Annotated in this window: 56 protein-coding genes and 3 pseudogenes (2 of these 59 only partly in view); 20 read left to right on the top strand and 39 right to left on the bottom strand. The window is 70.9% G+C overall.

Annotation, left to right across the window (positions count from 1 at the left end; translation table 11 throughout):
- Together Phou_RS27570 and Phou_RS27565 are read right to left on the bottom strand one after the other, a co-directional pair.
- On the bottom strand, positions 1 to 356 hold the 5' portion of the coding sequence (locus tag Phou_RS27570; RefSeq protein ID WP_173060838.1) for a DUF488 domain-containing protein. Its footprint begins 139 nt before the window's first position; the window shows 356 of its 495 coding nt (coding positions 1-356); the start codon lies at positions 354 to 356; the stop codon falls past the left edge of the window.
- Complete coding sequence (locus Phou_RS27565) at positions 353 to 754, bottom strand: RidA family protein (RefSeq protein ID WP_173060835.1); 402 nt, start codon at positions 752 to 754, stop codon at positions 353 to 355. Before Phou_RS27565 ends, Phou_RS27570 begins: the two co-directional genes overlap by 4 nt.
- Positions 755 to 852: 98 nt before the next feature.
- On the opposite strand from Phou_RS27565, the gene Phou_RS27560 reads away from it, so the two are divergent.
- Complete coding sequence (locus Phou_RS27560) at positions 853 to 1827, top strand: helix-turn-helix transcriptional regulator (RefSeq protein ID WP_173060831.1); 975 nt, start codon at positions 853 to 855, stop codon at positions 1825 to 1827.
- Positions 1828 to 1847: 20 nt separating this feature from the next.
- Here Phou_RS27560 and Phou_RS27555 read toward each other — a convergent pair whose 3' ends face one another.
- The 3 genes from Phou_RS27555 to Phou_RS27545 all read right to left on the bottom strand — a co-directional run bounded on the left by Phou_RS27555 (position 1848) and on the right by Phou_RS27545 (position 4777).
- Entirely contained in the window at positions 1848 to 2198 is a 351-nt protein-coding gene (locus tag Phou_RS27555; RefSeq protein ID WP_173060828.1) for a hypothetical protein, read from the bottom strand.
- 54 nt (positions 2199 to 2252) lie between these two features.
- Positions 2253 to 3569, bottom strand: a complete 1317-nt coding sequence (locus Phou_RS27550; RefSeq protein ID WP_173060824.1) for a hypothetical protein — start codon at positions 3567 to 3569, stop codon at positions 2253 to 2255.
- Positions 3570 to 3754: 185 nt separating this feature from the next.
- Positions 3755 to 4777, bottom strand: coding sequence for a saccharopine dehydrogenase family protein (locus Phou_RS27545; protein ID WP_173060821.1), 1023 nt, complete (start codon positions 4775 to 4777; stop codon positions 3755 to 3757).
- 132 nt (positions 4778 to 4909) lie between these two features.
- Here Phou_RS27545 and Phou_RS27540 point away from each other — a divergent pair, with 132 nt between their 5' ends.
- Positions 4910 to 5809 (top strand): AraC family transcriptional regulator, encoded by a 900-nt coding sequence (locus tag Phou_RS27540; protein ID WP_173060818.1) that lies wholly within the window; start codon positions 4910 to 4912, stop codon positions 5807 to 5809.
- Positions 5810 to 5867: 58 nt separating this feature from the next.
- Here the strand turns inward: Phou_RS27540 and Phou_RS27535 are convergent, their stop codons facing one another.
- Complete coding sequence (locus Phou_RS27535; RefSeq protein ID WP_173060815.1) at positions 5868 to 7106, bottom strand: PucR family transcriptional regulator; 1239 nt, start codon at positions 7104 to 7106, stop codon at positions 5868 to 5870.
- Between the two features lie 645 nt (positions 7107 to 7751).
- Between Phou_RS27535 and Phou_RS27530 the strand changes: the two genes are divergently transcribed.
- Positions 7752 to 8909: a tetratricopeptide repeat protein gene (locus tag Phou_RS27530; protein ID WP_173060812.1), complete on the top strand. Its 1158-nt coding sequence runs from the start codon at positions 7752 to 7754 to the stop codon at positions 8907 to 8909.
- Positions 8910 to 8913: 4 nt separating this feature from the next.
- On the opposite strand, the gene Phou_RS27525 is transcribed toward Phou_RS27530, so the two are convergent.
- Entirely contained in the window at positions 8914 to 9411 is a 498-nt protein-coding gene (locus Phou_RS27525) for a hypothetical protein (protein ID WP_173060808.1), read from the bottom strand.
- A 110-nt stretch (positions 9412 to 9521) separates the two neighbouring features.
- Between Phou_RS27525 and Phou_RS27520 the strand changes: the two genes are divergently transcribed.
- Positions 9522 to 10415 (top strand): cellulose binding domain-containing protein, encoded by an 894-nt coding sequence (locus Phou_RS27520; RefSeq protein ID WP_173060805.1) that lies wholly within the window; start codon positions 9522 to 9524, stop codon positions 10413 to 10415.
- A 5-nt stretch (positions 10416 to 10420) separates the two neighbouring features.
- On the opposite strand, the gene Phou_RS27515 is transcribed toward Phou_RS27520, so the two are convergent.
- On the bottom strand, positions 10421 to 11290 hold the full coding sequence (locus Phou_RS27515; protein WP_173060802.1) for a peptidoglycan-binding protein: 870 nt from the start codon (positions 11288 to 11290) through the stop codon (positions 10421 to 10423).
- 252 nt (positions 11291 to 11542) lie between these two features.
- Between Phou_RS27515 and Phou_RS27510 the strand changes: the two genes are divergently transcribed.
- The 3 genes from Phou_RS27510 (at position 11543) to Phou_RS27500 (ending at position 15038) form a co-directional block, all read left to right on the top strand.
- A complete protein-coding gene (locus tag Phou_RS27510; protein ID WP_218579218.1) occupies positions 11543 to 11947 on the top strand; it encodes a peptidoglycan DD-metalloendopeptidase family protein in 405 nt (134 codons plus the stop codon).
- Between the two features lie 95 nt (positions 11948 to 12042).
- Positions 12043 to 12603 carry a DoxX family protein gene (locus Phou_RS27505; RefSeq protein WP_173060796.1) on the top strand — a complete coding sequence of 187 codons (561 nt, stop codon included), beginning with the start codon at positions 12043 to 12045 and terminating at the stop codon, positions 12601 to 12603.
- 80 nt (positions 12604 to 12683) lie between these two features.
- Positions 12684 to 15038 carry a transglycosylase domain-containing protein gene (locus Phou_RS27500; protein ID WP_246273895.1) on the top strand — a complete coding sequence of 785 codons (2355 nt, stop codon included), beginning with the start codon at positions 12684 to 12686 and terminating at the stop codon, positions 15036 to 15038.
- On the opposite strand, the gene Phou_RS27495 is transcribed toward Phou_RS27500, so the two are convergent.
- The gene (locus Phou_RS27495; protein ID WP_173060793.1) at positions 15035 to 15880 is read right to left on the bottom strand and encodes an endonuclease/exonuclease/phosphatase family protein; all 846 of its coding nucleotides are present in this window, start codon (positions 15878 to 15880) and stop codon (positions 15035 to 15037) included. The genes Phou_RS27500 and Phou_RS27495 overlap by 4 nt on opposite strands.
- Positions 15881 to 15885: 5 nt before the next feature.
- Positions 15886 to 17358 carry a phosphatase PAP2 family protein gene (locus Phou_RS27490; RefSeq protein WP_173060790.1) on the bottom strand — a complete coding sequence of 491 codons (1473 nt, stop codon included), beginning with the start codon at positions 17356 to 17358 and terminating at the stop codon, positions 15886 to 15888.
- Positions 17359 to 17485: 127 nt separating this feature from the next.
- On the opposite strand from Phou_RS27490, the gene Phou_RS27485 reads away from it, so the two are divergent.
- A complete protein-coding gene (locus Phou_RS27485) occupies positions 17486 to 18373 on the top strand; it encodes a diacylglycerol/lipid kinase family protein (protein WP_173060786.1) in 888 nt (295 codons plus the stop codon).
- A gap of 13 nt (positions 18374 to 18386) precedes the next feature.
- On the opposite strand, the gene Phou_RS27480 is transcribed toward Phou_RS27485, so the two are convergent.
- A complete protein-coding gene (locus tag Phou_RS27480) occupies positions 18387 to 18905 on the bottom strand; it encodes a pyridoxamine 5'-phosphate oxidase family protein (protein ID WP_173060783.1) in 519 nt (172 codons plus the stop codon).
- A complete protein-coding gene (locus Phou_RS27475; protein ID WP_246274113.1) occupies positions 18902 to 19294 on the bottom strand; it encodes a hypothetical protein in 393 nt (130 codons plus the stop codon). Before Phou_RS27475 ends, Phou_RS27480 begins: the two co-directional genes overlap by 4 nt.
- A 74-nt stretch (positions 19295 to 19368) precedes the next feature.
- Between Phou_RS27475 and Phou_RS53085 the strand changes: the two are divergent.
- Positions 19369 to 19563: pseudogene (locus tag Phou_RS53085) on the top strand (response regulator transcription factor); the annotation flags it as partial.
- A gap of 4 nt (positions 19564 to 19567) precedes the next feature.
- Here Phou_RS53085 and Phou_RS27465 read toward each other — a convergent pair.
- The 7 genes and pseudogenes from Phou_RS27465 to Phou_RS27435 all read right to left on the bottom strand — a co-directional run bounded on the left by Phou_RS27465 (position 19568) and on the right by Phou_RS27435 (position 28101).
- Entirely contained in the window at positions 19568 to 20185 is a 618-nt protein-coding gene (locus Phou_RS27465; RefSeq protein ID WP_173060773.1) for a tetratricopeptide repeat protein, read from the bottom strand.
- Positions 20186 to 20223: 38 nt separating this feature from the next.
- Positions 20224 to 20655: a nitroreductase family deazaflavin-dependent oxidoreductase gene (locus Phou_RS27460; RefSeq protein WP_173060770.1), complete on the bottom strand. Its 432-nt coding sequence runs from the start codon at positions 20653 to 20655 to the stop codon at positions 20224 to 20226.
- A 10-nt stretch (positions 20656 to 20665) separates the two neighbouring features.
- Positions 20666 to 21559 carry an alpha/beta fold hydrolase gene (locus tag Phou_RS27455; RefSeq protein WP_246273894.1) on the bottom strand — a complete coding sequence of 298 codons (894 nt, stop codon included), beginning with the start codon at positions 21557 to 21559 and terminating at the stop codon, positions 20666 to 20668.
- Between the two features lie 7 nt (positions 21560 to 21566).
- A pseudogene (locus Phou_RS27450) lies at positions 21567 to 23029 on the bottom strand (arabinofuranosidase catalytic domain-containing protein).
- Positions 23030 to 23062: 33 nt separating this feature from the next.
- Positions 23063 to 24526, bottom strand: coding sequence for an arabinofuranosidase catalytic domain-containing protein (locus Phou_RS27445; protein ID WP_173060764.1), 1464 nt, complete (start codon positions 24524 to 24526; stop codon positions 23063 to 23065).
- Between the two features lie 103 nt (positions 24527 to 24629).
- Complete coding sequence (locus Phou_RS27440; RefSeq protein ID WP_173060761.1) at positions 24630 to 26651, bottom strand: alpha-L-fucosidase; 2022 nt, start codon at positions 26649 to 26651, stop codon at positions 24630 to 24632.
- A gap of 463 nt (positions 26652 to 27114) precedes the next feature.
- Entirely contained in the window at positions 27115 to 28101 is a 987-nt protein-coding gene (locus Phou_RS27435) for a LacI family DNA-binding transcriptional regulator (protein WP_173060758.1), read from the bottom strand.
- A 252-nt stretch (positions 28102 to 28353) separates the two neighbouring features.
- On the opposite strand from Phou_RS27435, the gene Phou_RS27430 reads away from it, so the two are divergent.
- Genes Phou_RS27430 through Phou_RS27420 form a run of 3 tightly spaced genes read left to right on the top strand, consistent with a single transcriptional unit; the run spans position 28354 to position 32409 of the window.
- Positions 28354 to 30447 carry a cellulase family glycosylhydrolase gene (locus Phou_RS27430; protein ID WP_173064606.1) on the top strand — a complete coding sequence of 698 codons (2094 nt, stop codon included), beginning with the start codon at positions 28354 to 28356 and terminating at the stop codon, positions 30445 to 30447.
- Positions 30448 to 30499: 52 nt separating this feature from the next.
- Positions 30500 to 31279, top strand: coding sequence for a ThuA domain-containing protein (locus Phou_RS27425; protein ID WP_173060755.1), 780 nt, complete (start codon positions 30500 to 30502; stop codon positions 31277 to 31279).
- Positions 31276 to 32409 (top strand): Gfo/Idh/MocA family protein, encoded by a 1134-nt coding sequence (locus Phou_RS27420; protein ID WP_173060752.1) that lies wholly within the window; start codon positions 31276 to 31278, stop codon positions 32407 to 32409. Before Phou_RS27425 ends, Phou_RS27420 begins: the two co-directional genes overlap by 4 nt.
- A 42-nt stretch (positions 32410 to 32451) precedes the next feature.
- On the opposite strand, the gene Phou_RS27415 is transcribed toward Phou_RS27420, so the two are convergent.
- From Phou_RS27415 to Phou_RS27375, 9 genes are all read right to left on the bottom strand, one after another.
- Positions 32452 to 32697: a hypothetical protein gene (locus Phou_RS27415; protein WP_173060749.1), complete on the bottom strand. Its 246-nt coding sequence runs from the start codon at positions 32695 to 32697 to the stop codon at positions 32452 to 32454.
- A 26-nt stretch (positions 32698 to 32723) separates the two neighbouring features.
- Positions 32724 to 32951: a phytanoyl-CoA dioxygenase family protein gene (locus tag Phou_RS27410; protein WP_173060746.1), complete on the bottom strand. Its 228-nt coding sequence runs from the start codon at positions 32949 to 32951 to the stop codon at positions 32724 to 32726.
- Between the two features lie 74 nt (positions 32952 to 33025).
- On the bottom strand, positions 33026 to 34114 hold the full coding sequence (locus Phou_RS27405) for a cellulose binding domain-containing protein (RefSeq protein WP_173060743.1): 1089 nt from the start codon (positions 34112 to 34114) through the stop codon (positions 33026 to 33028).
- Positions 34115 to 34247: 133 nt separating this feature from the next.
- Complete coding sequence (locus Phou_RS27400) at positions 34248 to 34721, bottom strand: cellulose-binding domain-containing protein (RefSeq protein ID WP_218579217.1); 474 nt, start codon at positions 34719 to 34721, stop codon at positions 34248 to 34250.
- A gap of 5 nt (positions 34722 to 34726) precedes the next feature.
- Positions 34727 to 35605 carry a hypothetical protein gene (locus tag Phou_RS27395; protein ID WP_173060740.1) on the bottom strand — a complete coding sequence of 293 codons (879 nt, stop codon included), beginning with the start codon at positions 35603 to 35605 and terminating at the stop codon, positions 34727 to 34729.
- Positions 35563 to 38442, bottom strand: a complete 2880-nt coding sequence (locus Phou_RS27390; protein WP_173060737.1) for a S8 family serine peptidase — start codon at positions 38440 to 38442, stop codon at positions 35563 to 35565. Before Phou_RS27390 ends, Phou_RS27395 begins: the two co-directional genes overlap by 43 nt.
- A 190-nt stretch (positions 38443 to 38632) precedes the next feature.
- Positions 38633 to 39019: a hypothetical protein gene (locus Phou_RS27385; protein ID WP_173060734.1), complete on the bottom strand. Its 387-nt coding sequence runs from the start codon at positions 39017 to 39019 to the stop codon at positions 38633 to 38635.
- A 125-nt stretch (positions 39020 to 39144) separates the two neighbouring features.
- Complete coding sequence (locus Phou_RS27380; protein ID WP_173060731.1) at positions 39145 to 39978, bottom strand: MBL fold metallo-hydrolase; 834 nt, start codon at positions 39976 to 39978, stop codon at positions 39145 to 39147.
- The gene (locus Phou_RS27375) at positions 39972 to 40568 is read right to left on the bottom strand and encodes a dihydrofolate reductase family protein (protein WP_173060728.1); all 597 of its coding nucleotides are present in this window, start codon (positions 40566 to 40568) and stop codon (positions 39972 to 39974) included. Before Phou_RS27375 ends, Phou_RS27380 begins: the two co-directional genes overlap by 7 nt.
- Positions 40569 to 40640: 72 nt before the next feature.
- Here Phou_RS27375 and Phou_RS27370 point away from each other — a divergent pair, with 72 nt between their 5' ends.
- Positions 40641 to 41117 carry a winged helix-turn-helix transcriptional regulator gene (locus Phou_RS27370; protein WP_173060725.1) on the top strand — a complete coding sequence of 159 codons (477 nt, stop codon included), beginning with the start codon at positions 40641 to 40643 and terminating at the stop codon, positions 41115 to 41117.
- Between the two features lie 7 nt (positions 41118 to 41124).
- Here the strand turns inward: Phou_RS27370 and Phou_RS53080 are convergent, their stop codons facing one another.
- The 7 genes from Phou_RS53080 to Phou_RS27335 form a co-directional block, all read right to left on the bottom strand.
- The gene (locus tag Phou_RS53080; protein WP_371872232.1) at positions 41125 to 41829 is read right to left on the bottom strand and encodes a GTP-binding protein; all 705 of its coding nucleotides are present in this window, start codon (positions 41827 to 41829) and stop codon (positions 41125 to 41127) included.
- A 2669-nt stretch (positions 41830 to 44498) separates the two neighbouring features.
- Positions 44499 to 44831 carry a caspase family protein gene (locus Phou_RS27360; protein WP_246273892.1) on the bottom strand — a complete coding sequence of 111 codons (333 nt, stop codon included), beginning with the start codon at positions 44829 to 44831 and terminating at the stop codon, positions 44499 to 44501.
- 195 nt (positions 44832 to 45026) lie between these two features.
- Positions 45027 to 45443 carry an arsenate reductase ArsC gene (locus Phou_RS27355; protein ID WP_173060722.1) on the bottom strand — a complete coding sequence of 139 codons (417 nt, stop codon included), beginning with the start codon at positions 45441 to 45443 and terminating at the stop codon, positions 45027 to 45029.
- On the bottom strand, positions 45440 to 46216 hold the full coding sequence (locus Phou_RS27350; protein WP_173060719.1) for an aquaporin: 777 nt from the start codon (positions 46214 to 46216) through the stop codon (positions 45440 to 45442). The genes Phou_RS27355 and Phou_RS27350 overlap by 4 nt, the downstream gene beginning before the upstream one ends.
- Positions 46213 to 46869, bottom strand: a complete 657-nt coding sequence (locus Phou_RS55050) for an arsenate reductase ArsC (protein WP_173060715.1) — start codon at positions 46867 to 46869, stop codon at positions 46213 to 46215. The genes Phou_RS27350 and Phou_RS55050 overlap by 4 nt, the downstream gene beginning before the upstream one ends.
- Entirely contained in the window at positions 46862 to 47551 is a 690-nt protein-coding gene (locus Phou_RS27340) for an arsenate reductase/protein-tyrosine-phosphatase family protein (protein ID WP_173060712.1), read from the bottom strand. The genes Phou_RS55050 and Phou_RS27340 overlap by 8 nt, the downstream gene beginning before the upstream one ends.
- Positions 47552 to 47610: 59 nt before the next feature.
- A complete protein-coding gene (locus Phou_RS27335; protein ID WP_173060709.1) occupies positions 47611 to 47988 on the bottom strand; it encodes an ArsR/SmtB family transcription factor in 378 nt (125 codons plus the stop codon).
- Positions 47989 to 48062: 74 nt separating this feature from the next.
- On the opposite strand from Phou_RS27335, the gene Phou_RS27330 reads away from it, so the two are divergent.
- From Phou_RS27330 to Phou_RS27315, 4 genes are read left to right on the top strand one after another with little or no spacing between them, the layout of a single operon-like run.
- Positions 48063 to 48302 (top strand): hypothetical protein, encoded by a 240-nt coding sequence (locus Phou_RS27330; RefSeq protein WP_173060706.1) that lies wholly within the window; start codon positions 48063 to 48065, stop codon positions 48300 to 48302.
- Positions 48299 to 49576, top strand: a complete 1278-nt coding sequence (locus Phou_RS27325; RefSeq protein ID WP_173060703.1) for a M28 family metallopeptidase — start codon at positions 48299 to 48301, stop codon at positions 49574 to 49576. Before Phou_RS27330 ends, Phou_RS27325 begins: the two co-directional genes overlap by 4 nt.
- A 3-nt stretch (positions 49577 to 49579) precedes the next feature.
- A complete protein-coding gene (locus tag Phou_RS27320) occupies positions 49580 to 49705 on the top strand; it encodes a hypothetical protein (protein ID WP_308784532.1) in 126 nt (41 codons plus the stop codon).
- 21 nt (positions 49706 to 49726) lie between these two features.
- Positions 49727 to 51049, top strand: a complete 1323-nt coding sequence (locus Phou_RS27315) for an FAD-dependent oxidoreductase (RefSeq protein ID WP_173060700.1) — start codon at positions 49727 to 49729, stop codon at positions 51047 to 51049.
- Here the strand turns inward: Phou_RS27315 and Phou_RS27310 are convergent.
- Positions 50987 to 51577: a TetR/AcrR family transcriptional regulator gene (locus tag Phou_RS27310; RefSeq protein WP_173060697.1), complete on the bottom strand. Its 591-nt coding sequence runs from the start codon at positions 51575 to 51577 to the stop codon at positions 50987 to 50989. The genes Phou_RS27315 and Phou_RS27310 overlap by 63 nt on opposite strands.
- Before the next feature lie 58 nt (positions 51578 to 51635).
- Here Phou_RS27310 and Phou_RS27305 point away from each other — a divergent pair, with 58 nt between their 5' ends.
- The gene (locus Phou_RS27305) at positions 51636 to 52037 is read left to right on the top strand and encodes a nuclear transport factor 2 family protein (protein WP_173060694.1); all 402 of its coding nucleotides are present in this window, start codon (positions 51636 to 51638) and stop codon (positions 52035 to 52037) included.
- A gap of 4 nt (positions 52038 to 52041) precedes the next feature.
- Here the strand turns inward: Phou_RS27305 and Phou_RS27300 are convergent, their stop codons facing one another.
- Complete coding sequence (locus Phou_RS27300) at positions 52042 to 52593, bottom strand: AAA family ATPase (RefSeq protein WP_173060692.1); 552 nt, start codon at positions 52591 to 52593, stop codon at positions 52042 to 52044.
- 83 nt (positions 52594 to 52676) lie between these two features.
- Here Phou_RS27300 and Phou_RS27295 point away from each other — a divergent pair, with 83 nt between their 5' ends.
- Together Phou_RS27295 and Phou_RS27290 are read left to right on the top strand one after the other, a co-directional pair.
- On the top strand, positions 52677 to 53528 hold the full coding sequence (locus Phou_RS27295; RefSeq protein WP_173060688.1) for a spermidine synthase: 852 nt from the start codon (positions 52677 to 52679) through the stop codon (positions 53526 to 53528).
- 51 nt (positions 53529 to 53579) lie between these two features.
- Positions 53580 to 53819 carry a hypothetical protein gene (locus tag Phou_RS27290; protein WP_173060685.1) on the top strand — a complete coding sequence of 80 codons (240 nt, stop codon included), beginning with the start codon at positions 53580 to 53582 and terminating at the stop codon, positions 53817 to 53819.
- A 17-nt stretch (positions 53820 to 53836) separates the two neighbouring features.
- Here the strand turns inward: Phou_RS27290 and Phou_RS27285 are convergent, their stop codons facing one another.
- Together Phou_RS27285 and Phou_RS27280 are read right to left on the bottom strand one after the other, a co-directional pair.
- Positions 53837 to 54544, bottom strand: a complete 708-nt coding sequence (locus Phou_RS27285; protein WP_173060682.1) for a response regulator — start codon at positions 54542 to 54544, stop codon at positions 53837 to 53839.
- Positions 54545 to 54660: 116 nt separating this feature from the next.
- Positions 54661 to 55800: pseudogene (locus tag Phou_RS27280) on the bottom strand (sensor histidine kinase); its annotated part runs 1388 nt beyond the window's last position; the annotation flags it as partial.

The following is a 55800-nucleotide window of genomic DNA, read 5'->3' as shown; positions in this document are numbered from 1 at the left end:
ATCGGTGCGAGGTCGGCGCCGTCGAGGATCTCCGTGGTGTAGCGGCGGACGTACTCGGCGGCGAGCTCGCGGCGGGAACGCTTGCCGACCCCGCGACGGTCGTCCTCGGCGTACTGGAGCTGGCGCAGCTCGGTCGTCGGTGCCAGCTCGGGGTGGTGCTCGTAGGCGATACCGGCTTCGGCGAGGGCGGCCTGCAGCCGGCGTGAGTTCGCCCAGGCGTACTCGGACCCGCGGACACCGCGGCGCTGACGCACGTCCAGCAGCAGGCCGGCGCCCGCGTCCCCCAGCCGTCGCAGGAATGACTCGCGGTCGAAGCCGTAGACGCCGATCGTCAGGATCCGCCCGCGCCGGGTCACGCGACCGCGGTCCCCTCGAGCTCGACCATCAGCACCGGAATCGCCAGCCGGGTCACGCCGAGCATCGTGGTGGCCGGTGCCACCCCGGCGGCGCCCAACCGCGCGGCAAGCACACCGTAGTGCTGGAAAAGCAGGTCCACGTCTGTGGTGTACACGTTGAGCCGGACGAGGTCCGCCAGCGACATGCCGCCTCCGCCGAGGGTGGCCTCCAGGTTGTCCAGGCTGAGGGCCAGCTGCGCCGCCATGTCACCGGCGTGCTCGGGCTTGCCGTCGCCCCTCATCGCGGTCTGCCCGGAGCAGAACAGGGTCCGGGTGTGCCCGGAGACGACCTCGCCCTGGTTGTACCCAAGCTCCAACGACCACGGCCACGGGTTGACCGCCGCTCGTTTGACTGTCACAGCATCTCCATCCGGTAGTCGCCATCTCTGGCGTCGTGGTTGACAGCCTCCCAACGAATCACGACATCCTGTGTCGTGTATTCCTGTAAGGTTTTCGGATGCGCGCCGACCGGTTGGTCGCGCTGGTGCTGCTGCTGCGCCGGCGCGGGCGGCTGTCCGCGGCCACGCTGGCCCGCGAGCTGGAGGTGTCCACCCGCACCGTGCTGCGCGACATCGAGGCGCTGTCCGCGGCCGGCGTCCCGGTCTACGCCGAGCGCGGCCGGCACGGCGGTTTCGCGTTGTCGCCCGGCTTCCAGACCGAGCTCACCGGGCTCAACCACGACGAGGCGCTCGCCCTGCTGGTCGCCGGGTCGCGGCGCGGCGCGCAGGCGTTCGGCCTCGGCTCGGCGCTCACGTCGGCCATGCTCAAGGTGGTCGACGCGCTGCCCGAAGGCAATCGGGACACCGCGGCCGGTGCGGCGCAGCGGCTCTTGATCGACCCGGAGACCGACCTGCTCTCCCGCCGGCTGATCGCCGAGGACGTGCCCGCCGCGGTGGTGGCCGAGGTGCGGCGGGCGGTGTTCGCCGGACGCAAGCTGCGGATCCACTACGCCGCCGTCGGCCAGAGCCCGAAGTGGCGCACGGTGGACCCGATCGGCCTGGTCACGGTCCGCCAGCAGGGCTACCTGCTGGCCACGCGGTCCGGCGCCGACCGCACCTACCGGCTCTCGCGGGTGCTGGCCGCCGAGGCACTCGCCGAACCCGCGCAGCGGCCGGACCGCGTCGACCTGGACCGGATCTGGCGGGAACGCAGCACGCGGTTTCGCACCGGCGGCGACCCGTTCACCGTGCTGGTGCGGATAAACCCGGCCCGGCGCGAGGACCTGGTGGGCACCGCGCTCGCCGTCCTCGCCGAGGAAACCGACGCGGACGGCTGGCTGCGCCTGGAGGTCACCTTCCAGGACGCGCGGCATGCCGAGTGGGCACTGTGGCAGCTCGCCACGAACGCGGAAGCCCTTGCCCCACAGTCGTTGCGCGACTCCCTGCGCAACCGCGCCGCCGCGATCGTCACCCGCTACACGGCCCCGTCCTGAGAGTCGTCTGTCAACGGCTTTCAGGACACAGCCGGATGGTGCACCTCTTGCTTCTGCGGGTCGAAGACCGTGAGGCCATGCGCGTTGGCCAGCCGCCTGAGCACGGGAGCGACTTCCTGGCTGCGCGAGTACGCGATGTTCGCGATGACGCACTCCGAGGTCCGGTACAGAGGCGACGTCCACGGCGACTCGTCCATGTTTTCCACGGTCAGGTCACCGAACCTCGCGAGCACATCGGTGAAGAAGCTGTCGACAGCGGGCGCGCCTGGGACCACGCCATCCTCACCATCGGTGAGCCGGTCATAGATCTCCGCGGCACGCTCAACGGACGACTGCGCGTCTTCGTGCCAGAAGCCCAGGTCGAAGCTCACGACATCTCCTTGCCGAGGCCCGATGTGCCCCTTTGCAGCCACTCCACAGGCATCCTACGGTCGCCGGACGATCCAGACATCGACCACGCCGACCAACGTGCGTCCGTCCGCGGTCGTCACGGTGTTGCCAGGCGTGTTCAACCAGTCGTCGAATGCCCGCTGCGATGGGCTGCGCCGAGCCGGACTGTCCAATCCACCCTTCGTCTCAATGCGCCGCCAGACGGCGTTGGCGTCGCCGCAGCCGCTGACGGCGGCGTCCACCACGGCAGTACCACCGGGCTGGTTGTTCCAGTTCGTCCCCGCGTGGATGGCGGCGCCGGCCAGGTACGCCCGATGCGTGCGGTCGTCGCACTGGGTGCCGTTGGTCGCCTTGATCGTGAGATCCGCCAGGCTCACGGTACGGCCGCTGAGGAAGCTCGTGTCGAACGTGAAGTAGGTCCGGGCGACCCCGATTCCGCCGCAGTACGCGTTCGGGAAGTTCTTCGGGCACCGGCCCACCTTGCCCAGCGCGTCGTCGTTCCCGCCGTTCCAGTACTCGTCGTCGGGGTATCCACTGAAGACCTTCGCCCAGGCGTGCCGGTACGGCGTGTGCGCGCTGGGATCGACGACCACGGGAAAACGCGTCGCCCGGTCGCGCAGCATCGCCCGATCCGGCACCAGCGTCACCGCGTCCCGACCGACCCGCACCGCGACCCGCGCCCGCTTCGAGCCATCACCCGCGGCGTGGGTGACCGGATCGGCCGCGTCCCACATCATCGACGGCGAGCCGGTGAGCACGACCTTCCCGCTGCGGTCACGCAGCTGCGTCGAACCGTCCTTGTCCACCCCCATCGCGATCCCCTCGGACCGAAGGCCGAGCCGGATCCCGGCCAACGCCGGCTGCCTGGCGGCCGCGGCGCTCTTCACCACGAGCTGCTTGACGTAGCCGTCGGCCTCCGCCCGCAGGACCAGGTCAACCCCGGGAAACACCTCCGGGTACGTCGCCGCCGGCCCCGCCAGCCGCGGCGTGGGCAGCGAGCCCGGCCAGGTGAGCGCCACCGCTCCGGATGCCACGCCGATGGCCACCAGCGGCTGCCCTTTCCCGCCGCCGGAGAACGCCATGTCCACCGTCGCCGACCGCGGCGCCACCGAACCGTCGGACCGCCGGACCAACGTGGTATCCACCGGCACCCAGCGGTCGCCCCGCTTCGCGCGCACCGGCCGCATCGTCAGCTCCGCCGCGAGCTTCCCGTTGGGTAGGGCCTGGACCAGGCGGCTCTCGTGAGTCATCCCGGTCACCGTGACCTTCGTACCCTGCCGGCGCGCGGCGGCCAGCGCGGTCGCGCTGTCGGCGGCCTCCGTGACCGCCGGTGGTGATGCCACCTGGTCCACGGCCGGCGACCATCCTGGCACCAGCGGTGCCAACAGCAGAGCGACGACAAAACCGATCCGGACAGGATTCAGCTTGCGCACCAGTTCCTCCGGGAGTTGCGAGCACCACCACGCGTAGCGCCAAGGGATCATGGAGGAGCGGGCTTGCGTTCCGCTGACGCCCGGCTGGCGTCCAGCCGCCAGGCTCAGCCGGTCGTGACGTGCCACCGCACGCCGTGGCCGGACAGGAAGTCCAGGAACGACTCCGGGTCGAACGCCTGCGACGGCGCCAGGACGCCGGCCGTGGCACCGTCCTTCACCAGCCTGCACACGGCCTCGACCGCGATCACGGCGGTCTTGCCGTACCCGTCGGTGCCTTCGACCTCGCCACGCACGGCGCGGCCGCCCGGCCCGGACGCCTCGACCGAGATCGTCCACCGCCCCTGCCGCCGCTGCTCGTCGTCGGGTCCTTCCGGCAGCGCGTCGATGACCGCCGGGGCGATCCCGTCCTTCAGGACGTCGAACGAACCGCCGAGCAGACCTTCCATGCGCCCGACCGTCACGTGCCTCGGCACCGTCGCCACCGGCGGGAGCGCGGCCTTGCTCACCCTCACGGGCGGGTCTTCGCCCGGGAAGCGCCACGTCGCGTGGCTCGCCTCCCCGTACGTCGTCCAGCCGCCGTCGCCGTAGCGCAGCGCACCGTCGAACAGCAGGTCGGGGTCGAGCGAGCGCAGCGTTCCCCGGGTGAAGGCGCCGCCGCGGTACCAGAGGGCGACGGTCAGGGTGTCCATCGGGCCGGCGGCGTCGGCGACGAGGTGGCTGATGAAGTCGCTCGGCCCACCGTCGTCGGCCATGGCCGGTACCACCGTCACCCCGGCGTCGGCGGCGGCGCCGGTGAAGGTGTCGAAGACCTCGATGATGTACTGCTGCTCGCCCGTGGTGTCGACGTAGTGCGCACCGGCCGCGATCGCGGCGCGTACCACCGGCGCGCCGAGCCGGGCGAACGGTCCGGCGGTGTTGATCACGGCATCGGCGCCTGCGAAGGCCGCTGTCAGTGAGTCGTGGTCGTGGAGGTCGGCACGCCGGACCTCGAAGCCGGTACCGGCCGCGGCCGAGTGGAGCCGGCTGAAATCCCGGCCGACGAGCACCGTGTCGATGCCGCGGCGCGCGAGCTCGGCGACCGCGAGGCGGCCCGTGTAGCCGCTGGCGCCGTGGAGTGCGATCTTCATGGGTCTGCTCCGTCGTTCGTTCGGATGTGCTCGCGGCCGACGCTAGAGCAGCCGATGTGGACGAACCATGTCACGACGTCCGCCAATCATGCTTGATCGTCCGGCGTTGCGAATGTTCGGTAGGTTTCGACAGTGGACGTGCTGAGCGGAGCGGTGACAACCATGCGGACCGGCCGTCCGCACTCGAATCGCAACCGGCTGGGGGCACCCTGGGGCCTGCGTTTCCCGCCGACCGACGGCGCGGGCTTCCACATCGTCCTCAGCGGCACCTGCTGGCTGCTGCCGGCGCACGCCGCACCGCTGCGCCTGGCCACCGGCGACATCGTGTTCCTGCCCCGCGAGCCCGGGCACGCCCTGGCCGACGACCCCACAAGCCCGCTCACCGAGTTCCGGTTGGGCGGCCGCGACCGGGTGGACGCGCCCGGCACCGGCCCCGTCACCGACCTGCTCTGCGGCGCCTACGTGCTGGACCGGTCGCGCCCCCACCCCCTGCTGGCGGACCTGCCCGACGTGGTCCACCTGCCGGCCCAGGTCGGGCGCCACCAGCGACTGCGGACCGCGGTGGACCTCCTCGGCGCCGAGCTGGCCGAGCCGCGCGCGGGCACGACCGCGAGCGTGTCCGCGCTGCTCGACCTCCTGCTGCTCTACATGCTGCGCGCCTGGTTCGACGACCAGGCGACCGGAGCGCCGACCGGCTGGCCGGCGGCACTCGCGGATCCGGCCGTCAGCGCGGCACTGCACGCGATGCACGCCGAGCCGGAAGCGCCGTGGACCGTGCGCGAGCTGGGGGCGCGGGCGGGGCTGTCCCGGAGCGTGTTCGCGCAACGCTTCACCACCCTCGTGGGCAGGCCGCCGCTGGCGTACCTGACCTGGTGGCGGATGACCGTGGCGGCGGGGCTGCTGCGGGAGACCGACGCTCCACTGTCCACTGTGGCCAGGCGCTGCGGCTACTCGTCCGAGTTCGCATTCGCCAAGACCTTCAAGCGCGAGTTCGGCGTCGCGCCGGGGGCCCACCGCCGCCAGCACGCCTGAGAGCCCGGATCGGGGTAGTCGCGGCCATCTCATGCGCCCTCGGCCGCCGGTGATCCTGCTAGCCGGCCGTCGGCAAGGGCTCGGCGGGCCAGTTGAGCGCCTTGGCGCCCAGTACCGCGGTCTGCAGGGTGAAGCGGTGCTCCGGACTCGCCGGGTCGTAGCCGGTCAGGGTCCTGATCCGGTCCAGCCGGTAGGTGACGGTCCGGACAGACACGTGCAGCAGCTTGGCCGCCTCGGTCGCCACCGCGCCGGTGCCGAAGTACGCCTCCAGCGTGGCGAGCAGTGGCTCGGCTCCGCCGCGGGCGCGGGTGAGCGGAGTGAGCACTGCGGAGACCAGGTCCACAATGGCCGGTTGGTCACGGATCAGGACACGGTAGACCAGCAGGTCGTGGGCGTTGACCACACGCTGGTCCACCCGCAGCCGCCCGGCCATCGTCAGCGCCTCACGCGCCTCCTCGTACGAGCGGGCGATGCCGTACAGGCCCGGGTGGGCCCGCCCGACCGCCACCCGCCAGGGCCGGCCGTGCCGGAGGCGGTTGAGCTCACCGTGCATCAACTGCCCGAGGTCGTTGGGTAGCGCGGCGGCCGGGCTGGCCAGGCCCGCCGCGGCCGGCTCCGCCGGCGCCAGCACGACAAGCATCCCGTCCTTGGTGGCCACCAGCACGTCGCGGTCGCCGAGCCGGTCGAAGATGACCGACTCCAGTGCGCTGATGGCGGCGTCGGTGTCCGGCAGCCGGCGGGCGGGCGCGGCCAGCGCGACCTGGTGCACCCTGGCCAGGTCGAGGCCGAATGGCTCGGCCCGCTCGACCAGCGCGCCGAGGTCGGAGTCGCCGCGCAACAGGTCGTCGACCAGCTCCCGCCGCAGCGTCTCCTCCCGGCGGACCAGGTCGCGCCGGGCCTCGGCGTAACCCTCGGCGAGCGTCGCCACCGCCTCGTCGATGACGTGCAGGACTGCGGCGGCCGCCGCGCGCACCGCTTCCCGGTCACGGGTGCGGACCACCATCGGCAACTCCTGCCATAACCGCCGGGCCGCGGACAGGTACAGCTGGACCACCCGCCCCGCCGAGATGCCGCGCTCCGCGGCCTGCCGTCCCAGCAGGCTGACCGTCTCCAGCTCGGCACGCTTGGGCCGTCGCCCGCTGACGGCCGCGTCCGCCAGCAACGGCAGGTAGTCGCCCAGCAGCTGCACGGGGACCCCGCCCGCGTCGCGGGAGGCGGCGTCGGCGACATCGACAAGCCACGCGTCCTTCGGCGGCGTGGACGCCGGTGCTCGTCGGTTGCGGCCACTCGTCGCCACGCCAGCTCACCTCCCGCCTGGATCGTCGCGGCGGACACTGGGCGAGCGTGGGCGCGACAGCGTCGACACGCGTCCGTCCTCGTTGCCGACCATCGGCAGTTTAACCCGGTCAGGCCTGGACGCGGCCTTCCTGCCGGCGGACGGCAACGACGGCCGGCCAACCCTGCCGGCCGGACCCGCTGCGGCCGCCGGTGTCCAGCGGCCAGGCTCAGAGGCAGGAACCATCTGCCCGATTGGGCATGCGCAGGCGCTGGCTCGAAGGCGGGCCCCGACGATGTGGTCGGCCCCGACGGGCGCCCACGCATGTTCCGGCGGCGTCCCAACCCGGGTGGCGTTTGCATCCGCCCAGGGCCCGGCGCCGCCGGCGTGGCACGGCTGGGCCGCGGTTCGCGGCCCAGCGGTGCCGGGCATCCTCCCCCGGCGTTCGACCCGTTTGCCGGCCGCCGGCAACGAGGCGTGGGGAACGTTCCGACTGAAGGCCATGCCGCGCCAAGCGCCGCAGCCGACGCTGGATGTTCTATCCGCGACCGGCACGGCCCCGGCATCTCTGCCCGGTGCGAGCCGCCCTGACCCCGCGCCCAAGCTGACCGAGCTCACCACGCACCGCGCGAACAGGGTCTTGCGGGTGTCCAGCATGATGTGCCTGTGCAGGAGACCGCACGGCCCTCGCTCGGGCAGCGGCTGACCCGGGGCGTCGCGGCCGCGGCGGCGATCGCGCTCCTCGGTTGTGTCGTGGTGTTCCTGGTCGCCGGCCTGGTGGAGGGCCTGGGCTGGTGGGTGCTCGTCGTGCTGGCGGCGCTCGCCGGTGGCGTGGTCTGGCTGAAGTGGCGGGAGGTGCGCGGGACGCGGGCCTCCCGGCGCGATGTCGACGCCATCCACGCGCTGTACGTCGACGCGCTGGACCGGGCCGAGCGCGGGGACCTGGCCGGCGCCGCCGAGCGTCTCGAGGAGGCCCTCGCGGCGTCCGGTCGGGTCGGAGGCGACGCCGGGCAGTACACGATGGTCCTGCTGCAGGAGCTCGCCTCGGTGCGCCTGGCGGAGGGTGACCTCGCGCGTGCCGGCGCGGTCTGGCAGCGGGCGTACGAGCTCCGCCGGACCGAGGAAGGCTACGATGCCGTCTCGACGCTCTCCGCGGCGAACGGCCTCGCGGCGACGCTGCTGGCACAGGGTGATCGCGAGGCGGCCGCGCGCCGGTACCAGAACACCCTCACGCGCTGCCGGCGGCTGCTGGACGCCGCGCACCCGGAGACGGTCGCCGCGCTGAACGGTGTCGCCAGGAGCGCCCCCACGCCCCAGGTGGGGCCGTTGCACGAGCAGGGCGCCGAGCTGTACGCGCGGATCCTCGGGCCGTCACATCCGGACACCGTCATCGCGCGGCGGCAGGCCGCCCCGGACGAACCGGCTGTCGCCCGTCTGGCCACCGGTGATCTCGCCGGCGCGCGGGCGCTGTTCGCACAGGCGGTGGCGGACCGCGTGCGGCGGCATGGCGAGGCCGACGCGGGTACCGTGGCCGCCCTGAACGACCTCGCGATGGTGCTGCGCGAACAGCGCGACCTGACGACGGCGTACCGCACGTACGAACGGGCCGCCGCGCTGTGCGGCCGGCTGCCGGGCGGACCGCACCCGCACGACCTGGCAGCCGGCAACGGGATCGCCCAGGTGATGCTGCTGCAGGGCGACATGGCCAACGCCGCGACCGAGCTGGCCGCCGTCCTTGACCGTTGCGTCGCGCGGTACGGCGAGCAGCACCCCGAGACCGCTACCGCGCGGCGCAACCTCGAGCGGCTGAAACCCTCCGGCTGACCGGTCAGTGCCCGTAGTCGGGGATGACGTGGCCGGCGTTGTGCACCTCGGCCCGGTACTCGAAGACACCGTCGTGGTCACTGTCCATCTTGAGCAGATCGATGATGCCGTCGCCGGTCATGTCGTACTCCAGCACGTCGATCCGGCCGTCGCCGTTGGTGTCCTGCTCGACCACGTCGACCCGGCCGTCGAAGGTGCGGTCCCGCACCGTGTAGTCGACCCGGCCATCGCCGTTGGTGTCGGACTTGAGCAGGTCCCAGCGGCCGTCGTCGTTCATGTCGTACACCCAGGTGTCGGCGGCACCGTTGTGGTCGGTGTCCAGGCCAAGCGCCTCCATGTCGCCGTCGCCGGTGATGTCGACGCGGTCCACGATCTCCGGGGCGTAGTGGTACGCCTCCACGGTGAGGTCGTCCGGTCCGTACACGCCGATCTGCGCGGCGTCGGCGATGTACGTGCCGTCGGCGATGTGCGTCGCGTCGGCGAGAAAGCCCAGGTCTGTCATGCGTTTCACCGTAGGCAGGGTGGCGCGGTGGCTGCTCCCGGGAACGTGCCATCCGGCCCCTGTGAGGCATCACATTGATAAAGGTGCATGCGGGCAATACCATCCTCGCCATGCGTGCCCGTCGCGTCACCGCCGTCACCCTGGCCGCCGCGCTGCTGAGCCTGCTCGCCGCCGGCGTCGCAGCGGCCGACGACCAGCCCAGGCTGACCACCCCCGGCGTCCCCGTCGTGCTGGCCAACGAGCCGCACGCCCTCACCCTCGCCTGGACGCCCGCGACCTGGGCGAGCGAGCCGGCCGGCGAAGACCCGATCACCTACGAGGTACGGGCGGTGATCGGGACGAACGTCTACCGCGGCCTCGGCACCACGACCGCCACCACCCTCACCGTGACCGACCTGGCGCCGGGCACCGAGTACCGGATCGCGATCAGCGCGTACGCGATCAACGCCTACTCCGACACCTCACCCGAGATCGGCCTCCGCACCGCGTACGGGCGGGCGAAGGTCAGGTACCTGAACCTGGACTGGTCCCCCACCAACAACCAGATCCAGCACGCCCTGCAGATCGTCAACACCGGCAGCGAACCGCTCGACCTCACGGGTGTCCGGGTGCGCTACCACCTGACGTTCGAAGGCGGCAACACCGACCTCGTGCTGAACTGCGACTGGGCGGCGCTCGGCTGCGACCGGGTCCGGCGCACCCTCCAGTACTTTCCGCCGCCCGCGCCCCCGCCCGGCGGGCCGACACCGACGCCGACACCGACCGTCTACCCCATCCCGGGTACACCGGTTCCCGGTTGGGTGGAGCTGACCGTCACCGGCGCGGTGCTCGCCCCGGGCGCCTCCTCCGGACCGATCTACCTGCGCTTCCACCGGCAGAGCTGGAGCGCCATCAACGAGCGCGACGACCGCAGCTGGCAGGCCGCCACCGGCGCGTGGACCGAAAACAGCCGGATCACCCTCGACCTGGACGGGGTACGCGAGTTCGGCGACACCTACTCCTGACGGCCTCAGACCACGAGCCAGCCGGCCTCGCCGAGCGCGGTCGAAAGCTCGGTCCGGGTGGCCGGGTCGTCCCACCTGCCGTTCTCCTCGACACCGCGGGTGGCCTGGAACGCCTTGACGCCGGCCTGCGTGCGGCCGCCGTCGCCGCCATCCTGGGGACCGGGGTCGAAGCCGAGCATCCACAGCGCGTGCTGGACGCCGAGCACGTCCACAGGCGAGACCGACAGCTGCCCGACGGGCAGGCCCTGCGCCGCGACGGCAGCGGCGGCGAGGAAGTGCGCCCGGTCGAGCTTGTTGCGGATGCGGATGGTGCCCTCGTCCGGGTTGAAGCGGCACTCGTCGGCCGCTCCGGTCCAGTTGGCCGCGGCCACATGGCCCTGGAAGGTCGGGAACCGGAACATCGGGCCCATGCCCCAGCACATCGACATCGTCGCGAGCTGCGCGCTGGCCGGCCAGGTGTCGAAGGCGGTGAACTCGGGCCGTCCCTTGAGCACCGTCTCCATCTCCGCGAGCTTGCCGCTGACCACCCGGAAGACCTCTTCGTTGCTGATGCGCAGCTGGGTCATCTCCTCGAACGCGAGGTGACCCTTGGCGGCGAGGTCGAGCCGGCCCTTGACCGCGTCCCAGTCGGCCGCGACCTGGTCGGGTGAGGCCACCGCTCCAGAGTTCTTGTCCGTCCACTGGAGCTGGTTGGCCAGGTTGAGGGAGGCGGACCGCTCGGCGTCCGACGGGGCGGACATCTCCGCGGCCGTCTGGTCGATCTTGTTGCCGACGCCGGTGCTGACCCACCCCTTGACATCCAGGTACATGAAATGGACCTGGCCCTCGAGCGGAAGGTTGAACCTGAGCCAGTTGTCGCGAACCATGTCATGCATATCGGGCAGCGTACTTCTCGTCGAGCCGCGTTCCGCACCATTCCCGCAATTAGCGTGTACCGGCTCGCGAACGAAAATACAATCGCACTCGACGGAGGTCGCGATATAGCAGGATCGCACATCTAAGGAGCCATGATGTCGTCATTCAGCATGGACATCTCCGGCCCGTTCCCGTCGGGACAATTCACGGGAGGCCTGGGCGGCCCCAACACGGGAGGCCACCAGCCGCCGAACTGGTATATCCAGTATGGAATGGATCTGGCCGCGCCTCCGGGCACGCCGGTGCACGCCGCTTTTGACGCGCACATTACGAAGTTCAGCCCGCATGACCCCGGTGCCGACAACGGAAAGGTGTACGGCGCTCAGCTGTTCATGCGTTCACCCAACGACATGATGGGCGGCTTCTACACGCACCTCACGAATGTGCCCCAGCTCGCCGTTGGGTCACAGGTGTCCCGCGGTGACCTGTTGGGCGAGGTCACCGAGTTCGGCGGAATCGACTCGCACCTCCATTTGGCCCTGGTGGAGATTATCGGCGGCGCGCCCGGTGGGCAGTACCAGGGCGTGGACATCTACCAGCTCTTCCTCAACTCGCCGGCTTCCGACACGACCACGTCGGTGACGTTCATGCAGGACGGCTCGCCGCCGACCTGGTAGCGATTCGGTGGCCGGTTCCGTGGTGACCACGGATGCGGCTCCGTACTCCCGGACGAGACGCTGATGTCCTCAGCCACTCGTAAGGGAGACAAGCCATGAACTCGCACGTCAGCGCATACCAGGTCGGTGTCACGAGCCAGCGCCGCGAGCTGCGGTTGACCTTCAACGGCGTCCTGTGGGCGCTCCAGATCATGTGGGGCTTCTTCTTCGCCGGCAGCGGCTTCGGCAAGGTCCTGCTCTACGACGCCACCCTGTACGCGGAAGCGCCCCGCGCGGTGGCCTGGTACGCCGCGGTGCCGCAGCCGCTCATCGTCCTCATCGGCGTCTGCGAGGTGCTCGGCGGCATCGGCCTGATCCTGCCGGCCATCACCCGGGTCCGGCCGAAACTCGTGCCGCTGGCCGCCGCCGCGCTGGCGCTGACGATGGTCCTGGCCGCCGGCTTCCACCTCGTGCGCGGCGAGTTCTCGCTGGTGCCGGCGACCGTCGTGCTGGGAGCGGTCGCCGCGTTCATCGCGGTCGGACGCTCGCACCACCGGCCCATCGCGCCGGCGCCGCTCACCACCCGCCGGACGCTCATCTCGCTCGCGGTGCTCGCGGTGGTGGTGCTGACCACGTTCGTCCCGACCTGGTACACGATGACGCACGCCCAGTTCTGACCGGCCCGCTCCGCGACTGCCGTGGCCCGCCTACCGGCGGGCCTCAGGCATGGGCGGGCCCCCGGCCGAGGTTCGGCGCGGTGGCGGTGGGGTACTGGTCACGGGTGCCCCCGACCGACAAGGACGACACCGCTGCCGGCGCACCCGAACCGGCCGCCGCGCCACAGACGACGAAGCGGGCGCGGCGGCGCAAGCGCATCCTCATCGTCCTCGCCGTGCTCGCCGTGCTCCTCGGCGGGGGCCTGGTGACGACCGTCTATTACGTCGACAGCGTGCCGACACCGTCCGAACTGGAACTGCCGGAGTCGACCACGGTCTACTACGCCGACGGCCGCACGCCCATCGCGAAGCTCGGCGCCGAAAACCGCACCATCGTGCCTTTCGACGAGATGAACGACTCCGCCAAAAAGGCCATCGTCGCGGCCGAGGACCGCACGTTCTGGACCAACGAGGGCATCGACTTCACCGGCGTGCTCCGCGCCGCCTGGGCCAACGTCACCGGAGGCCAGCGCCAGGGCGCCTCGACCATCACTCAGCAGTACGCACGGCTGGCCGCCGACCTCAAGGGCGTCACGTACTCGCGCAAGGCTCGCGAGGCCGCCATCGCCTGGAAGCTGGACAACAAGTACAGCAAAGAGGAGATCCTCGGCTTCTACCTGAACACTGTCCCGTTCGGGCGCGGGGCGTACGGGATCGAGGCGGCCGCACAGACCTACTTCGGCAAGACGGTACGCCGTGACGCGCCGGCGGCCCGGCAGCTGACCGTTTCCGAGGCGATGGTGCTGTGCGCCATGGTCAAGCAGCCGGAGGCAAACCCGGACAACCCCGAAGGCCTGCCCGGCTACGACCCCGAGCGCAGCCCGCTGGCCCGGCAGAACTCGATCGACCGGTGGGGGTACATCCGCGACGGCATGGTGAAGCTGGAATACCTGTCGGCGGACGAGGCGGCCAACCTGGAGTACCCGGACAATGTGAAGCCCATCGACCGCAAGGCCGGCCAGTCCGGCCTCGAGCGGCCCACCGGTCTGGTCGTCAACCACGTGCTCAGCGAGCTGCGGCAGGTCGAGCCGTTCAAGGACAAGCCCGCCGACTACGTGCGCAACGGCGGCTTCAAGATCGTCACCACCATCGACAAGCGGGTCCAGGACGCCGCCGAAGCCGTCGCCGACATCCGCCGCGACACCGCTCCGGAGGAGGTGCGCGGCCAGCCGAAGAACTGGCAGGCCGCCCTCGTCGCGGTCGAGCCGGGCACGGGCCGGGTGCTGGGCTACTACGGCGGCAACGACGGCACCGGCGCCGACTACGCCGGTTGGTACTACGACGAGAACGGCAAGGCCCGCGGGTTCGGCCAGCATCCGCCGGGATCGTCGTTCAAGGTGTACGACCTGGCGGCGGCGGTGGGCGAGAAGATCTCGGTGAAGCAGCACTTCGACTCGCCGGACACCAAGGAGTTTCCCGCCTCCGGACGGACGAAAGGCAGCCCCTCGGGCCCGATCCGCAACGCCGAGCAGGCGGCGTGCCAGCCCGACTGCGCGCTGTGGGAGGCCACCGTCGCCTCGCTCAACGTCACCTACTTCGAGCTCACCGAGCGCCTCGGCGTCGACAAGGTCATCGACATGGCCACCCGCGCCGGAATCGACTCGATGTGGGCGAACAAGAAGGGCGACCCGCGGCCCCAGCGGATCGAGCTGCGTGGCCATAGTGGACAGCAGGTGGCCGGGCACTTCTCCACCGAGGTCGGCATCGGGCAGTACGGCGTCACCGTCCTGGACCACGCCAACGGGATGGCGAGCTTCGCGGCCGGCGGAAAGCGCGCCGGCGCGCACTTCGTCCGGTCGGTGGAAAAGGGCGACGATCGCCTGTTCGAGGAGAAGGTGGAGCAGACCGGTCTCGGGCTCGACCGCGAGGCGATCAACCAGCTCAACTGGACGCTGAGCCAGGTGAAGGCGGCCGGGCTCGACAACGACTGGGACTCGGCCGGCAAGACCGGCACCTGGCAGGCCGGCCGCAGCACCACGCAGAACTCGCACACCTGGATGGTCGGGTACACCGGCGCGCTCGCCGCCGCGGTGTGGCTCGGCACCACCGACGGCAAGCCGCTCAGGACGAGGACCGGCGACTACGACGTCTTCGGTGCCAACGGTCCCGCGCCGATATGGCGCCAGTTCATGCGGGACGCCACGGCCGCGTTGAAGCTCGACCCGGACGAGTACCGGTTCGAGGAGCCGAAGTTTCCGGGCCAGACACAGCCGCCCAGCACGCCGTCCACACCGCGCTCCACTCCCCCGCCGCAGGCGCCGACGTCGACCGCGCAGCGCCCGGCGCCCAGCACGCCGCGACCCACGTGCGACGAGCCGCCGTGTGCCAGCGCGACGCCGACCAGAAACCCGACGCCGAGTCGCACGCCCACACCCAGCCGCTCGCCGGCGCGCTAGCCCCGCCCTCGCGGCGTGCGCAATGCCGCCGGGCGGGCTTCGAGGTCGAGCACCGCGACGACCGGATAGTGGTCGGAGGCGGACTCGGTTTCCCCACCGCTGACGACCCGGCAGCTCCTAGCCAGCGCCGCCACCGGTGGCGTGCCGAGGATGTAGTCCAGCCGCATGGCGTGAAACTCCTGACCTCCGCCGTGCGCGGTCGGTGCGGTGTAGTCCTTCTCGCCGTCGCCCGTCCGGTCGCCGTGGCCCGCGGACCGGAACAGGTCGACGAAGCCCGCCGCGGCCAGGACGCGGATCGCCCTGGTGTCCACCTCGCCGTCCGTGCGCGGCATGAGGTGCCGGGACCGGAACCTCTCCGGCAGGCGCCGCAGCCGCTCCGTGTGGTCGGTCCACGGGTCGAGCGTGTTCAGGTCACCCATGACCAACGCCAGCCGCGCCGGGTCCGTGCGGGCGGCGAGCCAGCGGGCTTCCCACCGCCGGCGCCATCCGGAGTACGGGCACAGGTGCGCTCCGACCACCGTCAAATCGCCCTGGTCCGTCGCCACGACCACCCGCTCGGCGGCGTGGTGGAACGGTCGCCGGATCGGCGCCGCCGACACGACCCACGCGGGATCGCGGACCAGCACGGCCACGGGCTGCGCAAACCACGAGCGGGCGAGGAACGGATGCATCCCGACAGCGTCGGCCAGCGTGCGCATCAGCCGGCCGTCGTCGCGGTGGAAGGCCCGAAGCTCCTGCAGCGCCAGGATGTCCGGGCGCTGCGCGGCGGCGACCCGGGCGATGGCGTCCAGCCGGCCGCGCCCGCCGGTCTTGATGTTGTACGTCATCACGGTGAGCGGCATCGCCGTCACGTCTTGGCGGTCACTGCGAGCTGGCGGTCGGATGCCGGCTCGGCTTCGGTTTGCTCGCCGGCATCCCCGGCGTCCGGGCGGACCACCCACCACAACAGAGTGAGCCACAGCGCGGCGAGGAGCATGGCGCCCATGAGGTCGGTGGGGTGGTGCATGCCGCGGTAGATCCGGGACACCGCGACCGCCGCGGGCATGACGACGGCCGCGCCGACGGTGAGCCACCGCCACGGGCGGGAGGTGTGTGACATGACGATGAGCGCTATCGCGGAGTACAGGCAGAGCGTGGCCGCGATGTGCCCGGACGGGAAGCTGGAGGTCGGTAGCGGGCCGTCAAGGTGCGGTACCCCGGGGCGGGGACGGTCGACCGCCGCGGCGGAGGCGAGGAAGAGGGTCAGCTCGCCGAACATGGCCAGCGCGATGAACAGCACCGGCCGCCACTGGCGCAACACCGCCACGGCCAACGGGCAGAACACCAGCGACACGGCCAGGATGGCGTGCGTGTCACCGGCCTTGCTCAACCACCAGCTGACGTCGTCCAGCGCCGGTGTGCGGTGCTCGGCGAACCAGCGTGGTACCGCGGTGTCGAGCCGTTCGATGAAGGTTCCGTCGGCGTACCTGCTGACCAGCACGCCGAAGACGAACAGCACGCCGAAGGTCAGCACCCAGCCGGTGATGATTTCCGCGGTACTGGACCGAGGATGCGGCAGCAGGTGGTCCTCGCGCGAGGCCGGCGCGAGGTCGTCGGCTGCCTCCGGTTCGATACCCTCGGTGATCGGCGGTACCGGACGGCCGGTTTCGCGGCGCCAGAGCCGAAACGCGTACGCGGTCACGCCGAGCCAGGCCAGGCCCAGCAGCCATCCGGCGACGACGTCGGAGACGTAGTGCACGCCGAGGGCGACGCGGGTGAAGCCGACCAGCACCACGATCGCGGCGAAGACCCAGATCGCCAGCGCGCGGAGCCGGCGGGACGCCACCGGCAGGAAGACCAGAAGCAGCGCGCCGTAGGCCACCGTCGCTCCCAGCGCGTGCCCGCTCGGAAAGCTGTTGCCCGGGGCGCTCGCCACCGGTACGTCGACGGCTGGGCGGATCCTCCCGACGAGCAGCTTCAGCGACGGATCGAGTATCAGCGCCCCGACTCCGGTCACCAGCAGGTAGACCGCGAGCCGGCGCTGGCCGCGGATCAGCAGGCCGACGGCGACGATGCCGACGAGCCACATCATGATGGGCCGGCCGCCGAGGTCGGTAAGCGCCTGGAGCACGGTGACGAGCGGACCGCGCGCGGAGACGAAGTCGTTGAGCTGGTCCGCGACACCGTGGTCGACGCGGTACATCGGATCCCACTGGAAGCGCACGAGCATGAGCAGCAGGCCGAACCCGGACCCCGCACCGACGACGGCGAAGAGCCCGAGCAGGCTGCGGCCGGTGAAATGCTCAGCTGGACGCAGCGCTGCGGCCGTTGCCCGATCCATCACTTCGCCCTTCCCGGAGTGGGGTATGTCGATCCGAATCCATACCCGGGCAGCTCCGGACCTATGCGGACGCTCGACTTTGCGGCCGGGTTTGTGTAGATCGGTTCGGTGGGTAAACCTCCTGGCCATGAGCCCCGCCACCGTTGCCGTGATCGCCCACCGGAAGAAGACGCTGGGCGGTGGGCTTGACGAACTGCGCCGGCTGATCACCGACGAGGGCTGCGACACGCTGCTCTGGTACGAGGTGTCAAAGAGCAGGAAGGCGGTGAAGAAGGCCCGGCGTGCCCGCGAGGCCGGCGCGGACCTTGTCTTTGTCTGGGGTGGCGACGGCATGGTCCAGCGATGCGTCGCGGCGCTGGCCGGATCGGGCACGGCGGTCGCGATCGTCCCGGCGGGCACCGCCAACCTGCTCGCCGCCAACCTCGGCATCCCGCAGGACATCGCCGAGGCGGTGCGGATCGGCTTTCACGGCCCACAGCGCAAGCTGGACCTCGGCAAGGTCAACGGCGAGCACTTCGCCGTGATGGCCGGGGCCGGCTTCGACGCCGCGATGATCGAGCAGGCCGACCGCAAGCTCAAGGACCAGTTCGGACGGTTGGCATACGTGTGGACCGGGCTGCGGCACATCAACGACGACGCCGTCCCGGTAAAGATCAAAATCGACGGCACGAAGTGGTTCCAGGGCGAGGCGAGCTGCGTGCTGCTCGGCAACGTCAGCACCATCACCGGCGGGATACGCGCCTTCGACGACGCGAAACCGGACGACGGGTGGATGGAGGTCGGCGTCGCCACCGCTGAAGGAGCGCTCGACTGGGCGCGGACGCTGGGCCGGATGGCGGCCGGCCGCTCGGACCGCTCACCGTTCGTGCAGATCACCCGCGCCAAGGCGGTTGACATCACGTTCGGGGCCAAGGTGCGGTACGAGCTGGACGGCGGCTCGCGGGACAAGGCCCGCCGGCTCAAGGCACGCATCGATCCCGGCGCGCTCATCCTCTGCGTACCCGAGCCGGCGTAGGCCGTCCGACCGGTCAGCCGCCACCCGGCGCGGGGGCGGCGTCGAGGTCGACGCGGGCGCGGTGGTCCCTGTCGATGGCGTGCAGCGGGCACGGCTGTCGCGGCGGGCGCGGGCACAGCACCCACACGTCGGTCGCCGTCGCGCGGTAGAGGCGGTACGGGGAGGGTCCCGTCACGTCGTCCCGGGTCAGCGCGACGGCGTTCCGGTCGCCGCGCGCCGGGTACGCCCGCAGGCCGCGGTCGAGCTCCTCGCCTGCCAGCTCGCTCGCCGTCGCGGTCGCGTAGACGGCCCGGCCGTGAAAGGGCAGGACGGTGGAGTCGAACACGACGAGGCTGACCTGCGGGCGTTCGGCGAGGTTGCGCGAGTGCAGGGCGTCGGTTTGCGAGGTCCAGTAGAACTCCCGCAGGCCGGCCGAGGCGAAGTAGACCGGCGTCGTCCAGGGCCGGCCGTCCGGGTCGACCGTGCCCAGGGTCAGGTACCGGTTCGCGGCGAGCAGGTCGCGCGCGTGCGTGGCGAGATGGTCGGCTGTCATCGCGAACTCCCGGTGCGGCTCAGGTAGAGGACGGCCGGGCCGGATGTGAACGGCGCGGCGAATTCGACCGGGCCGGCCCGCTCGACGGTACGCGGGTCGGCCGCCGACGTCTCACGGGCGGCGACGGCGAACCACTCCACCGTGTACGTGCCGGGTGCGAGGTCGACGGTGAACGCCCGGCCGTCACCGTGCGGTTCGAGGGCCAGGTACTCCGAGCCGGCGTCGGCCAGTGCGTAGCCGGTGGACGCGACGTCGAGGTGGGGCCGTGCGGCGATCAGATTCATGCGTTCGGCGTACCGGCGGGTGTCGCCCATGGCCCACCGGGTGGGTTCGTAGGTCTCGAACGGCGGCTCGCCGGTCTCGGCCGGCGACGCTCCGGTCGGCTCCATCCCGCCGATCAGGCTACGCCCGCCGCACCCGCGGTCGCCGGGGACGGCCGGCAGCCGGCTGGTCGAGCCTCACCCCCACCGAGCTCCAGGTCGTCCGGCTCGTCGCCGAAGGGCTGACCAACCCGGAGATCGGCGCCCGCCTGTTCATGAGCCGCGGCACGGTCAAGACCCACCTCTCGCACGTCTTCGCGAAGCTCAACACCACCAACCGCACCGAACTGGCCGCCGCGGTCATCGACCACGGCTTGTCGCGGGCGGCGAAGCCCTGAGCCGCTACTCAGGTCCCGGCGTCATCGCTTGGTGGGCGGGCGTCGGGCCTGGTGGGGTCGGCGGCCGGTGGGTCGGGCGGGCCCACGAGCGGACCGGCGCCGGCCGCGGGGCGTCGTGGCCCGCGAGAGCGGCGGCATCCTCCGGGTCCAGCCCGACGGCCCGGTTGAAGTCGGCCAACGCTTCGTCGTAGCGCTCCAGCTCCTGATAGACCTCGCCGCGCTCCACGAACAGCCAGTCCTCGGAGTCGTCCAGCTCGATCGCCCGGCTCAGATCGGCAAGCGCCTCGGAGTCGCGCTCCAGCGCGCGATACGTCTGCGCCCGGCTACCGAACGCCCAGGCGTACTCCGGCTCCAGGCCAACGGCACGCTTGAAGTCGGCCAGCGCCTCGTCGTAGCGCTCCAACAGCCGATAGGTCTCACCCCTGCCGGCGAAGGCCTCGGGCTCACCCGGCTCCAGCTCGACCGCCCGGGTGAAGTCGCTCAACGCCCGCGCGTACATGCCCGCTTCGCGGGAGTCGACCGCACGCTCCAGATGCTCGCGGTACCGGACCAGCCGCGCGTCCCGGTCAGCCTCACCCGCCCCGAAGCGTCCCGGCCGCGACCGCCGAGCAACCGCCGCCATCCCACAGTCGCCCCACCCCCACTGGTTCAGCCGTCACCTTAAGCAGACCGGGTGAGCACGACAACCGGGATCTCCCGCTGCACCATCGCCTGGTACTGGGCATACTTCGGGCAGATCCCAACCATCCGGTCCCACAACGCCGCGCGCTCCTCGCCCGCCGCCGTGCGCGCGACCGCGTCGAAGACGTCGTCCTTGACCTGGACCGTCACGCGCGGGTCCGCGACCAGATTGCGGTACCACAGCGGGTGCCCGACCGAACCGCCGTTGGACGCCACGAGCACATAGTCGCCGTCCCACGTCCCGTAGTAGAGCGCGGTGCGGCGCAAGGCCCCCGACCGCCGCCCGCGCGTCGTCAACAGCAGCGCCTCCACGCCGTGGAAACGATGCCCGGACTTTCCATCGGTATCCACATAGGAGTTGATGTGCCGGGCGACCCAGCCTACCGAGCTGTCGACAACCTTATCCGCCATGCGCGCCAACCTACGCCAGGAAGCGGACCAACGCCGCCGTCAGGTCGTCCGGGTTTTCCTCGGCGACATGGTGTCCGGAGTCGATCGACTCGCCCCGCAGGTCGCTGGCCCACGGCCGCCACACGGCGAGCGGGTCGCCATAGAGGTCTTCCATGTCGTCGCGGGTCGACCACAGAAACAGCGTCGGACACCGCACCACCCTGCCCGCGCGCCGGTCGGCCTCCTCGTGGTCCCGGTCGACGCCCAGACCCGCGCGGTAGTCCTCCAGCATCGCCCGCACGGTCGCTTCGTCGTGGATGGCCTCACGAAACTCCAGGTAGTTCTCGGCACCCATGCCCTCGGGCCGCGCGGCGCTGTACCAGGCGTCGGGATCGGCGGCGATGGCCCGCTCGGGCTTGTCCGGCTGGGCGAAGAAGAACCAGTGGTACCAGTCCCGGGCAAACCTCGCATCGCATCGGGCGAGCGCTTCGCTGATCGGGACACCGTCCATGACCACCAGCCGGCTGACCTCGGCCGGGTGGTCCAACGCCAGGCGCAAGGCCACGTAGCAGCCGCGGTCGTGCCCCACGACGGCGAACGTCGAGTGGCCCAGCGCCCCCATCAGGCGGACCATGTCCCCTGCCACCGCGCGCTTGGACTGCTGGGCATGGTCCGGACGGATCGCTGCTTTGCCCGACCGCCCGTACCCGCGCATGTCGGGGCAGACCACCGCGAAGCCGCGGCTGACCAGTTGCGGTGCGACCCGATGCCAGGTCGATCCGGTGCGCGGATGTCCATGAATGAGAAGCACCGGAAGCCCTTGCCCGGCGTACCGGACGCGCAGTTCCACCTCCCCGACGTCGATCCGCTGGTCGATGAACCCGTCGAACATCCGCGGGAAGTACCCCCACTCCCCGACCGGCAACCTCCCGTCAGCTGCGTTGGCCCCATTGCTGGTTTTGCTGTCCGTTGCAGGACCAGAGGATGAGCTTGGTGCCGTTGGCGGTCCCAGCGCCGTTGGCGTCCAGACACAGTCCGGACTGCACACTGGTGACGGTGCCGTTCGAGTTGAGGTTCCACTGTTGGTTGGTGCCGCCGTGGCAGTCCCAGATGACGACCTGGGTGCCGTTGCTGGTGCCCTGCCCATAGGCGTCGAGGCACTTGTTGCCGTACACCTGGAGCTGCTTGCCCGACGTGTGCGTCCAGCGCTGCATGGTGCCGCCCCAGCAGTCCCACAGTTGCACCTGGGTGCCGTTTGTGGTGCTGCCGTTGGGTACGTCGACGCAGCGGCCGGACTGGCCACCGACCAACATGGCGTTCTGCTGTCCGCCGCTGGCCGCGTATCCGGCGGCAGCGATGTTGGCCTGGACCGCGTTTTCGGTGGCGTCCGACGGGTAGCCGGACGTCAACACGCCCTCGAAGAAGGTGCCGCGGCCGGTGACGCTGTTGTCGCCGCCGATGCCGAGCAGGATGGCACCCTCTTTCTTCATCGGGTGGTAGCCCGCGGGTCGTGGTCCGTTGAAGTAGGTCGTCAGGCCGCCGGACTGCGCGCTGCCTCCACGGATGGCCCAGTGGTTCGGCTCGCCCTTGACGATGGCGGTCACGAAGCGGTGGTTGATGGACGGAAGGTTGTTGTATCCCGCGTTTACCCCGGAGAACAGTCCCCACTCCAGGTCGGCCATGATCCAAGGGCCGGCTCCGGCCCCGTAGCCCCACTGCTTGTTGGCTCCGAAGTAGACGGTCTCCATGATGGCGGGCGCGTCGGCCTGGCCGTCCGTCTGCGCGTTGCCGTAGTCGAAGCAGCACCACTGGTTGTAGTGCGTGCCGTCGACGACGGCGTAGATGCCCTCGGGCTGGTCGCCGGTGGCGATGCCGTTTGTGTTGTTGTTGCGGTAGCCGGTGCCGGGAGCGATGTAGACGCCGTATGCCTTCTGGCCGCCGACGGTGATCGGGGCCGCCTTCGCGTCGGCGAGGTTGTCCCAGCCGCCGGGGCGGGGCCGGGCCAGAAGCCGGGGGGCGCCTGGGTGAGGCGGTTGTTCCGGCCGGACTGGTCGTAAAGGATCGTGATGACGCAGCTCGTGTTGGCACAGAAGGTGTCCTGCGTGGCGGCGTTGGCGACTCCGCCCGCGCTCAGCAGACCGATGTCCCGGGTGGTGTTGTCCGACGAGCGCCGGACCTGGTAGAGCGGACCGTTGTACGCGCCGTACAGCGCGCGGGTGGTGCTGTGCGCGGCGACGCACGGCGTACCGCCCGAGGCGTAGATGTCACATGGGCCGGTGGTGGCGGCCCGGGCCGGCGTCGCGTCCGAGACCGTCACGTAGCTGGCGGCGAGGACGAGGAGCAACGGGGTCCCTGCGGCGGCCATGAAGCGGCTCAGCCTTCTCTTCACGTTCATCGAATCCTTTCCTGGCCGGGTGTTGCTGCGCGATCAGCTGCGCAGGGACCACTGCTGGTTTTGCTGTCCGTTGCAGGACCAGAGGATGAGCTTGGTGCCGTTGGCGGTCCCGGCGCCGTTGGCGTCGAGGCAGAGGCCGGACTGCACGCCGGTGATGGTGCCGTTGGCGTTGAGGTTCCACTGCTGGTTGGTGCCGCCGTGGCAGTCCCAGATGATGGCCTGGGTGCCGTTGCTGGTGCCGGCGCCGTTGGCGTCCAGGCACTTGTTGCCGTACACCTGGAGTTGCTTGCCCGCAGTGTGCGTCCAGCGCTGCATATTGCCGCCCCAGCAGTCCCACAGTTGCACCTGGGTGCCGTTTGTGGTGCTGCCGTTGGGTACGTCGACGCAGCGCCCGGACTGGCTACCGACCAACATGGCGTTCTGTTGCGGGTTGCCGGCCGCCGGGGCGTATCCGGCGGCGGTGATGTTTGCCTGTACGGCGTTTTCGGTGGCCGCCGACGGGTAGCCGGACGTCAACACGCCCTCGAAGAAGGTGCCGCGGGCGCCGTTGCTGTTGTCACCGCCGATGCCGAGCAGGATGGCACCCTCTTTCTTCATCGGGTGGTAGCCCGCGGGTCGGGGCCCGTCGAAGTAGGTCGTCAGGCCGCCGGACTGCGCGCTGCCTCCACGGATGGCCCAATGGTTCGGCTCGCCCTTGACGATCGCGGTCACGAAGCGGTGGTTGATGGGCGGCATGGGGTTGTATCGAGGGTTCACCCCGGAGAACAGTCCCCACTCCATGTCGGCCATGATCCAAGGGCCGTTGCCGTCTCCGTAGCCCCACCAGTTGTTGTTGCCGAAGTAGATGGTCTCCATGATGCCGATATCGTCGGCGAGGGCGTTCGTCTGCGCGTTGCCGTAGTCGAAGCAGCAACCCCCGTTGTAGTGCGTGCCGTCGAGGACGGCGTAGATGCCCTCGGGCTGGTCGCCGGTGGCGATGCCGTTTGTGTTGTTGTTGCGGTAGCCGGTGCCGGGAGCGATGTAGACGCCGTATGCCTTCTGGCCGCCGATCGTGACCGGGGCCGCCTTGGCGTCGGCGAGGTTGTCGGATCCGCCGGGACCGGGGCCGGGCACGCCGCCACCGAGCGCCTGGGTGAGGCGGTTGTTCCGGCCCGACTGGTCGTAGATGACGGTGATGACGCAGTTCGTGTTCGCGCAGAACGTGTCCTGCGCGGCCGCGTCGGCGTATCCACCGGCGGCCAGTACCCCGATGTCCCGGGTGGTGTTGTCCGACGAGCGCCGGACCTGGTAGAGCGGACCGTTGTACGCGCCGTAAAGCGCCCGGGTCGTGCTGTGCGCCGCCACGCACGGCGTGCCACCGGTGGCGTAGATGTCACACGGCCCCGTCGTGGCGGCCAGCGCCCCCGGTGCGGCGGAGATGATTCCGATTCCGGCACTGACGAGAGTCAACGAGATCCCCGCGCCCATGAGGCGACGAAGTCTACTTTTCACGTTCATCGATTCCTCCGGTGATGAGTCCCAGCCGGCCGCCGACGTCCGTCCCCTCCGCGACGCCGGCGTCCGGTGCGGGCCGGGCGTTGCTCCGGCCCACCGGTCGTGGTCAGCTGCGCAGGCTCCACTGCTGGTTGGCGCCGCCGTGGCAGCCCCAGAGGTGGATCTTCGTGCCGTTCGCGGTGCCGTAAGCGGCGGCATCCAGGCAGAGCCCGGACTGGACGCCGGTGATGGTGCCGTTGGAGTTGAGGTTCCACTGCTGGTTGGCGCCACCGTTGCAGTCCCAGATCACCGCCGCGGTGCCGTTGCTCGAACCCTGGCCGTAGGCGTCGAGGCACTTGTTGCCATAGATCGTGAGCTGCTTGCCGGAGGTGTACGTCCAGCGCTGGTTGGTGCCACCGTGGCAGTCCCACAGTTGCGCCTGGGTGCCGTTGGCCGTGCTCGCGCCGTTGATGTCGAAGCAGCGGCCGGAGGAGCTACCCGCGATCATGACGTTGCTCTGGCCGCCACCGCCGGTGGGCCGGCGGTACAAACCGAACTCGGCGATGGTCGGCGTGGTCCGGGAGCTGGTGATCCGCAGGCGGATCTGGCTGGTGGACACCGGCGATGCGAGGCGGATCAGGCGTTTGTGGCCGATGACGGGCTCGGCCGCGATCTGGGTCCAGGCGCTGCCGTTCCAGGAGTCGACGGCGAACGACCTGACGCGCTGGCCGATGTTCAGATCCTCCTGCACCGAGATGACGTCGAAGGTCTGCGTCGACGGCAAGCTGAACACCAGCGCCCCGGTCGCACCGTTCGGCTGCCAGGAGCTGTCCAGGTTGCCATCCAGTGCCAGGTTCGGAGTGTGGCCGGCGGTGTTCGAGGTCCCGCTGTCGTTGGCAACGCTGGCGCCGCTGGCGAGGTTGGTGCCGAACGTCTGCGACAGCGCGGTGCCGAACTGGGCCAGTGCTGTCACCACCGACTGGTCCAGCAGACCCTGCCGGTTCGGGGAGATGTTCAGCAGGAAGTTGCAGTTGCGCCCCACCGAGCCGTAGTACATGTCCAGCAGTTCGGCCAAGGGCCGCCAGGTGTCGCCGGGTTGCCAGAACCAGTTGTGCGGCGCCGACAGGGTGCCGTTGCATTCCGCCGGAGACCAGCGCAGCAGGTTCCACGCACTTGTCCCGTCCGCCTTACGCTGCGACAGGATCGAGTCACTGCCCACGTCGGCAGCGGTGTTGAACCCGGGCACCGGCAGCACGTTGTCGGCGGCGGTCGCGAGATCGCCGTTGGTGGGCACGACCGACCACTCCGCTGTACGCGCGTAGGCGGCCTCGTTGCCGACCCAGCGCACATCCGGGCCGCCGTCGTTTTCGATGACGGCGTTGGGCTGCAGCGTGCGGATCATGGTGATCCAGTCCCTGAAGTAGTAGGGCTGGTTACGGCCGGTCGGGTTGGCCATGTCCAACCAAATCTCGTCCACGCTGCCGTAGCGGGTCAGCAGTTCGTAGAGAGTGTTCTCGAAGAAGGTGTTGTAGTCATCGGAGTTGAACTGGAACGACACTCCGTTGACGATGTCCGCGGAGTTGGAAGGGATCGTCACCTGCCTCGTGGCGCTGCCGTTGGCAAACTTTCCGCCAGGCAGGTTTTCGTGCAGATCGGCCGGTGACACGTAGAGGCCGACCTTCAGCCCGTACCGGCGCATCGAGTCGGCGTAGCTCCTCACCACGTCGCCTTGGCCGCCGGCCCAGGAGGAGGACGCGACGCTGAAGTTGCTGTACCTGGAGGGGAACATCAAGAAGCCGTCGTGGTGCTTGGCGGTGAGGATCGCCCCCTTGAACCCGGAGTCCCTCATCGCCGCCGCCCACTGGTCGGTGTTCAAACCGGTGGGCTGGAAGACGTTCGGATTCTCCGAGCCGGTGCCCCACTCCCTACCGGTGAAGGTGTTCACACCGAAGTGGATGAAGTTGTACCGCTCCAGCCGCTGCCAGGCCAGTTGACGCGGCGACGGTACGACATCCGCGGCCTTCGCGATGATCGTGGCGGGTGAGTCCGCCGGGGCGACGGCCGCTACCTGGACGGAGGTGGCCGCGGCAGCGGCGCTGGGCAGGCAGAGCGTGAGCACGACCGAGCCGAGTGCGGTCAGCGCTGTCACCGTCGTCCTGGCTAAGGTCCGCCCCGCCCGGGCGCCGGGCGGGCGCCGCGTCAGTGGTTTCATGTGTTCCTCACTCTCCGTCGCGGGTGCGGTCGCGGACGCCGTGAGAACCCGGCCCCGGGTCCGCCGCGCGGGCCACGGAAGGCGCGGCGGGGCGCACAACTCAGGTGAGAGGCGAGGGTCGGACATCGGCGAACCCCTTTACAGGGCGTGGTCATGGATGAGAGTCGTCGTCACGTCCGCGCACGTAATCGGTGCACGGTCGTGGTGTTTCGACCTACAGGTGAGGCAACTTTCGCCGAAAAGCCGCCTGATTTCGCTTCGACCCAACGATAGGTCTCGATGTGGAGGTTATACGTATGACGAATCCTGCGCAAGGTCGCGAGCGAACCGATTCGCTAGCCGGCCGACCTGGGTGACAGAAGGCGTTCTGACCTGCTCAAGCCCCCGCGCGTCGGCGCCCTTACCCGACGCGCGTGGCGGTGCTCTGCCGAACCGTAAGCGTCGTCGCGAGCTCGATCCCGGTCCGCGGTGCCCGCTCACCCCGGCCGAGGGCGAGCGCCAGTTCCGTTGCGGCAACAGCCATCTCGACCAGCGGCTGGTGAACGGTGGTCAGCGGAGGATCGACCAACGCGGCGATCGGCAAGTCGTCGAAACCGACGACGCTCAGGTCCGCCGGAATCCGCAACCCGACCACCCGCGCCGCCTGGTAGACACCGACCGCCTGCAGGTCGTTGGAGGCGAAGATCGCTGTAGGAGGCTGCGGGCCCCGCAGCAACTCCAGCGCGGCGGCCCGGCCGCCGTCCACGCTCAGACCGGCCTGGACGACGAGGTCGCCGTCGACCGGCAGCCCGGCAGCCTCCATTGCGGAGCGATAGCCGTCCAGGCGGGCCCGGCAGGACAGGATCCGGTCCGCGCTACTGATCAGCGCTATCCGTCGATGGCCTTGCCCGATCAGGTGACGCGTTGCCGCCCGGCCACCAGCCCAGTTGGTCGCTCCGACGAACGGAACGCCGTCAGGCAGCTCGACCGTGGGGTCGAAGACCACGAACGGGATGCCTCTGGCACGAAGCTGGCTGCGTTGCTCCTCGCCCAGCTGGGCCACCGTCACAAGGCAGTCCGGACGACGATCGATAACGTCGTCGATCCAATACCGGGTCCCGCCGCGCCCCGAGCCGAGCTCGGTCAGCACGACCCCGACGCGCTGCTGCCGGGCCATCCGCTCCACACCGCGGATGATCTGGACTCCCCACATGTCGTCGAGCTGGTCGAAGACCAGCTCGACCAGGTTGCTGCGGGTGGGCGGAGCCGAACGTTGGTACCCAAACTCCCTGATCGCCGCCTCGACGCGCGCGCGGGTTTCGGCGGCCACGCCGGAACGGCCGTTGATGACCTTGGAAACGGTGGGAACCGAAACCCCTGTGGACGCAGCGATGTAGGCGATGGTCACCGGCCTGCCTGGATCACCAGCCGGGTTCGCCGACTCGGCGTGCGTCAATGTAGGCTCCCGAAACTTTCAGGCCATTTCCGATAGCACCAGATCGGACGGTAGTGATGATCAGCGCTTCCGTCAACGGATCGTGACGCGTCACGCGCAACAGCGCCCGCCAGCTCAACACATTGACGTACATCGAAGAAATGCGTAGCGTCTAGCCCGAAACTTTCGCAGCCGGGCGCGAGGAGAGTTCTGGTGAGTTCGCAGATGGTACGAGGAGCCCGCCGCCGGCTGGGCGTGGTGGCCAGTGGCGTGGCAGGTCTGCTGGTGGCGGGGATGATGGTGGCCGCCAACGCGCAGGCGGCCACCGGGTGCCGGGTGGCCTACGCCGTCTCGGCGCAGTGGCCGAGCGGTTTCACCGCCAACGTGAGCGTCACCAACCTCGGCGACCCGATCAACGGCTGGGCCTTGGCGTGGACCTTCCCATCCGGTCAACGGGTCACCCAGGCGTGGAACGCGGCGGTCACCTCGTCGGGCAGTCAGGTCACCGCGGCGAACGTGAGCTACAACGCGACCATCGCGACCAACGCGACGGTCTCGTTCGGGTTCAACGGCGCTTGGACGGGCAGCAACACCGCCCCGACCTCGTTCGCGCTCAACGGCGTCGCCTGCACCGGCGAGGTCGGTGGCACCGCGACACCGAGCGGCAGTCTCTCCCCGTCGGTATCCCCGTCGATGTCCCCGTCGGTCTCCCCGTCGACCTCGCCGCGACCGGCCGACCCGATGGCGACCGTGGCCGCGATGCAGCCCGGCTGGAACCTCGGCAACACCCTGGACGCCATCCCCGACGAGACCGCTTGGGGCAACCCGTTGACCACCCAGGCGATGCTCCACTATGTACGGTCGCAGGGGTACAACAGCATCCGGCTCCCGATCACCTGGAGCAACCACCACGGTCCAGCCCCGGACTACACCATCGACGCGGCCTGGTTGGCCCGTGTCCGCCAGATCGTCGACTGGTCTCTGGCCGAGGGCCTCTACGTGATGGTCAACCTGCACCATGACTCGTGGCAGTGGATCAACGCCTACCCCAACGACCGCACGAACGTGATGAACCGGTACACCGCGCTGTGGACCCAGATCGCCACCGCCTTCCGCGGCCACTCCGCCAAGCTGGTGTTCGAGAGCATCAACGAGCCGCAGTTCGCCGGCACCTCCGGCGATGCCGAGAGCGACCAGGTGGTGCAGGAGCTCAACACCGCGTTCGTCCGCCTCGTACGCCGGACCGGCGGTGACAACGCCACCCGGCTGCTGGTGCTGCCCACCCTCCACACCAGCGGCGAGCAGGCCCGGCTGGACGCGCTGAACGCCACCTTCAACCAGCTGGGTGACCCCAACCTCGCCGCGACCGTCCACTTCTACGGCTGGTGGCCGTTCAGCGTGAACATCGCCGGCGGCACCCGCTACGACTCCAATGTGGAACAGGATCTCGTCGGCACCTTCGACCGCGTCCACAACACGTTCGTCTCCCGTGGCATCCCCGTCATCATCGGCGAGTGGGCCCTGCTCAGCTACGACTACACGCGGCCCGGCATCATCGAGCGCGGCGAGTTCCTCAAGTACATCGAGGCCGTCGGCCACCACGCCCGCACCAGGAAGCTCACCACCATGCTGTGGGACGCGGGGTCTTTCCTGCATCGCACCGAGCTGCGATGGCGTGACCAGGGCATCTACGAGATGATGAAGGCCAGCTGGAGCACCCGCTCCGGCACCGCCTCCTCCGACCAGGTGTACGTGCCTCGCACCGGGGCCATCACCGGTAAGTCGTTGACGCTCAACCTCAACGGCCTGTCGTTCCAGGGCCTGTGGCAGGGCAGCACCAGCCTGACCAACGGCACCGACTACACCGTCTCCGGCAGCACGCTCACCCTCACCCCGGCGGCACTCACCCGGCTGGTCGGCAACCGCGCCTACGGCGTCAACGCCACCATCGAGGCCCGCTTCTCCCGCGGCGCGCCGTGGCAGATCGGCGTCATCACCTACGACCCACCGACGCAGGCGGCCGCAACGGGCACGACGAGCGCGTTCACCATCCCGACCCAGTTCCGCGGTGACCAACTCGCCACGATGGAGGCCAAGTACGCCGACGGCAGCCCCGCCGGCCCGGCCAACTGGACCTCCTTCAAGGAGTTCTGGAGCAACTTCCAGCCCGACTACGCCGCCAACACGATCATCCTGAAGCCGGAGTTCTTCGCCGAGGTCAACGACGGCGCGGTCACCCTCACGTTCCACTTCTGGAGTGGCACGCAAGCCACCTACCGCATCACCAAGTCCGGCACCTCAGTGACCGGCACCACCTGACAGCGCGGGTCGTCCGGGCGAGTGAGCCCAGCCCGGTAGGAAAATGTTCTACATGACAAACGGAGCTGCCGGCCCGCTGCGGGTGACGGTGTGGGGCGAAAACCGCCACGAGCAGATCGAGGAGCACGTAGCGAGGATCTATCCAAAGGGCATGCACACGACGATCGCCGAGGGCATCGCGGAAAACCTCGGCGACGGCTGCGCCGTCCGCACCGCCACCCTCGACGACCCGGAGCACGGGCTGACCGAGGAGGTGCTGGCCGGCACCGACGTGCTCACCTGGTGGGGACACGCGGCGCACGACGAGGTCGTCGACGAGGTCGTCGAGCGCGTATACCGGCACGTGCTGTCCGGAATGGGACTCGTGGTGCTGCACTCCGGGCACTGGTCGAAGATCTTCACCAAGCTCATGGGTACGAGCTGCACCCTGCGCTGGCGCGACGCGCACGACCGTGAGCTGATCTGGACCGTCGACCCCACGCACCCCATCGCCAACGGCGTGCCGCACCCGCTGATCATCGAGGAGGACGAGATGTACGGAGAGTTCTTCGACATCCCGGCACCGGACGAACTCGTGTTCGTCAGCTCGTTCAGCGGCGGAGAGGTGTTTCGCAGCGGTTGCACGTTCCGCCGCGGCCACGGCAAGATCTTCTACTTCCGGCCGGGAGACCAGGCGTACCCCACCTACCATCACCGGGACGTGCGCCGGGTCATCGCGAACGGTGTGGCCTGGGCCCGCACCGACCGGACGGAACGCAGCCATCCCGTGCTCCTGCGGTACGAGACCGGGGAGTTCTTTCAGGGCCAGGGCTACACGGGACCGCTCCAGTGAGTTTCCGGACGATCCCCTCCAGCCCGGCCGATCCACTCCGGGTGGTCATCGTCGGTGCCGGCGGCATGGGCCGCGCGTGGCTCGCGACCGTCACCGAATCACCCGAGGTGATGCTCGCCGGCATCGCCGACCTTGACGTGCCCCTGGCCCGCTCCGCCGCCGACTCGGCCGGCCTGCCGGACCTCCCGGTGGGCGCCGACGCCGTCGCCCTCGCCCAGCAGACCGGCGCGCAAGCGCTGATCAACGTGACCGTCCCCGAGGCGCACCATCCGGTGACCACCGCGGCGTTGTTCGCGGGCCTGCCGGTGCTCGGCGAGAAGCCGGCCGCGGAGAATGTGAGCCGCGCGCTGTCACTGGCCGCCGCGGCCGAGGTCACCGGTGAGCTGTTCATGGTCAGCCAGTCCCGCCGCTGGAACCCGCAGCTCGCCGCGCTGCGCGAGATGATCGCGCGACTCGGCCCGATCGGGACGGTGAGCACGACGTTCTTCCGGTCCGAGCACTTCGGCGGGTTCCGCGAGCTGATGGCGTACCCGCTGCTCATCGACATGGCGATCCACGCGTTCGACTCGGCACGGTTCCTGCTCCAGGCGGAGCCGGTGACGGCGTACTGCCAGTCGTACAACCCGCCATGGAGCTGGTACGCCGGTGACGCCAACGCGACCGTGGTGTTCGAGATGGCGGGCGGCACCCGGTACATCTACAACGGCAGCTGGTGCAGCCCCGGTGCCACCACGTCGTGGAACGGGAGCTGGCGGGTGAGCGGCGAGAAGGGCACCGCCCTCTGGGACGGCGACCACGAGCCGGTCCTCGACGGCGAGGTGGACGCCGCGGAAGCGACCGGCACGCCGTACTCCGGGATCGCCGGCGCCCTGCAGGTGTTCGTGCGGGCGCTGCGGACCGGGGAGCCACCATCCGGCGAGGTGCACGAAAACGTGATGAGCCTGGCGATGGTGGAGGCGGCGGTGACGTCCGCGGCGAGCGGCCGGCTCGAGCACCTGGACGACGTGCTCGAGCAGGCCCACGCGCAGGCCCTGCGGGAGGAGACCCGAGCCGACGTGCGGGACGCCCTCGCCGGCTGGCCCTCGGTCCGGGAGGCGCTGACCGGCACGGTGCCGGCGGAGACGCGATGACCCAGGTCGGCGGTGAGCCACCGTCCCCGCCGTGGGTCGCGGTTACGTAGCGGCGGCCGGGGTGGTGGTGTGCCACGGTGAGAGGTCGAGCTTCGGATAGCGCAACGCCATGCCGGCCAGTGTCTGCGGCGTCCAGAAGGGATGGCCCGGCGGCGGGAATCCGAAGGCCTGCAGCTGGCCTGCGGTGGCCCGGCCGACGAACTCCACCCACTCGGCGCTGAAGCCCGCCGCGGCCCAACCGACGCGCTGTCCCCAGGTGAGGTCGGACGGCCGGAAACCCAGGTGCATGCTGTACCGCACGCCGCGCGGCGCGGTCAGCTGGGTGCCTCGATGGAGGGTGCCCGGCTCGAAGGCGATGACCGTGCCGGCCGTCGCCGATGAAACGTCGCGGCGTGGGTCGGTGCCGTCGTGGAAGCCCTCGGCAGACGGAACAGCAAGTCGAGCTCGCCAACCGCCGGTTTCAGCTCCTCGGCCGGGAGGAAGCCCGGGAGGATCACGAAGCCGTCGGTCTGCCAGGCCCGCGCCGCGTCCTCAAGCTCCACCAGGCCAGGATCACCGAGGCAAGACCGGCGGGCAACCGACTTTCCATCGACCGCTGGCTTTGTGCGGACGGAGCTCAGCTGGTGACGGTGATGTGGACCGTCCAGCGGACCGTGGGCGACGGGCACGGCGTGGGCAGGTGGTTGCACGGGTCGTCGGTGCGGGTGGACACGTCGGTCTGCCCCGGCGCCGTCGCGAGATAGCGGGCGACGAGCGGCTGGCCGGTCGGGTAGCCGCCGGAGACGTCGCGCTGCGCGATGACGCCGGTGGTGGCGACCGTCGGCGGCAGGTAGGCGCTGGGCAGGCTCACCACGAGCGTGTCGCCGACCCGCAGGCCCACGTTGCTCAGGTTGTCGCCTGTGGACACGGTGACGGTCCGGCCGGTCGAGGGTACGTCGACGACGGTGACGTGCAGTGTCCACAGTGTCGTGGGCAGCGCGCAGCGGGGCGGTGTGTGCAGGCACGCGTAGTCGGTGTGCGACGTGATGTCGAACGTTCCCGCCGCGACCGCCCGGTAGGACGTGGCCAGTGGCTGCCCGCTGGGGTATCCGCCGCTGGTCGAGAGCTGAACGAGGCCGGAGCCGGTCACGGTGGGCGTGACGAAGTCGGGTCCGAGGGCCACCGCGAGGGTCTGCCCGACGAGAAGCGTGACCGTGCGCTGGTTGTCGGCCTGGGTGACCGTGACGTCGGCCCCGGTGGGCGGCGGGCTGGTCGCCGGTCCGGAGCTTGGGGTGTACGTGTCGTTTCGGCAGCTCAGCGTCGGCACCGCCGCGACACCGGACAGCTGCGCGCCGAACGTCGTCGACGCCGCGGGAGCGAGCGCTCCGTTGTGCGCGGCGTTGACCGCGGTGACGGTGCCACCGGTCGTGCTGAGCGCGGCGTTCCACGCCGACACGACCCGCTGGCCCGCGCCGAGCGGCCAGCTCACGGTCCAGTTTCTCGCGCTCGTCGCCGCCGTGTTGGTGACCGTGACGGTGACGATCTGACCTCCGGTAGAGCCGGTACCCCATTGGGCGTCGATGCGCGCGGTGGCCCGGCACCCGGCCTCCACGCCCCCGGTCGGCGGCACATCGGCCACCGCTGAGGTCATCGCGGCGGCGAGGAGCAGACCCGCGCTCACCACGACCCCGCAAACGGCCAGTGTCGACCGCCTGGATGTAGGCATCACGGCACCCCTTGCGATCGATCCGACATGCGGATCAACGGTAACCCATAGATCGATGAGCGTCCATCGGCCGTCTGGGGGACACCAGTGTGCGGGGCGCCACGGGCGCCCCGCACATCAGGTCAAGCGGCGGTCACACCTTCACGCATGGAGCGCCGTTCAGGGTGAACGCGTCCGGGACGGCGTTGACACCGCTGTACGTGGCCTGGAAGCCGAAGCTCACCGTGCCGCTCGGGCTGATCGTCGCGTTCGACGCGGTGTTCACGACGCTCACCTGCTGGCCGGTCTGCGTCGGTACACCGTTCCAGGCGTTCGTGATCTGCTGGTTGCCGGCGAACCGCCAGGCGAGGTTCCAGCCGTTCACCGTGGCCGTGCCGGTGTTCTTGATCTGCACGTTCGCGGTGAAGCCGGTCTGCCAGCTGTTCGGCTCGTACTTGACCTCGCAGGCCGGCGGCGTCGCACCCTGGCGCAGCGAGTACGCCCGTTCCAGGGTCTGGGTGACCTGGTTGCCGGCGGCGTCCTGTGCCTGAGTGCGCAGCCACACGTACCCGTCGGTGGCGGACAGCGCCGGGTGCGTGACGGTGACCCGGAACCTGCCGCTGCCCAACGCGCTCACCTGCGCCGGCTGCCAGGTGCTGCCCCGTTGGTGGAGCTCGAAAGGGTCAGCGACGTCGCCGGCGCGGCACCCGGCGTGAGCCGGTGTGCCCCGGCCACCACGTCGAAGGTGAACGTTTCGCCCGCCGCGGCCCGGTTGAGCGAGTCCAGCCCGGCGAACTGGTAGCGCAGTTGCACCAGCGGCTGGAAGGCGCAGGACGCGCTTTCGTCGGAGGTGCTGAAGCAGCGGTATCCGGCCGGCCGCCCCGAAGTCGCCTGCGGCGCCGAGCGGAACGTCCAGTCGGTGGTGCTGCGCTGGCCCAGCACGCGCACCGGACCGAGCCCGCGCTGCGTCTCGACCGCCTCGAGCCGGAACGTGCCGGCCGTCGCGGGCAGCGTGAACCTTGTCGGGTTCAGCGCCGACACCGGGATCGTGCTGCCGTCGGAGCGGAACATGCGGTAGACCACGTTGTCGCCGGCGGTGGTGTCGAAGTGCCGGCCGTCGGCGTCCATCTCGTAGTAGCCGGTGACGAACGTGTCGCCCTCGCGGCAGAACGTGCACCGCAGCCGGAACGGGTACCCGTCCGGCACCTCGGCCGGCACGGTGCGGATCACCGGCCCGAACCAGTCCTCGGCGCTGCGGCTCTCGCCGGGCAGGAACTTGTACCAGGCGTTCTGGTCACCGATCGGATCGGCCTCCAGCGTGGCCCGCTGGTACACGGTCTGCGTCCACGTCAGCCGGCTGTCGCGGGGACCGGCGTACTCGGTCCAGTCCATCGGCGCCCAGTAGCTCACGCCCAGCGCGGTCGCGCTGGTGTCGTTCTCGCCGAAGACCGGCCACGCCGAGGTGTACGTCAGGCCCGCCTTGTCCGCGCGGTACTTCGCCGGGTAGGACACCAGTTGTGCCGGGTCGACGGCCGGTGCGGTCGCCGGTACCCCGTGGTGTGCTGGTAGCGCAGCTGGAACACGCGCTCCGGGTTGGCCCTTCCCGCGGTGATCGCGAGCTGCACCGCGCCGGAGGCGACCTGCGTGCGCAGGGCCTGGCCGGACGCCGCTGGCAGCGACAGGGCGAGGATGTTGTCGTCGCGCAGCGGCATCGCGATGCCGCCGGTCATGTCGGTGTACGCGATGATGCCCGCCACCCCTTCGGACGCGGCGTTCAGGCGCGCGGCCTCCATGGCGTTCCAGACGTAGCCGCCCGTGTACACCGTGCCTGCCGGCACGACGATCCGCACGAGCGCCACCTTGCCGGTCGCCCCGGCCGCGGTGTACTCGGCGGGGGTGCCGCCGCCGGCGTACACCAGTGGAAGGGTGGTGTTCTGGAACCGGGCGAGCGTGCGCCCGTTCATGTACGGGTGGTAGTCGACCGGCAGTGCGGCACCGCCGTTCGCCCGGACCTGCACCTGGGTCGAGCCGAGCGTCCACTGCTCGAACGCCTCTAGCCCGGCCACCGCCGGCGTACCCGTGGGCGTCACGTACACGTCCCAGTTTTCCCAGCTCAGCATCCCGCCGGAGGCGGCTGTGTCGCCGCTGGCCAACCGGCGCGTGGTCGCGGCCATCCCGACCAGCTGGTTGGTGGACTCGGGCAGTGTCGGGTTGACCCGCCGCGCCTGGCGGGCGTCGAGCGTCACCGTGGTGTTCGCGCTGATCGGCACCTCGATCCGCTGCAGCTGGTTGGCGCGGCGCTTGTCGGCCTCCCATTCGGTCTGCCAGGCGTACACGTCGTAGACGCCGTCCGCCACCGAGAACGAGGCCACCCCGTCATCGCCGGTGTAACCCTGCGTGATCTCCCGGGTGATCGGGTCGTTGGGGTGTGTCGGCCCGTCCAGCTTCGCGATCGTCACCAGCACGCCCGGCACCGGCCGGCCGCGGGAGTCGAGCACCGGCACGTCGAGCGTGCGGACACCGCCCTTGTAGTAGCTGAAGGGGCTGCGCACGCGGATGGTGCCGTCGGCGCTCGCCGCGGTGACGATGCCGGCGTACGCGCCAGGGTCGCCCGGCGCCGCGGTGAACGTCATCGTGACCGCGGCGGTACCGCCGGCCGGCACGGTCACCGTGCTGGCGCTGAGCGCGATCGCCCCGGTCGGCAGTGCCCGCCCGTCCCAGCCGCGCCCGCTCACGGTCAGGCCGAGCGTCACCGCCGCCGTCGTGTCGTTGCGGTACGTCAGCGTGCGGGTGCGCACCTGCGTGTACGGCGGCTGGACGAGGCCGAAGTCGACCGCCTCCGGTCCGGACACGCGCTGGCCCAGTGCGCGGCGCACGTCCACCCAGCCGCTGCCGGCGGTGAACACCGTCTGCGCGTCGCGCGGCTCGGCCGTGGAGACGAGCTCGTCCTTGATGCGGTCGGCGCTCCAGGTCGGGTGCGCCTGAGCGAGCAGCACGGCCGCGCCGGCCACGTGCGGGGTGGCCATCGAGGTGCCGCTCGCGCTGGTGTAGTTCGCGTCGTAGGGCGTGCCCATCGAGGTGCCGGCCGCGCGGGCGGCGACGATCTCGTATCCGGGCGCGGCGATCTCCGGCTTGACCGCGCCGTCACCGCGCCGCGGACCGCGGTTGGAGAAGTCCACAAACCCACCGACCTTGTCGGTCGCGCCGACGGTCAGCGCGGCGGTCGCCGCACCCGGCGCGTTCACCGAGGCGTCGCCGTGGTTGTTGCCGGACGCGATGACGAACAGCGCGCCGGTCTCCGCGGAGAGTGCGTTCACCGCCTCGCTCGCCGGGTCGGTGCCGTCGCTCGGGCCAGCGCCGAGGCTGAGGTTGATGACCCGCGCGCCGTTGCGAGCGGCCCACTCCATGCCCTGGATCACCTGGGACATCGCGCCGTTGCCGCCACTGTCCAGCACCTTGCCGACCATGAGCGACGCCTCCGGCGCCATGCCCCGGAAACGCTGCGCCGACGCGGCGCCGTTACCGGCCACAGTGGACGCGACGTGCGTGCCGTGTCCATGCCCGTCCGCGACGGTCGCTTCGCCGGTGAAGTTGGCGGTACTGACAATGCGGCCGGTCACGTCCGGATGGTTCAGGTCGATGCCGGTGTCCAGCACGGCGACCTTGATGCCGCTGCCCCGGTACCCGGCGGCCCACGCGAACGGCGCGCCGGTCTGGATAACGCTCACATCGAGTGCCGGCCGCATGATCCGGTCCAGCGACACGCTCGCGACGCCGCGGTCCAGCGTGCGGGCGTCCGAGCGGCCGCCGCGCAGCGCGCCCCAGGTCTCGTGCGCCCGGCCGGCGCGGGAGCGCACCGCGTTGCCGTTGATGCTGCGCAGCGCGGCCTTGCGGTCGGCGCCGGGCAGTGCCGCGCCGGTGCCCGTGGCGACCGCCGCCGAGCCGTACCGCAGGATGACGCCGGCCGGCCGGTCGGCGGTGGCCTGCCCGTCCGCGACCAGCAGCGGGATGTCGAACAGCGCGCGGTCCAGCGTGCCCGCGGCCACTCGGGCCTGCGCGTCCGACGGGATCACGTAGTAGTGCTCGCCCGCCTGGGACGTGCTGAAACGCACCTGCTCGGCACCGGGTCGGGGCGCCGGCAGCACCGTCACCGCGCGGCGGCCGTCGCCCGCGACGGTGTAGGTGACCCGGTCACCGGTCAGGAGCATGACGGTGTGGCGCCGCTCCGGCTTGTCGGCGCCGGCCGGTGCGCCGGCCGGCGGTGGTGGTGCCTCCGCCCGCGGCGGCGCGGCCTGCGCGACTGCGCCACTGGCTGCTACGACGGCCGCGGCAATGCCCGCGGCGGCCAAACGACGAAGACTCCATAATGGACGCACGATGAATCGCCCTCCCCCGTGACTTCGGGCCGGCGGAGGTATGACCGGCCCTGCACGGCACACTGTAGCCGCAAGACCACGACGAAGATAGATACATCAAGTCGATCTCGATCGACCTCGTAGCGGCCTCAGGCGAAGGGCCGACCGTTGTCCGTGCCCGGGGTTACGAACCCTCGGTGTACCGCCGGTACCGCTTCTCGATCCGGGCCTTGATCTCCTCGTACTCGAGCGCCCGCACCGGCGCGTACGCCGCGGCGGCCTCCTCGTCGCGCCCGGCGGCGGAGAGCACCAGCGTCAGCGCGTGGCGCAGCACCCGGGTCTCCCGGTCGCGCTCGCCACGCGCCTGCACGCTCGCGGCGACGGCCTCGGCGTACGCTCCGGCGGCGCCGTCGAGGTCACCGGCCGCGTACATCCGGGCCGCGCCGTCCGCGCCCTCGGGCAGCCTGCCGCCGCCACGCCACTGGTGGCCGCGCGGGCAGGAGTAGTCGGACTGGCCCGGCTCGACCGCGCAACCGCCGAGCACCGCCAGGCCGGAGGACACCTCGGCCATGCCTCGCTCGTTCGGGTAGCCACGCATGATCGTGAGCCCTGGCAGCCCACACGACGGACAGACCGGGCGCTCAGCGCGAGAGAACATGCCAGGCAGCGTATGACCCCAAAACCAGGGACATCGCGTCAGTCGGTACTGCCGCCGCGTTCGGCTTTCTTGGCGAGGCGGTGGGCCTGCCCGGTGTGTATGTCGTCCACCCACTCCCAGCCGGGCTTTGCCGATGGGCCGATCCGCGGGTCGGTGACGACTTGATCGTCACGCAGGGCCAGCAGGTAGGTCCGGTCCTGGTCGATCCGTGCCCGCAGCTGGTCGGCGCCGCCGACGGACCCGTGGCCCGGTACGACGGCATCGACGCCGTCCGCCACGCCGTCGAACAGCCGGAGGGCGGCAAGATAGTCCCCGATGGGGTCGGCGCTGCCGTCCACGTCGAGCATCGGGATGAACACATCGGAGAGCATGTCGCCGGCGGCGAGCACTCCGCGTTCCTCGATCAGTAGCGCCGCATGGCCCGGAGCGTGCGCCTGGTGCTCGATGACCCGGACCTGAGGGCCATCCCAGGGAATCCGCGCGGTGCCGGCGGGCAGCGCGGTAATGAGGCCGAACAGGTCCAGCGGTGTCTCCTCGGCGATTTCCGGCGGCAGTCCGCGGGCGAGGCGGGCCTTCCAGCCGGCGTTCGACAGCAGATCGTGGCTGTAGGCGGCGCAGCGGGCTGTGCCGTAGCGGGGCACGTCGCCAAACCTGGCGGACCAGAGCGCGTGGTCCCAATCGGCGTGCGTCGCGAAGCCTGCCACGACGGGCTGGCCCAGCTTGCCGAGGTCGTTCGCGAGACAGTCCATTTCGGAGCTTGTTATCCCGGGGTCGATGAGCAGCACGCCTTCCCGGCCTTGCACGACAACGGTGTTGTTCTGGAGCAACTCACTCTGGTGGACCAGCACGCCCTCCGCGACCTGCCTCAGCACGAGCCTGCCTCCTTCGCGTCCCGGACGGCGTAGCGATGCATCGTGACGCCCTGCTCGAACGTTTGCTGCTCCAGCAGCTCGAGGTCGATCGGCATGTCGTAGTCGTCGAAAAGCGGCCGGCCGAAGCCGAGGATCGCCGGGTGGGTCCAGAGCATCAGCTCGTCGAGCAGCCCCGCCCGGAGCAGCTGGGTCGCCAGCGCCGCGCCGCCCACACTGACGCGGCCGTCGGTCTCGGCCCGCAGGGCGGCGAGCTGCTCGATCGCGTTGTCTCCGCCGATGATCCGGGTGTGGTGATCGGCGGTGCTTCGGGTGCGGGAGACGAGCACCTTGGGCTTGGCGGTCCAAATCTCGCCGTACTCATGCATGAAGTCCGGCAGCGACGCGTCTTCGTGCGTCCGTGGCCAGAACTCCTCCATCGTCTCGTAGAAGACCCGGCCGTGGACCATGAGCGCGAGCGCCCGCGTCTGCGCGTTGGCCTCGCGGTGCATCTCCTCGCCGATGCGCAGCCACTCGCCAGCGCCGTTGTCCCCCGGAACCTGCTCGATCCGCAGGTCGAGGGAGACGTTCATCGAGTAGACGAAGCGGCCCATCGCTCCTCACCCCTTAGTGATTGCATTCTGCAACCACTATAGTGAGGGCGAGGTACCTGTCAAGGAGGCGACGTGGAAGCACGGTCCGGGTGTCCGATCAACGCCGCTGTCGAGGTGCTCGGAGACCGCTGGTCGTTGCTCGTGCTTCGCGACGTCATCTTCGGCGACCGCCGCTACTTCCGGGCGCTGCTCACCGGGTCGATCGAGGGCATCGCGTCGAACATCCTCGCCGACCGCCTCGTGCGGCTCGTCGAGGCGGGAATCCTCACCCGCGGCACCGCGGCGCGGGGGCAGCGCGCCCGCTACAGCCTCACGGAAGCCGGCATCCAGACCGTTCCGATCCTGTACGCGCTCGGCAACTGGGGCCTCGACTGGCGCCCGGGCAGCGACAAGCTCCGGAGCCGGCAGGAGCTCATGCGCGCCGAGGGTCCGGCGTTCATCGAGGAGCTCATGGACGAGCTGCGGGTGCGCCACCTGGGCGCCGCGCCGAAGCCCCACGACGGGCCGGGACCCATCGAGCGCCTGGACGCCGCCTACGCCGCCGAGTAGGACACGGTCACGAGTCCGCCCGCGCTGGGTGCGTACCCGTGCGGCGTGGCAGACCGGCATCGGCCCTGGCTGGTGTGGCAACGGATCCGGGTGCCGGAGCCGGGTCGGCTCGCCCGCGAAGAAGAAGCGTCAGCGCGTACTCGACCAGCGATATGAGGACCTGCTTCACCGACTCGCGGCTGCGCGCGTCGCACAGGACCACTGGTACGTCCGGCGCCAGTGCGAGCGCCCCGCGGATGTCTTCGGGACTGTAATGTGCCTGTCCGTCGAAGCAGTTGACCGCCACGACGTAGGGCAGCCGCCGGTCTTCGAAGAAGTCCACGGCCGCGAACGAGTCGGCCAGGCGCCGCGTGTCGACGAGCACCACGGCGCCGATGGCGCCCCGGACAATCTCGTCCCACAGAAACCACCTGCGGGTGGCGCCGCCCGTGCCGAACAGGTACAGGATCAGGTCGCGGTCGAAGGTGACACGACCGAAGTCGAGGGCGACCGTCGTGGTCGTCTTGCCGGGCACCTGGCTCGTGTCGTCGACGCCGACTCCGGCCGACGTCAGGATCGCTTCGGTGGTGAGCGGCGCGATCTCGGATACGCTACCGATCGCTGTGGTCACACCGGTGGCGAATCCGCCGGCGATGAACAGCTTGGCCGACGTGACGGCGTCTGGCGTGGTGGGCTCGGCCGGCGGGAGGTGCGCCGATGGCTCGAAGAGCACAACTCCCTTGTCAGTGACCACCGCAAGGTGGCCGGCGTCGCTCGCGGTGATGGCCCGGATCGGTGCGTCGACCTGGTACCGCACCAGCGACGGCCGATCGCCCGCTCTGTCGGCGACGACGAGTTGCGTCTCCGCCTCCACGGTGGCGACCAGCGCTCTGCCTTCGACGGTGAACGCCACACGTGCGGTGGGCCCGCCGGAAGCGGCTGGCTTCGCGTCGACGCGGGCCTGGACGGGGCCACCCTGCCAGTTGGCGACACGGGTCGCAGACCGGGTGACGTCCGGCGGGCTGGCCATCCTGTGCACGAGCGCCCGCCCGGTCGCGTCCGTCGACAGGATCAGCGTGTGCTGGCCGAGCTGCGTGATGCTCAGCGCGGCGACGGCTCTCGCGTGGCTCTTGCTGGTCGGCAGGTACACGGTCCCGCCGTCGCCCGCGCGGACCGCGATGTCGCCGCTGAGGTCGCCGGATGCCACGACGGGCTGGTTGGAGACAAGACCGGTCCACAGCGCGTTCACCGGGCTTTTGTGCACGGGCAGCGGTTGTGGTCCGCCGAGGCCCGTCCACCCGCGTACCTCGACTCGGCCGTCGGCGTAGCCCAGTGCGGTGCGGCGAAGCGCCTCGAAGTGGCAGGCGACCCTCGCGCCGTACCGGTACCACACCGGCTGCCACATCAGCGGCAGGCGACCGGGCGGTCGGCACAGCCGCCGCGCCGCGTTGGCGAATCCTTGGCTGGCCGCCTCCAGCGCCAGCAGCTGGCGGCGCAGCGGCTCCGCGGACTCGGCGATCTCCGCCCAGCGTTCCTTGGAGAGCCAGAGAACCGGACTGTCCACACAGGTCGCCGGGTCCGCGTGGACGAGGAACTCGGCGTCGGCGGCGAGGGGACCCTTACGGTACGACGTTCCGGTGTGCGCGTCGTGCTCGGCACCCGTCGGCGTCGCGTGTTCGCCGTAGGCGTGCTGCATCGCGTGTCGAAGCAGGTACGGTTCCGCGTGGTCCCAGCGGCGGCCGCCTTCGGTGGTCAGCGGAGCGACAAGCGCGTCAAACAGCCGGCGCCCGCGCTCGAAGCCGGCTTCCTCGACGGCCGCGCTGACCGGATGCCGCTTCAGGTAGTCGGCCAGGCCCTGGTGAAACAGCCGAAACAGGATCGTGCCGTCCACATCGGTGGTGCGCCGCAGGTAGAACCTTCCGGCCTCGAGGGCGGCGGCCACCGCGGGCCAGCTCGCCGGTCCGGTGGCTTTCTCCCGCTCAGGGTGGAACACCGGTGCGGCGTGCCGGAGCGTCTGCGCGGGCATGCCGTCGCCGCGGGCGTGGGCGAGCGCGGCGAGCACCGGGCGCAGCCACTGCGTGCCGGCCCTGCTGGCGAGGTCGAGCTCGAGCAGGTCGGGCAGCGTGTGCGGGACCGCCCGTCCCAGCTCGGCGGCCTCCTCCTCCGACCTCACCGGCTCGTGTCGTGCCAGGACGTGGTTGGCGTACAGGCCGGCGACGAGAAACTCGCCCCAGCGCCGCTCGTCCGTGCGGTACTCATCGCTTGCCAGCTGACCGGCGACGGTGTGCGCGAAGCGCTGCCTGGCCGCCACGTAGCCCGGCTCGTCGTAGGGGTCGTGCCAGCGCATGAGGTCGGCGACGTAGTCCTCCAGGTCGCGGCGCAACCTCGTCGGGTCGACCTGGTCGAGGTCGGTGGTGCCGCCGAGCGAGTCGGCGAGTTCCAGCAAGGATTTGAAGTCCGGCCAGGGCCGGGTCCCGACCAGCAGCCGGCATAGCGGACTGCCGTCGAATCGCTGCTGTTCGGCGAGCGGCATCACGAGGCTTGTGAGGACCGTCTGATGGTCGGTCGCCTCGTCCAGCGCGTCCAGGACCACGACGGGCGCGGTCTGGGCTTCGCGCAGCGCGGAGAGCAGTTCGGACACCGTGCGCAGGTCGTGGTCGGCGTCGCTGATGCCCAGCTGGCGTCCGATCGACGCGATGATCTCCACTGTGGAGCGCTGCCGCGCGTGCACCGCCGCCAGGTGCCGGCACGGTCCAGGAGCGCGGTGCACGTCGGTCCAGATGTAGCGCGTGGCGGCGCGCAGCAGGGGGTGTGCGGCGCAGACCAGCACGCCGAGCATCGCGGACTTTCCCGCTCCCGGGCTGCCGGTCACGACCCTGAGCCGGGTGTCGTCGTGGCCGTCGAACCATTCGCTCAGCGTGCTGAGCTCGCTGCGCCGTCCCCGGAAGCAACCGATGCCCTCGCTGGCGCGGTCGCCGATGCCGCTGGCTGTGCGCAGGAAGTGTCGCGGATCGAGGCCTTCGTCCACATCGTCGAAGAACGGCGCCGTCCCGGCGTCCACCGCGCGGCGTGCCTGGGACTGCGACCGCCGTGCGCCGTGGTCGTAGGCGGGGTTGGGAAAGAACGGCGCAGCCGGAGGCTCGTCGCCGAGTGCCAGCGGGCTTCCGACCGACTCCTGGTAGAAGGCGTCGGCTTGGTCGACCAACCGGCGCAGCTCCCGGCTGATCCGTCGCGCCACGGTGTCGAGCGGGATCTGGTCCTGGTCGGTGCCCACGTCGACGGCGCTCTCGGTGTCCGCGGTGAGCACGTTGACGACCGCCTCGGTGAAGCGACCGTTGAACGCCGGGTCCGAGGCTCCGCAGGCGGCGAGCACCCAGGTACGCCCGGCGCCGGCCGGGTTGGTCAGCTGCCATGGCTGCTGTGCCGCCGTGCCGGCGGAGCAGCAGTCGACCAGAAACAGCGTCGACGGCAGCTCGGGGTATCGGCGAAGTCACGGACCCAGTCGCCGACGCTGTTGACCGGATCCACCCGGCCGGCGGCGTCCACGAGGGCCAGCCGGCCCGTCTTGGTCAGGCCACCGTGGCTCAGCAAGTGGACGACGAGCAGGTCATCCGGGCCGAGCTCCCGGGCGGCGTCGAAGACGGCCTGCCTGATCGCCGGTCCGACCAGGGTCTTCGGGTCCGGGGTGATGCAGTGGTAGCCGTAGCGCTCCAGCGCGCCCTGGAGGTCACGCACCCGCCGTGGCGCGAACGACAGCGCCTGCCAGCCGCTACCTTCCTCGTCCGGCGCCGCGTCGAAGCGGGGAAGCCCGATCAGGACAGCACGCCGAATCAGCTCCTGGCCCCTTCCCGTCTTGCGCGTCTCCCTGAGATGTACCGCAGGAACGCTCGGCGCGCAGTCGCCGATCCGACCATCGGGGCGGTCTGCGGCCTAGCGGGCGTCCCTCGGCGGCACCAGATCGGTGAGCAGGTCCTGGATGCGGCGCCGGATTTCGTCGCGGATGGGTCGGACGGCCTCGACGCCGAGACCGGCCGGGTCGTCCAGCTTCCAGTCTTCGTAGCGTTTGCCGGGAAAGACGGGGCAGGCGTCGCCGCAGCCCATCGTGACGATGACGTCGGAGGCTTGCGCCTCGTCCCAGGTGAGCTTCGTCGGGGTCCGGCCGGTGATGTCGATGCCGACTTCGCGCATGGCCTCGACGGCCGCGGGATTGATGTGTTCGGCGGGTTCGCTGCCGGCGGAGCGGACCTCCACCCGGTCGCCGGCGAGGTGCCGCAGCCAGCCGGCGGCCATCTGGGAGCGGCCGGCGTTGTGGACGCAGACGAACAGGACGGTGGGCTTGTCGTTCATCGGGTCAGGGTCCTTCGGTCCGAGTGATCAGGGTCGTGGGAGGCGTGCTCGGTGACCGGGTGGGGGGCGACGACCTCGCCGGCCGCGCGTCCCACGCCGGGGTACAGGGCGAGCAGCAGGCCGACCGCGAGGACGAGGCCGACGGTCTGAGCGGCGACGAAGCCCGGTACGGAGGCGGGTGCGATGCCGGCGAACGTGTCGGTGAACGCCCGTCCGACGGTGACCGCCGGGTTGGCAAAGCTTGTGCTGCTGGTGAACCAGTAGGCGGCGCCGATGTACGCACCGACGGCCGCCGGGGCGACGGCGGCGCGGCCGGATCGGGCGAGGGCGAAGATCAGCAGGATCAGCCCGAGAGTGGCGACGACTTCGCCGAGCCACAGGTGTCCGGCGGCGCGGTCCTTGGCGGAGAAGTCCACCGCCGGCAGGGCGAACATCAGGTTGGCCAGGACCGACCCGGCGATCGCGCCGGCGGTCTGGGCGAGCGCGTACCCGGCGAGGGCCCTGCCGGTCAGTCCGGTGCCGGTGCGGCGGCCGAGAAACCAGTCCGCCGCGGACACGACCGGGTTGAAGTGGGCTCCGGAGACCGGCCCGAAGGTGAGGATCAGCGCCCCCAGCGCGAACGCGGTGGCGACCGAGTTTTCCAGCAGCTGCAGGCCGACATCGTTTGGTGACAGCTGGGTGGCCATGATGCCGGACCCGACGACGGCGGTCACCAGCAAGGCTGTGCCGCAGAACTCGGCCAGCAGCCGCCGCCACATGCTGGGCTTGCTCATCGAGCCGGCACGCCCATCTCGACAAGCAGATGCCGCACGCGGCGCTCCAGCTCGTCGCGGATCGGACGGACAGCTTCGAGATCCCGGCCGGCGGGGTCGTCGAGGTCCCAGTCTTCGTACCGCGTGCCGGGGAAGATAGGGCAGGCGTCTCCGCAGCCCATGGTGACGACGACGTCCGCGGCGCGGACGATCTCGTCGGTCCAGGGTTTCGGGTACTCGCCGGTGATGTCGATGCCGCGTTCGGCCATTGCCGCCACCGCGGAGGGGTTGATTTCAGTCTCCGGCTCCGACCCGCCGGACCAGGCGACCGCGCGGTCGCCGGCGAGATGTTGGAAGAAACCCAATGCCATCTGGGAACGGCCGGCGTTGTGCGTGCACAGGAACAGCACGACGGGTTTGCCGTCGCGGTGGTGACCTTCCACGCGGGCCAGGGCCTGCAGGCGTTGACGGGCGAAGCGCTCGGCGAGCAGCGGCAGGAAGTTGGACACGGTGCTGCGGCTGGCGAACTGGTCGTAGCTGGTGTATAGGAACCGTTCGATGGTTTCCGAACCGTAGATCCCGGTGAACTCCTCGGCCAGCCGGGTGGCAGACGTATGCAGCGCGAGCTGTTGGTCGACGGACAGGTCTCGGTGCCAGGTGGTGGCGTCAGCCATGGTCGGCTCCCGTGGTGAGGGTGGGTGCGAGGCGGTCGACGCGGGCGGCGAGGTCGGTGTAGGCGGCCTCGAACGCGGCGTCGGTGTCGACCCGGACCGGATCGGGCACGGACCAGTGCAGCCGCGGCTGGACATTGCCGGTGAGGTCCTCGTACGCGTTGTCGCAGACCGCGATTACCAGGTCGTCGCCGCGCACCACGTGCTGGACGTGAGCGGTGGCGGTCGGGTCGAGGGTGAGCCCGTGCCGGTGGGCGACCTTGACGGCGCGGGGATGGACCCGCGCGGCGGGGTGCGTGCCGGCCGAGGCGACCGGTCCGCCGGTGCGGTCTCGCCACAGGGCGGCGGCGAGCTGAGAGCGGGCCGAGTTGTGCGTGCACACGAACACCACGCGACCGTCCGCGCGCAGCTGCGCGGGGGCGAGCGCGGCCAGGGTGTCCGGGTTGAGACGCAGGTAGGTGCGGCGCCGGTCGCCCTCGGAGCGGGTGCGGGCCAGCAGGCCGGCCTCGGCGAGCACCTTCACGTGGTGGGCGACAAGGTTGGTGGGCAGGTCGAGCTGGTGCGCGACCTCCCCCGGCGAGGCGTCGCCGAGCATGAGGGCGTCGACGATCGCCAGCCGTGCGGGGTCGCCGAGCGCGGCGTGGATCCGCGCGCGCCTCTGCACGGAAGAAAGCTCAACAGTCATTGACTCAATAATGACTGACTTAACCGGGCATGTCAACGCACCGGCGTCGTGATCGCGGTCTACACGCCGGCAGGCGCCTCGACGGCCAGCAGGCTGGCGAGCTGGCCCAGGATCTCGCGCCGGGCGCGGTAGTAGACCCAGGTCCCTCGCCGATCGGCGTCCACGAGCCCCGCCTCGCGCAGGCTCTTGAGGTGGTGGGAGATGGTCGGCCCGGACAGCTCGAATGCCGGGGTCAGGTCGCAGACGCAGATTTCACCGGAGGGCGCCGAGGCGATCATCGACATCAGCTGAAGTCGCACCGGATCGCCGAGTGCCTTGAACGCGCGGGCCAGCGTGCCCGCGGTCTCGGCCGGGATGCGCTCCTCGGTGATCGGCGAGCAGCACACCGCCCCAACCGTCACGTCGGTGAGCGTGAGCGACGCCGCTTGTTTTGACATTCCTCTAGGTTGACAGATCTCGAAACAGCGTGCAACTCTCTGATTCGAGAAACATCAAGACAAGGGAGTACGCGATGAGCGAGACCACGACGACCCAGGGCGGCTTCGCCGGAGACCCGGCTGCCGCCCTGTCCGTGACCGGCTCGGGCGGCTGCTGTGGCAACCCCGCCACGGCGGTCATGCTGGCGGACCCCGCGGACACGGCCGCGAGCCCCTGCTGCGGCACCGCCGCCGAAGCGCAGGCCGCGGGTTCCTGTTGTGGTGGCGCGGCGAAGACCGAGGCGGTGGCCTCCGGGTCTGGCTGCTGCGGATGACCACCACGACCGGCCGGACCGCCCCGCCGGTCCGGCTCGAGGCGCTGGACCGCCTGCTCGGCGAGGTGTCCGGTGAGCGGATGGCCGCCACCGTCGCGGCCCTCGCCGGTGACGGGTTCGCCGGGCGGCGGGTCGGCTCGGCCGGCGGCGCTGCCGCCCGGGCCTGGCTCCACCAGCGGCTCACCGGCCTCGGCGCGGCCGTCACCATCGAGCCGTTTCCGGTGCCCGCGGTCCCGGAGATCTACGCCCCGCCGGCGGTGCGCTGGCACGACGGCACGGCCACCGCCGAGCTGGTGTTCGGCCGCCAGGTGTCGGTGCACCTGGCCTCCGCCGACGTGCCGCCGGTACGACGGGGCGGGCTCGCGCTGGCCGGTGCCGGCGCCCCGACCGGGCGGTGGCTGGTCGTGCCGGCCGGGATGAGCCTGTCCGACGCGTACGCCCACGCGGATGGCGCGGCCGGTCTTCTCGTGGGCAAGGGTGTCGACGGCGACGGCTGGCAGTACACGACGCTGGCCGGGCCCGACCCTGGGCCGCTGCCCATCCTGGCCGTCGACCTCAACACTCACGCGGCGCTGCGGGCCGCCGCGCCGGCGGAGGGCACGTGGCTGGCGGGAAACTCGCCGATCCGCCGCCTCGACGTCACGGGCGGCAACCTGCACGGCCGGTGGCCGGCAGCGGCCGCCGAGGATGCGGCGGAGGTGCTGCTGACCGCGCACTTCGACGGGGTCGGTGACCATCCGGGGCTACGCCAGCCCGGCGCGGCGGACAACGCGAGCGGCGTCGCCGTTGTCCTGGAGGCGGCCCGCGTGCTGTCGACCGCGCTACCCGAAGGGCCGCACCTGTCTGTCGCCTTGCTCGACGCGGAGGAGGTCGGCGCGCTCGGCTCAGCCCACCACGCCGCTCAGCTGCGGGACGCGGCGGCGGATCCGCTCGTGCTCAACATCGACGGCGCGGGCCATCTCCAGCAGGCCGCCGCCGTCGAGGCCGGCGGCCCGGCCCAGGCCCTGCTCGCCAACCTCGACCAGGCGGGCCGGCACACCGGCGTGCCGCTGGTCGCCGGACCGGTCGCGTCCGACAACCGCCGCTACGCCGCCGCGGGCCTGCCCGCCGCCGGCATCGGCGCCGGGATGGCCGGATACCACAGCGCCGCCGACACCCCGGACCGCGTCGAGCCGGCCACGATGACCGCACTCGCCCGCCTGGTCGTGGCCGCGGCCTGGTTTGCCGCGAGCCACCGGACCAAACTTTCATCGTTAATCGGCGATAGACAATGAAGGGTGGAAGAGGTGGCCGAACTGTTTCGGGAGGTCGGCATCCGCGAACGTATCGGCCGGCACGCCGCGCAGCGCAACCGCTGGCGCGACGTCATCTTCATCGAGCGCCGAAGCCCTCTCGTGCACTGAACATTCATCGAAGGAGCCATTGTGGACACTCGCCATAGCGACCTGCCGGTCGTCGTCATCGGCGCCGGCCCGGTCGGGCTGGCAGCCGCCGCCCACCTGCACGAGCGCGGCCTGCCGTTCACCGTGCTGGAAGCCGGCGACGGACCGGCCGCGACCGTCCGCGAGTGGGGTCATGTCAGGTTGTTCTCGCCGTGGCGGTACAACATCGACCACGCCGCGCGGCGGCTGTTGAACGAAGCCGGCTGGGTGGAGCCCGACCCCGAGGTGCTGCCGACCGGTGGCCAGCTCGCCGCGGAGTACCTCCAGCCCTTCGCCGACCTGCCCGCTCTCAAACCGCACGTTCGCTACGGTGCCCGGGTCGTCGCGGTGACCCGGCTCGGCATGGACCGGGTGCGCACCGCCGGCCGCGACGCGGCACCGTTCCTGGTCCGGCTCGCCGGCGGCACCGACGTACTGGCGCGGGCGGTGCTCGACGCGACCGGCACCTGGACCACGCCCAACGTGCTCGGCGCGTCCGGCATCCCCGCCCCCGGCGAGAGCGCCGCCGCACCGCTCGTCGAGCACGCGCTGCCAGACGTCCTCGGCGCCGACCGGGCGCGGTTCGCCGGCAAGCGCACCATGGTCGTGGGCGCCGGGCACTCCGCCGCCAACACGCTGCTCTCGCTGGCCGAGCTGGCCAGCCAGGCACCCGGCACGAGCGTCGTCTGGGCCATCCGCTCGGCAAGCCCCGCGCGCACCTACGGCGGCGAGGCCTCCGACGCCCTCCCGGCCCGCGGCGCGCTCGGCTCCCGGCTGCGCGCACACGTGGACGCCGGCACCGTCGAGCTGCTCACCGCGTTCGGCGTACAGCGCATCACTCCCACGCCGGACGGCGCGGTGGAGGTGTCCGACGGCAACCGCACCGCCAGGGTGGACCGGATCGTGTCCGCGACCGGGTTCCGGCCCGACCACAGCTTCGTCGCCGAGCTGCGCCTGGACCTCGACCCGGTGCTCGGCTCCACCCGCGCCCTGGCACCGCTGATCGACCCGAACGAGCACTCGTGCGGCACGGTCCCACCCCACGGCGTCGACGAGCTGGCCCATCCCGAGCCGGGCTTCTACGCCATCGGCGTCAAGTCCTACGGCCGGGCACCCACCTTCCTGATGGCCACCGGCTACGAGCAGGCCCGCTCCGTGGTCGCCGCGCTCGCCGGAGACTGGGCCGCGGCCCGGGACGTGCAGCTGGACCTGCCCGAGACCGGCGTGTGCAGCAGCGGCCAACCCCTCGGCGGCGGCCGCACGTTACTGCCCGTTTTCGGGCAGGTGGAGACCGGTACCGGTTGTTGCGGCAATTCCGGTACGTAGCATCGCGACCAGGCGACACGCGTGCGTGGTGTCGGCGGCGAGGGCGGCGCCGCTGGCCAGCGCCAGTACGTCGGTTGCGGTGACGTCGGAGCGCAGTCCGGGCCGGGCGCGTTGGACCAGGCGCTCGGCCGTCGAGGTGATCGCCGCGTGCCACTGGTGAAACAGCGTGGTGCGACGCTCGTTTGTCCCCTCCGTGGCGGCCAGCGCGAGCGGTCGCTTGGTCGCGACGTGCACCACGAACTCGTCGAGCCAGGCAAACAGCGCGTCCGTCGGGTCGGTGTCCGTTAGCAACTGAGTGCCGCGTTCACACAGGGCGGTGACCTCGTCGGCGTAGACGGCCACCAGCAGGTCCGCGCGGGTGGGGAAATGCCGGTACAGGGTGGCGTTGCCCACGCCGGCACGCCGGGCGATCACGTCGAGAGCGGCGTCGTTGCCCGTTTCTGCCAGCACTTCTCGCGCCGCGGCGACGAGGCGCGCGGCGTTTCGGGAGGCGTCGGCTCTGGGAGCCCGGTTGCTATCTGGGGACATCCCCACATAGGGTACCGGCAGTTAAACGGGGACAACCCCACTTAGTTTGGAGGACGCCGTGGCCCTGACAATGGACGACCGGATCGCCATCACGGACCTCATCAACGAGCACGGGCACGTGACCGACCGCGGCGACTTCGACGCTCTGTCGACCCTGTTCACGGAGGATGTCACCTACGACGTGTCCGCCCTCGGAGGCGGTGTGCTGGTGGGTCTCGCGGCGGCCCGCGAGGCCGCGCTCGCCCTGGCCGACGCCAACCCGGTCGCCCATCACGTGACCAACATCGTGATCCACGAGGCGGCGGACGGCGTCGTTCATGCCCGGTCCAAGGGGCTCGGCGTCATGGCGGACGGATCGGTTGGCAGCGCCACCTACCAAGACACCGTCGAACGGACAGCTGCCGGCTGGCGCATCACACACCGCACCGTCCGCCCCCGGCGCACGCCCCTACGAGACTGACGAGCTACCCGACGCCGAGCGCGTGGGCGATGCCGGCCGCGATCTGGTCGGCGGTCAGCTGTTCCGAGTCAAAGGTCTTGTCGGCGGGTATCGCCGGGAGCAGCTGCCGGAAACGGTCGTGTGCGCGGCGATGGAAGGCCGGATCGCGCGAGATTACGCGTGTCGGATCGGCCTGTGCGCGCGCGAGCGTCACGGACACCGGCGCGTCGATGACGACCCACAGCGCGGCCGCGTCGTGCGGGAGGGTACGGACGAGCGCGTCCTGTTCCTCGGCCGTCCAGAACGGCCCGACCGCCACGACGTGGTCGACGTCCGACCGCAGCCACTGGCCGACGAGCGCACCGTGCGCTTCGTGCGCCGCGAACCACAAGCCGGCCGCGCCCGCTCCCGGTGCCCCGACCATCGCCGCTATGTCGTCGACGTCCGCGATCACGACAGTGTTGCCATGGTCGGTCAGGCGTTGGGCAAGCTTTTCCGCGACCGTGTTCTTACCGGCCGCGATCGGGCCGGTGAGGACCACGAGTCGCGGCCTCACCGCACGGGGGCGTCCGCTCATCGTGCTCACCATGGTGGGTGACCGCCCGCCAGGCAAGCGGGATTCGTGAGGGCCTGGGCCGGTCCCCGGCTACGGTGTACGGTATGGCCCGACGCCAGCGCCCGCCTGCCGCCGTACGGGCGCCCGGTGGCTCGCATATCGTCGAGCTCGCACCCGATTCCGCCCGTCCGGGCGGCCGTATCCTGTCGGTCGACGGCGTGGCTCAGTCCTATGTGGACATGGCGGATCCGACGTACCTGCATTTCGACTACGTGCGCCGGATGGCCTCGGTCATCGACGCGGCTGCGCCCCGGCGCCAGCCGGTACGCGCCCTTCACCTGGGCGGCGGCGGCTTCACGCTCCCCCGCTACCTGGCCGCGACCCGCCCCGGCTCCAGCCAGGTTGTGGTGGAGCGCGACGTTGCCCTGCTCGAGCTCGTCCGCCGCGAGCTTCCCCTGCCCCGAGGGGACCTGCGGGTCCACCTGGCCGATGCCCGAGAAGCGATAGAGGCCGAGCCGGCCGCCAGCTACGACCTTGTGCTCGCCGACATCTTCCAGGCGGCCCAGATGCCGGAACACGTCGCCAGTGCCGAGTTCGCGGCGCAGGTGGCGCGGGTGCTGCACCCCGACGGGCTCTACACCGTCAACCTGACCGACCTGCCCCCACTGGTCTACTCCCGGGTCCAAGCGACGACACTGCGCACCGCGTTTCCCGACGTCTGCCTGATCGCCGGCCGGGCGATGCTCCGCGGCCGGCGGTACGGCAACGTCGTGCTGGCGGCCGCACGCAAACCGGGCCGGCTACCGGTAGCCCGACTGACCACGCACGCGCTCCGCGACCCGGTTGCCGGCGTGGTGCTGCACGGCGAGGCCCTGGACCGCTTCGTCGCCGGCACCCGGCCGATGCACGATCCCCGCACGGAGAGCCTTGGACCACCACAGTCCGAAGTGGACTAGACACGACCGGGCCTGCCACACCTCTTCTCGATCTCGCACAAGTGTTCTAACATGCTGATCATGGAGCTGGTGCATCGCCGCTGGTGGAACGGGCACTACGGGCGCATGGCGCGGCGCGACGTGGTGATCTTCATCGATGGGGACACCTGGCGGGTCGAAGCGTGGGAGGGCGGCCGCGAGGGCCGGGTGCGCGCCTGGGCACCGCCCGACGAGGAAGAGTGCCTGCTGCTTGCCGACGACCTGATGTCCGACTCAGAGGGATGGCGGGAACTGCCGACGTCGCGCCCGTGACCGTGGTCGACGGCGGTTCATGGCTCGTCCTGTGCCTGCTGTGGCAGCAGGTGCAGCCGGTAGCCCATGCCGGGCTCGGTGAGCAGATGCTGCGGGTGGGTGGGGTCGTCTTCGAGCTTGCGGCGCAGCTGCGCCATGTACTGGCGGAGGTAGTTCGTCTCCTTGGTGTACGTCGGGCCCCAGACCTGCTGCAGCAGCTGCCGCTGGCTGACCAGCCTGCCGGGATGCTCGGCGAGGATCTCCAGCAGCTGCCACTCGGTGGGGGTCAGCCGGACCGGCGTGCCGTCGGGGCCGTGGGCGAGCCGGTCGGCGACCTGGACGGTGTACTGGCCGATCCGCAGCGCGGCGGGGCGGGCGGGAGCGGTCGAGACCCGGCGGGTGGCGGCGCGGATGCGGGCCAGCAGCTCGTCGATACCGAAGGGCTTGGTGACGTAGTCGTCGGCACCCGCGTCGAGGGCGGCGACCTTGTCGGCGCTGCCCGCCCGGCCGGACAGCACGATGATCGGTGACGCACTCGTGCGTCGCAGTCCCCGGATGACGTCGACGCCGTCCATGTCGGGCAGGCCGAGATCGAGCACGACGAGGTTTGGCTGGGTGCCGGAGGCCGCGCTGAGGGCGCTCGCGCCGTCGGCGGCGGTGTCCACGTCGTAGCCACGGGCGCGAAGGTTGATACCCAGCGTGCGCAGGATCTGGGGCTCGTCGTCGACGACCAGTATCCGGATCATGTGGCCTCCGGTTTCGTGGTGGTGCGCCGGCGCAGCCGCTGGACGATGGCGCGGTCGGTGGTCTCGGCCACGCGAGCCGCCGCGGCCGCCTCGGCCGCGAGGTCCTGGCGGGCATCGGCTGACGGCAGGGTGAGAATCATGGTGAGGCCGCCGCCGGGGGTGGTGTCGGGGACCAGGCTACCGCCCATCGCTTCGGCGAGGCCGCGGGACAGGGCAAGACCGAGGCCGACGCCGTTGTGGTTGTCGCGGTCGCCGAGCCGTTGGAACGGCTGGAACATGTGCTCGCGCGCGCCTTCGGCGATGCCCGGGCCCTGGTCGATCACGCGGAGCTGCACCGTCCCGGCGTGTTCGCTGGCGGTGATCCTGGGTGGTTGCCCGGCCGGGCTGAACCGCAGGGCGTTGCCGATGACGTTGACGAGTACCCGTTCGAGCAGGGCCGGGTCGGCGCGGGCGGCGGGCAGCTCGGGCGGGATGCGCACGCGAACTGCGCGGGCGTGCGGGCCGAGCTCGTCGAGCGCACGCGGCACGGCATCCTCCAGGCCGATCTCGGTGAGCGCGAGGCCGAGCGCGCCGGCCTGCAGGCGGCTCATGTCGAGCAGGTTGGCGACCAGCCGGGCGAGCTTGTCCAGGGACTCGTCGGCGGCGGCGAGCAGCTCGTCGCGGTCTTCGTCGGAAAAGTCGACGTCGTGGCTGCGCAGGCTGGTGACGGCGGCTTTGGCGGAGGCGAGCGGGGTACGCAGGTCGTGGCTGACCGCGGCGAGCAGCGCGGTGCGCATCTTGTCCGCCTCGGCCAGGGGCCGGGCGGTGGCGGCCTCCTCGGACAGGCGTTCCTGCCGCAGCGCGAGCGCGGCCTGGGCGGCGAACGCCTCGACGATGCGCCGGTCGGCGGCGGGCAGCGGGTGGCCGCGCAGCACGAGTGCCAGGTCGTCGTCGATCGGTACGTCGGTGGCCCCCTCGCCGGGCGCGGCGCAGGGCCGGCCGCCCACGGTGGCGGCGATCCGCCAGGAGTTGGGGTCGTGAGGCCGGTCCGGGCTGGGCGGCGCGTCCGGGCGGCGTTCGAGCAGCGTCACGGACTCCAGGCCGAAGGTCTCGCGGAGCCGTTCGAGCAGCGCGGCAAGGGGCCGGTCGCCGCGCAGCACGCTACCGGCGACGGTGGCCAGCGTGGAGGCGTCGGCGCTGGCGTGGGCGGCCTCCCTCGTGCGCCGGGCGGCGGTGTCCACGACCGCGCTGACCGCCACCGCGACGATCACGAACAC

This window comes from Phytohabitans houttuyneae (assembly GCF_011764425.1).
Lineage (GTDB): Bacteria > Actinomycetota > Actinomycetes > Mycobacteriales > Micromonosporaceae > Phytohabitans > Phytohabitans houttuyneae.
This window is presented reverse-complemented; position numbering and strand designations above follow the sequence as displayed.

Bases quoted from the DNA above. Each gene is read 5' to 3' on its own strand.
- Phou_RS27560 (WP_173060831.1), top strand. From the start codon at position 853: ATGCGCGCCGACCGGTTGGTCGCGCTGGTGCTGCTGCTGCGCCGGCGC.
- Phou_RS27545 (WP_173060821.1), bottom strand. From the start codon at position 4,777: ATGAAGATCGCACTCCACGGCGCCAGCGGCTACACGGGCCGCCTCGCG.
- Phou_RS27525 (WP_173060808.1), bottom strand. From the start codon at position 9,411: ATGACAGACCTGGGCTTTCTCGCCGACGCGACGCACATCGCCGACGGC.
- Phou_RS27520 (WP_173060805.1), top strand. From the start codon at position 9,522: ATGCGTGCCCGTCGCGTCACCGCCGTCACCCTGGCCGCCGCGCTGCTG.
- Phou_RS27515 (WP_173060802.1), bottom strand. From the start codon at position 11,290: ATGCATGACATGGTTCGCGACAACTGGCTCAGGTTCAACCTTCCGCTC.
- Phou_RS27510 (WP_218579218.1), top strand. From the start codon at position 11,543: ATGGATCTGGCCGCGCCTCCGGGCACGCCGGTGCACGCCGCTTTTGAC.
- Phou_RS27505 (WP_173060796.1), top strand. From the start codon at position 12,043: ATGAACTCGCACGTCAGCGCATACCAGGTCGGTGTCACGAGCCAGCGC.
- Phou_RS27495 (WP_173060793.1), bottom strand. From the start codon at position 15,880: ATGCCGCTCACCGTGATGACGTACAACATCAAGACCGGCGGGCGCGGC.
- Phou_RS27490 (WP_173060790.1), bottom strand. From the start codon at position 17,358: ATGGATCGGGCAACGGCCGCAGCGCTGCGTCCAGCTGAGCATTTCACC.
- Phou_RS27485 (WP_173060786.1), top strand. From the start codon at position 17,486: ATGAGCCCCGCCACCGTTGCCGTGATCGCCCACCGGAAGAAGACGCTG.
- Phou_RS27480 (WP_173060783.1), bottom strand. From the start codon at position 18,905: ATGACAGCCGACCATCTCGCCACGCACGCGCGCGACCTGCTCGCCGCG.
- Phou_RS27475 (WP_246274113.1), bottom strand. From the start codon at position 19,294: ATGGAGCCGACCGGAGCGTCGCCGGCCGAGACCGGCGAGCCGCCGTTC.
- Phou_RS27465 (WP_173060773.1), bottom strand. From the start codon at position 20,185: ATGGCGGCGGTTGCTCGGCGGTCGCGGCCGGGACGCTTCGGGGCGGGT.
- Phou_RS27460 (WP_173060770.1), bottom strand. From the start codon at position 20,655: ATGGCGGATAAGGTTGTCGACAGCTCGGTAGGCTGGGTCGCCCGGCAC.
- Phou_RS27445 (WP_173060764.1), bottom strand. From the start codon at position 24,526: ATGAACGTGAAAAGTAGACTTCGTCGCCTCATGGGCGCGGGGATCTCG.
- Phou_RS27430 (WP_173064606.1), top strand. From the start codon at position 28,354: ATGGTACGAGGAGCCCGCCGCCGGCTGGGCGTGGTGGCCAGTGGCGTG.
- Phou_RS27425 (WP_173060755.1), top strand. From the start codon at position 30,500: ATGACAAACGGAGCTGCCGGCCCGCTGCGGGTGACGGTGTGGGGCGAA.
- Phou_RS27415 (WP_173060749.1), bottom strand. From the start codon at position 32,697: ATGCACCTGGGTTTCCGGCCGTCCGACCTCACCTGGGGACAGCGCGTC.
- Phou_RS27405 (WP_173060743.1), bottom strand. From the start codon at position 34,114: ATGCCTACATCCAGGCGGTCGACACTGGCCGTTTGCGGGGTCGTGGTG.
- Phou_RS27385 (WP_173060734.1), bottom strand. From the start codon at position 39,019: ATGGCCGAGGTGTCCTCCGGCCTGGCGGTGCTCGGCGGTTGCGCGGTC.
- Phou_RS27375 (WP_173060728.1), bottom strand. From the start codon at position 40,568: ATGGGCCGCTTCGTCTACTCGATGAACGTCTCCCTCGACCTGCGGATC.
- Phou_RS27355 (WP_173060722.1), bottom strand. From the start codon at position 45,443: ATGAACGACAAGCCCACCGTCCTGTTCGTCTGCGTCCACAACGCCGGC.
- Phou_RS27350 (WP_173060719.1), bottom strand. From the start codon at position 46,216: ATGAGCAAGCCCAGCATGTGGCGGCGGCTGCTGGCCGAGTTCTGCGGC.
- Phou_RS55050 (WP_173060715.1), bottom strand. From the start codon at position 46,869: ATGGCTGACGCCACCACCTGGCACCGAGACCTGTCCGTCGACCAACAG.
- Phou_RS27340 (WP_173060712.1), bottom strand. From the start codon at position 47,551: ATGACTGTTGAGCTTTCTTCCGTGCAGAGGCGCGCGCGGATCCACGCC.
- Phou_RS27335 (WP_173060709.1), bottom strand. From the start codon at position 47,988: ATGTCAAAACAAGCGGCGTCGCTCACGCTCACCGACGTGACGGTTGGG.
- Phou_RS27330 (WP_173060706.1), top strand. From the start codon at position 48,063: ATGAGCGAGACCACGACGACCCAGGGCGGCTTCGCCGGAGACCCGGCT.
- Phou_RS27325 (WP_173060703.1), top strand. From the start codon at position 48,299: ATGACCACCACGACCGGCCGGACCGCCCCGCCGGTCCGGCTCGAGGCG.
- Phou_RS27310 (WP_173060697.1), bottom strand. From the start codon at position 51,577: ATGTCCCCAGATAGCAACCGGGCTCCCAGAGCCGACGCCTCCCGAAAC.
- Phou_RS27300 (WP_173060692.1), bottom strand. From the start codon at position 52,593: ATGAGCGGACGCCCCCGTGCGGTGAGGCCGCGACTCGTGGTCCTCACC.
- Phou_RS27295 (WP_173060688.1), top strand. From the start codon at position 52,677: ATGGCCCGACGCCAGCGCCCGCCTGCCGCCGTACGGGCGCCCGGTGGC.
- Phou_RS27290 (WP_173060685.1), top strand. From the start codon at position 53,580: ATGCTGATCATGGAGCTGGTGCATCGCCGCTGGTGGAACGGGCACTAC.
- Phou_RS27285 (WP_173060682.1), bottom strand. From the start codon at position 54,544: ATGATCCGGATACTGGTCGTCGACGACGAGCCCCAGATCCTGCGCACG.